Genomic DNA, 57,671 nt, shown 5'->3' on the forward strand with positions numbered 1-57,671 from the left:
TCGGGAATCCATGGTTGAGAATGGAGATAGATTCCCGCTAAGAGCACGTCCCCACGATCCGGCCGCCGATCCTGCGGTCGGACGGGAATGACAGTAAGAGAATTTGTCAATGTCACTTCACTTTGAAAGTAGCCCACTGCTAAAATCTCATGGCGGTCTGTTCCGACGGAAAGGGTAGTGCTTATCTCAAGCACGTTTTATATCTTTCAGATGAACCAAGCATGGAGTCGGAGTTGCGAATCCTCGCTCCCGCAAAAATCAATATCGGGCTTCGTGTCATCAGGAAAAGATCTGACCGGTACCACGACATCGAGACGGTCTTCTATCCAATCCATATGTCGGACGAATTGGAAATATCAAAGTCGGACAAACACGAATTTTATTCAAACGTCCCCCTTAAGGAGGATGCAAACCTGTGCCTGAGGGCTCTTCATTTCTTCTGCGAACGAACCGGCATTAATGCTGAAGTGAAGATGGTCCTGACTAAAAGAATCCCTATCGGAGGAGGACTTGGCGGAGGAAGTTCGAATGCCGCAGCGGTTCTGCTCGCACTTCAGGAATTGTACGGGAATCCACTGAGTGAAATCGAGCTTCTGGACATCTCTCCTCAGCTTGGCGCCGACGTTTCATTCTTTCTGAAGAAGATCCCGTCATATGCGACCGGTAAGGGTGAAATCATAGAACCGCTGCACTTTCACCTAAAGAGCTACATACTTACCGTCACGCCTGAGGAGTCTGTTCCCACCCCGTATGCCTATTCACTTGTAAGTCCAACAGGGGCCCTGTCCAGAACTCTGAAGGAAACCCTGATGTCGCTCGGAGACGATTACAGTCGGTTTCCAGAACTGATAACCAATGATTTTGAGGGAGCTATCTTTGATAAGTTTCCAATAATCGGAAAGCTCAAATCAGAGATGTATTCCCAGGGTGCGATCTTCGCGCTTATGTCGGGAAGCGGAAGCAGTGTCTACGGCTTCTTCGATACTCTTGCCAAAGCGCAATCGGCATCCAGATACTTTGGCCAGAAATTTTCCCTTCGGGCCTCAGATATTACCACGCCATAATTATTTACACGCCTGCCTTCAAGTCAAATCTTAATTAATTCGTCATAATCTGCGAACATAATCTTAACAATTAACGCATAATTTTATGCGTGGAATTGAGTAGTACCAAAATCAGCATGAATGGCCCGCAATTCAGGATCGCGCATCTCTCGGATACTCATGTCAGCCCGGAATACAATAGACGGAACATACTGAAGCTAAAGAACATACTCTCGTATGTGGTTGACGGGGGGTATGATCATGTGGTGATCACGGGAGACATCACTGGACACGGCGAGGATAGAGATTATAAATCGGTAAGACGTCTCCTGAAATTCTTCGGGTTACTTGACTACGATAGACTCAGCGTCACTATTGGGAATCACGATATTTTCGGAGGGGTCCACAGAGCAGAAGACCTTCTCTCATTCGGAAATCATTGCAGGATGACCGATTATGACGCAAAGGTGTCCCTCTTCGAGCGTACCTTCATGGAGACTTTTCCAAAGAAAGCTGTCAGCAACGAATCCCTTTTCCCTTTCGTGAAATTTGTCGGACCGGTCGCGCTCATCGGAATGAATTCGATCAGCAGGTTTCATCCCATTTTGAACCCATTCGGTTCGAACGGAATCGTGTCTGATTCACAACTTGAATCGGTTGAAAACATATTATCGCACCCATCGGTATCGGGATTCAAGAAACTGATAATGATCCACCACCACTTCAACAAGTACGAACCTCACACCGAATCGATCGCTGCGAGAATGTACAGCGCGTTCGAGTCGAGGACGCTTAAGCTTCATGGCAAAAAGATAGTCGCGGCCTCATTCATCGAGAACGGCGTGGAGGTAGTCCTACACGGCCACACTCACATAGAAGGGATTTACACCGAGTCCGGTATGACATTCTCGAGCACGGCACTGAACACAATAGAGTCGAAATCAGACGCTGAGGCTGGCGCTGGAGACACACGTCAGAGATTCAATGAGATTTCAGTCATGGAAGACGGATCGGTAGAAGTGACGAAGCACCGCATACCGGCGCATTCTAAAGGAAGTTCCTCCCGCGCGCTGGATAGAAAATTCTGCTGAGCATCTCTTAGAAATGTATCGCCAGTCGGACCTCGGTCTGATAACCGAGTCCATCCGGCAAAGGTGAGAGCCCGACAGTCGGCTCAATAATTCTTTTATTATTGTGCGCCCACAGAGCCGCTTCAATAGCGGAGACAAAATGGTTCGCGATCACCACGTTCACAGCTGTGAGTGCCACCGCATAGAGGTTGTTCGCCTTTCCGCGCTGTCCCATATAGTAACCGCTGTTCGGGGTATCACTACGCAGGGAGTCGTACGAGGTAATGGCAAGGTTCTCATCATACCACCCTTCCCGGAATTGTGGGTATTTGCCGATGAGTTCGTAGTATTGCTGTTCGCCATGAGCGGGGAGCATGTGTGAGAAATAGCCACCAAGTGCCGCTTCAACTTTGTTAAGCGCAACCCAGTTGACCTCGTCCCATGGCGCAGGTCCGCCGCTGCTGGGTAATATTAGAGATATATAATTATTCACGGTGGTGGGATCAGTGACAGGCGCATACTGGCCGCCCGCTATGGGAATCCCTTTGTCCTCGAAGCTCTTGTAGTTCTGTTGGATCCATTGCGCGTAACGCGCAACACTATAGTGCCCGTCGGCGTACTTGTCCGCCGCACTGCCGTCTGCGTAGTTTTGGAAAAAGTTGGTCTGGTTGTTCCCTTTCTGATTCCATACCGCGTTCACCATCCACCCTGCAACTTCGACGGCGAAGAATCCTGCCGCCTTCCAGTAGTTGCCATTATACAGTTGACCCGCACCTGGAATAACCAGAGAGAAGAATCCAGCTTTCAGGGCAGATCTGGTTTCGACGCGCGAGATTGAATCCTCGTGACTGGAATCGCCTTTCGAAACGAACAAGTCATGCGACAACACTCCCGTCAATCGAGACTGTGATGAATTCCCGTCCCCGAGAAAGACGACACTCTGTACATGGCTTGCCTTCGACTGTGCCGCTGCAGTTGCACTTAGTGCGATCAACGTAAGGAAAATCTTTTTCATAGCCGTCTCCCGAAATCTACGATGTCGAAGGAGAATGTCAATCCAAAATAGAATCTCCATTCCTTGCCGTACGTAACGCTTGTCGAATAATCCCGGAGCTGTGTAGTGAACCTATCGAGGCCATAAGTTGCGTCGAAGAAAATCGCCGTTGGAAAACTATAAAATGAAAATCCGCTCATTCTCAGCTCCGACCCCACGTCCTTCTTAAATCTCGTCCCGATAGGATTGCCGTTCCAGCAATTTCCCACATCACCGTACGCTGAAAGATACACGTCGCTCAAGTAGAACTGGAGAATCTGTTTGTCCACGTCTCTGAAAAGCGGATACCTGTAAGTAGCGTTCAGCGTCAGGAGCTTGTTGCCTCCGAGCGCATAGAACGGATAGCCTCTCATCCCGACCAACCCACCGGCGTAAAAGTCAAAGAAGTTGTTGATCTCCGGACCAAACGTGTAGCCGAAATGGACCTTTACCGCTATCGCGTCGTCGTCCCTGAGGAGCGGCATAGCGGCGTAATTCATGAGTTCCACCTGGACGAAATTGTAAGGAACGTATATCGGAATAATCAGATTGGTATTACCTTCGAAGTTGCCGTTGTTCAGCCTGTCAAGTGCGGCTGAGAGTCTCAATCGCGTGCGGATTCCCAGCGGATTGATCCACGAGTTTCTTGCGGGTGTTATTCCGTCAAAATCAAATTGTGCGTAAAATGTCCTTCCAAGAAAATAAGTGTACCCGATTGCAGGAGTGTAGCCCAGGCCGCTAGGGAGAAGAAATCCTGAAATTGTAGCGCTATACATGTCGAAAGTGAAACCGAGTGCGAGGTTGAGGGATGGCGTTATGATGGGTCCGCCGAAGGCGGCATCGACCTCAATCAGATCGTAAGTCACCGGAACCTGCACTGTGTCCAGACCAAGGCCAATCGAGCCGTGTGCCTGGCGCGAGATGTTGTACGCTGATAGTGTGAACCGCGGAAAGATTCCGAGCGCGGACAACCCGGGTATGACGTCGTTGTAATTCAGCTGGAGGAAAAGGTCGCGTTCGAGAAGTTCGTTGATTGTCGCCCCGCCGAATATATCGTACTTGCCGACGACATCCGTGGAATTAAAATATACTCCCGCCTTAATTTCGTCGAGAAAACTCGTATGCTGATTGTAATTGTCGAACAGGAGAACCGGGTAAAAAGACATGCTAGTCGTAGTGCTTCGGTATGGCTCTGACGGAAATTCCGGGACCGCGATATCGTTATGGCGCATCGGCGTAGCAATGGAATCGTGGTCAGCCGGCGAGCCGGAAAACGGCGGATCAATCCGGACGTGATACGACGGCGGGATAAGGATAGGTCGGGCATTCTCTATCGAAGCTAATTTGTAACCGTTCCACTGATACGAAGAAAAGACCAGGTCCCCTTTCTGCGAGATGCTAGGCATGAATGCACCGCCGAGTACATTTGTCAGCGCGACCACCGAGTCGCTATGAAGATTCTCCTTATAGACATTGAATATCCCGCTGCGGTCTGAGGAGAAGACGATGCTGCTGTCATTGTCGGCAAACGAAGCGTCGCGAGAATCTTCACCTGATGGGGTAACGAATCCTATGGTGCTGTCGCGGAAGCTGTAAATGCCAATCCTTCTCGATGAGTCAATCGAGTAATCAAACACGATCCTCGATCCGTCCTCTGACCACCGGGTGGAATAGATTTGTTGTCCGCTCACAAAACTGGATAGTCTTCTTATGTTGGTTGCGCGATTGTTCTTCAGATCTATGTCGGCACAGTACAGGTTCATCGTGCCATCCGTCCCCCCTATCGGAATGCCCGTCAACATTTGCACACCGCAACAAAACAGATTCAGAGACGGATCGCTCGAGGCTACGAATGACACCCTCCTGCTGTTGCCGGAGAGCGACGAATACTGAGCCCTCAACCCGTTCGTTAGCCTGACCTCTTTCTCATTTCGGATGTCATATGAGTAAAGATCGTACAGATCATTCCAGTGATCGTTATGTCTCGTCTCCTTCGAGTAAACGATGTAATTGCCGTCTTCCGACCACGAGAGTTCTCCGGCTACGTTTGTGGCAAGTTCTTTCTCTGAGCTGTCGACAGGGTTGTAGATATATATTGAGGATGTCCCGAAGTAGTCGCTCTTCTTGTTCGAACAATAGGCGATTAGGCTGTCGTCCGGAGAGAATACCGGATAGAGATTTGCAAACCCTGTATTTCTAATTATCTTCCCCTCATGCAGTCTCTGCCTGATTGCTGCGACGCTGTCTTCATAATTTTCCTTGAGGAACTGCTGCCATTCAGCATAGACCAGATTCCCTGACATTCCTAGTACGTTCTGGAAAGCATGATCGATGGTGACGGCAGCGGGAGACGTCATGGCATCTGACAATTTCCTGAGTACGCCTGCACCATACTTGCCGGCGAGATATCGGACGAATGCGAATCCGGAATTGTAAGTCGATTCATTGCCAAGGCTTGTTTTGCCGAACCCACCCATCTCCTCCAACGTCAGTGTCCTGTCGTTCAACACGTACATCCGCAGGATCATATCGCGGTGAGTATCCCACGTGTCGTGCTGAAAATTCAGGGCGGGCACATTGTACTGGGCGACCCCTTCAGCGAACCAGGCAGGAATTACAATCCCGCTGAGCGGGTAACTGACGACAACGTTCGGATAGCCGTAGAGTACGTCTGGTCTCCGCTCTGCTTCGTATCCAAGCCACTGTAAATAAATTGCGGGAATCCTTCGGCCGAACTTCATCGCGGTCTGCATCTGGACGTCGTGGGTAAATTCATGTGTAATGACATTGCGCAACCAGTTGTGAGTACCGCGCAAAGCGAAATCCAGATTCGATGCCCATATGTTGATCTTGTTGTCGAAAAAATATGTTTCGCCGTTGGAGTAATCGTCTGTATTCCACAGGACGAAAGAGACTTTCTGTGTCGGCTGGTATTGATAAAGAGAGGTGACCGGGCCGTACATTTCCTCGGCAATCTTCGCAACAAGCTCAGCTGTTCGCTCCTCACCTTGGTGATAGTCTACGAGGAAATGGGAGGTCTCGATCGTTTGCCAGGTGAGTTCCGGATGGATATAATCGTCCTGTGCCGTGGCGATCAAAGGAAGGCTGAAAACCAAGCCCGCGAGACATATCCCGGTTTTAGAACTTGAGAGAAATCTCACTTCACCACGGCAATCTTAATGATCTTCACGTCTCTCTCCGATGAAGAGACGGCCTCGACCCTTGCAAAATAGATCCCGCTCTGTACCCCGCTTGCATTCCAGTCTATCTCATTCGCGACACCACCCGTTCCGCTCAGCTGGTAGTTCGCAACTTTGTCGCCAGCAAACGTGTAAATGGTCACCGACACTTGAGCGTTGTCTCGGAGATAAAAATGAATCTTTGTCACGTTATTCGTAACGGGGTTCGGCCAGTTGTACACTTGCGATGCGGGCATAAGGGTTTGGGACGGCGGCGGCTGAACGCTTTGAAGCGGGGCGGTCACAGAATTCGCATGCGACTCATCGTGGTACAGATTTCCCCAAACGATTTGGCTTGCCGAATTCCCCTTGAAGGTCCAACAATATAAATATCCATCGAGGCCGATAGCAGCCAGATAGAGGTTTCCGCTGTCATAAGCAACAGCCGGACTACCGGCCAATCCAGCACCGATCGACAAAGGAAATCCCGGGAAGAGCTGGCCAGTTGCTCCCGTGAATGCGTACAACGTTCCACCCTTAGTGCCGAAGATCATTTCCGGCTTTCCATCTCCATCCAAATCCGCGACAACAATCGAACCAACGATATGGTTTGCATCGGAAGACAGCACCTCGCTCCCTACCGTCGTCAGCGGAAAATATTTGAGGACTGCGCCGCTGTAAGAAATCGCGAAGAGTTTTGTTTGAGTCGCAAAAATTACGTCACGATTCCCGTCACCGTCAAGATCCGCGACAACAGGCCCTGACACGATCGTATCGCCGGGAAAACAGTTGAAGGTAATTGCAGAGTCGCCCTGAAGGCTCGCGAGACTTATCGACTGAGTTGAGACATCGATAACCCGGGGAGTCCTGCCGGAAGCGAGGCTCGCGTAGGAGACTGCAATGTGCGACAGCATCGGCCTGCCGAAAGGCGGTATTGGAACAGCAACGGAGTTTGAGTTCACAAGACTGCTGAAATCGATGACTCGATACCCGAAGACCAGAGTGTTCACGATGAAACTGCCGGTGTCAATCGACGCATATTGAGGAAGGGTAATTGTTGCCGCGGCAATTGAAGCGCTTGAGTTGTTATAGTTCGCCGGGAAAGTCAAGCTGAAATATCCGAGGTAATGACCGGTTAAGTCGAATATTGTCCAAGCACCGGGGAAATGCGGGGAGAAACTCAGAATTCTGTTGCCCGTTCTGAGGAGGGGCGCGCTGGACAGATAATTCTGCTGCGGGACTCTAGTCGAAAATAGAGTGTCGGCAGTGCCGTCATGATTATTGTCCGCGTCCGAAAAGCCATAAAGCGTGGAATCGTCCATCGAACAAAGAGGATTCGAGCTGGCGTTGTCGGAAAGAGCCGCCGGCTGATATCGGCCTCCCACTTTCGAGAATAGCCCCGACGAATCAAAACCCGCAGAAGTTCCATCCATGTTAAACGCGAAAAGCGAGTCGCCATTGTTCGCGATCACCTGCAGTCTACCGTCAGAACTTATCCGAGCGAACAGTGGCGAAGAGTTTGGAGTAGCTGAGTGAATATTTCGTGGAAAGCCTGAGGTCGGCTGAATATCGACATCTCCCACCTGGACATCAACAGTCATCAGGCTATCGGCAGAACTGAAATTCGTAATATAGACATGCGAGTTTGCGCCTGTGTAGCTGTCCGATGTCGGATACGATGTCGGAGTAAAGCGGTTCGCGTAATTCGGAATCGGATTTCCCTTGAACCAGAAATCGTAAGCAGATCCGTCGTAGTAGTATGATCCGAATATTGTCTGGATATATCTGCCGATCTCGTTCGCGCCGTGTGCCTCCATCAACGCGACACCTCTGTGTTCAGGATCGGCATTAACGGTATTCGAATCGATTTTCTGATCGATCACATTCTGGTCTATGTGCCAGATTAGAATTCCGCCGTAGTATTTGGTGCCCTTTACAATGTCCGAAGGAAGCGCCCAATCGTATTCATCGGCGTCGGTAACGACACCATCTATTCCTTTTACCTGAGTGCCGTCAAAATAAGTTGTGTCGTCCGTGAAATTGAGATTCGAAGTATTTTCATTGTATGAGATCTTCAAGTTTTCACCGTCGTGCAGCGCATCTCGCTCGCGGTTCTCGACGAGAAAGTATTCGCTTCCGCTTATGGGGACCTTAAGAACGGAGTACTGTCCCGTCGCCCGTGCGCGCAGCTGGTAAGTCGTTGCCGTTGGAGGAGAGACCACCAGAGGCTCGGTCCATCCAAGAAACTCTTTCTCCCACGCCGACGGTTCGGGCGGAAAGATCCCACCATACGCGAATATCGACTGGCCGTCCATGAGTCCGAATCTTCCGATCCCAGTGACGCCGGTTTGAGTATCGAAGAGGTCAGGAAGTCCGAGGAAACTGCCGAAGCTCGCCGCGAGGAGCCCGTTGGAGCCGAGCTTAAGATCGATCATGATGTTTCCGGATCCATCGTAAATCTGATAGGACTCACTCTCGGGCATGATGATGGAATTGTCGATGAAGAAATTTCCGTTGTCTACCGATTGTCCGCGGTAAGTCGATCCGAAAATATTCTGAAGACCTGCCGGACTCAAATAAAGCGAGGGTAAATCGAAAGGTCGTGGATCATATCCGAGTTGGGATGTGAAGTCGATATCCCGGCCGGAACCGGCGTGAAAGATCACGAAGCTCTGGTACCGGCTGAAATCAAAATTCCCATAAATTGAGTCTGCCGCATGCCACGCATCCTCAAAGAGAAGTCCAAGATTGCTCTGTGACGAGGAGCTTTTGGGGGGCGAATAATATTTCATCTGGTGAGGAAGAGTAATGACAGAGTCGAGAACGAAGTAATTGACGTTCAGTCTTCCGCCGGAGACTTTCTGAAAATAGTTTTTCAGAAAAAGAAGGTGGTTTGAGAAATAATTCTTGTCATGAGGAGGAGCATCAAGGCCGTTTCCTGGCAGGCTGACGAATTCTCCGTTTCCGCTCGTGAGGCTGTCCTGGTCGGTTTGAAACTCGACCATGACAGCAAGAACGTTGACCGTGCCCTGTGCGGCGGGCACCGGATGGCGTGTGAACGATGCTGCCGCCAGTGGATGATCGAGAAACGGTTTTATCGGCCCTTCGTGACCGTACAGCGTCTGAACATTTGCGATCGCCGCGACGGAGACTAAGACCGCGAATCCTTTGAGTCTAAAACCCAGTGTCTCCGCCCCAGTTCAGAGATAAAGAAAATCTCAATTGGTTGGACAACGGATTATTCTGGTCGAAGGTCGATATGTAACTGAAATCAAATCCGTAAATATCGTACCTGATGCCCGCACCGAAGGTAAGGAAGTTTCTTCCTCCAAAATTAGGATTCTCCTTGTAGTATCCCATTCGCAAAGCGATCAATCGCGGACTGCCGTACCAGTATTCGGCTCCGGCACTTATTATTATTCGTTTCAGCCCGCTGCCGTCGCTCCAGGTTGTAATCAGAGATTTCGGCAAAGGGTCGACAGTGTTGGTGTACACCGTGGATGTGTCGCCCGAAGTCGGATCGATGGCAATCGATGAATCGGTCAAGACACGGACCATGGTACGACTGAGATCCAGCAGGAGATAGAAATTATTGTATTCGGTTTTCAGCAGATGGAGAGAGATGCCCAACCTGAGGTTGGTGGGGAGAGGATCCGCTTGTGCCTGATCAATGTAATACAGTTTCGGTCCGAGATTGCTCAGGGCTATTCCCAGTCCCAGGCGGTTGTCGAAATTTCCCAGGAGCGGTAGATCGAGCGTCTGGGGACGGTACAGCAAACCGATGTCGAAGCTGACATCCGAGGCAATACCTTTTCCGGCTTCTTGCTCTGTGCCGAATGGCGCGAGTTCGCTTCTGATGTACCTGAAGTTTGCGCCCAGTCCGAGACCGTCGGAGATCTGCGCGGAGTAGCCCACTGTGACGGCAAATTCAAAAGCATGCCACGTTCCTACTATTGTCGGACCGTCCGAGTAAGTTCTATTGAACTCCCCGAGATTGAAATACGTGATGCTTGCGGACAAATCTCCGTCCCAGTCGGGGAGGTAATGTCGGAAGCTGAGGAAATCGTAGCTGAGATCTGAGCTGAACTCGGGCAGCCATGGTGCATGAGTCAGGCTTATCTCGTCCCCTTTCAGAAATGCCAGTCCGCCCGGGTTCCAGAATAACGCGGAGACGTCGTCGGCCAGACCTGTGCCTGATTCACCCATGCCTCCCGCGCGCGCATTCGGAGATATCAGCAGGAAGGGAACTGCCGTCTCGCCCTGGGCGAAAGCACCTGAACTCAGCGACAAAACAAATCCCGCCGCGAACAGTGCTAAAAGCGTTGATTTCATATAATGTCACTCCTGATTTGTAAGCTTATTATAAATAGTTAGACTAATAACTTCTACACTCATCAGCGTACAACAGCCATCTTTCCGAGCGCTTCGCTTGTGTACGCACCATCAACAGTGGAGACGACCACTTTATAAAAGTACACACCGTTCGCAAGACGGTCGCCATCTTCATCGAGACCGTTCCAGTCGATCTTCACGAAGTCGTCCGTTATCCCGTAAGACCTTATGGTCTTGATCAGACGACCGCTCAGCGTGTAGACTTTTATAGTAACGTCGACCGGCGATCCTGCTCCGCCTGCGGATGACCTCTTGAAAGTGAACGAAGTCCCCGCACGGAACGGATCGGGATAATTGTACAGATCCAGAATAGAGAGTTTCTCCGAGGACTGGATGTTGAATTCGGCACTGGCCTGTGCTTCGTTGTCAAATACATCGAATGCTTTTACGTTCACGGAGTGCTGGCCGAATGGCAGAGACATTGTTACAGGGAAAGACACCGTTCCGTCCTGATATGAATTTAGATTTCCGATGTAGTATGACGAGAGGTCCACCGACTGCTGATTGTCAAAGATCGCCTGCAAGGTATGCCCTACTCCGACATCGGAGAGGTTTATCCCGTTCGAAGAGTGGAGATCGACAAGGAGAGTGGGGTTTTCTGAAACGACGTCGCCATCTCTGAAATTTCTGGAGTCAAGGTAAACGCTAATTTGAGGAGGGATCCCATTGTTCACGACATTTGTTGCTGTTCCACCGACGATTAAGTTTCTTGAATAACCCGAACCATCTGATCCGCCTGCCTGGAAATAAATTTCGAGCTTGCCGCTTTCGTTACTGTAAGATATGTCGGACGGGACAACTGCCCTCGCCTCGAAGGTTCCGTTCTGGATAGAGACATTCCCGCGGAAAAGAATCGAGCCCTGGAAACTATACGTCTCTCCCCACTCTGAGATATACTCGGGTTTGTCAGAGTCATACAACGTCACCAGTCCGGTGCCGGAGAGGTTTGACCATGGTGTCATGTCAGGATGGAATATAGTTCCTTTGATGTCGAGCTTATCGAGTGCGCGCACCTGGCTAACTTGGACTAAAGATTTTCCATTCAGGCTGTCCATCGATCCGAGAAACTTCGGCATCCCGAGCCTCACTGTAGGATCACCGATATATTGATACTTTATGTCGTTGCTGTCGTATCTCAGCTGCTTTGTCAGATACATTGCCTCACCGATTCTCGGGGCATTTCTCACCGAATCGCGCGCGAGCAAATCTGTAAACAACTGCTGGTTTAGATACGCGTTCTCGTTGGAGTAAACGACTCGCGTTGAGCTGACCACTCCGATTGCTCCACCCTGCGGCCAGGTCATGAGGAGTTCAGCTCCGCTTGGGCTTTGAGGATTGTCATCGTACGCGAAATCGCACGTCGCCGCGACAAAGAGGGAGAGTCTTGAGAAGTTGGTCAACTGTGGCACGACGACAGGCGCCTCAAGCACGTGAGTGTACGACCAGAGATTGAAAGCGCCGTGGCCGACGAAATTCAGTATCAATGTCCCCTGGTTGACTTGATTGATAATGTCCGCTGTTGCGTCGGGCTTCCGCCTTCCCTGCGTGGAAATAACTGTCGGATAAAGTGCAAGGTAGATTTTTCTCTTGTCGAATTCGGGCGGCGTGTAATTCTGGGCGAGAAGGTCAGCGTTATCCGTATGCACCGGTTCAATAGGTGCACCTCCTGTGGTTATGCCGTCGTCGCCGATGTAAGTGATGAGGCTCCTCCAGCTTCCGAAATCCGGCTTGGATTCATACTCTATTATTTTACTCACCATCGCGTCGGCGTCATCGCTGCTCTTTGCGGGAAGTCTTCCGACCGCCATCGAGATGGGAGCATACATCAGCGGCGCAGCAAACTGGACGAAATAATCGTCTGTGCTGTAGCTCCCGACCTGGTAAAGAGATTCATCGGATTCATACGGCGGGATGAACTCCGGTGTCGCCGAGACCCTGCTCTTGTAGTCGTAGCTCCCTCCGCCAAACAGGATAACGTATGAAGGAGTCAACTGGTCGTTCTTGTATTGATACTCCAGAAAATCACGAATGGCAGTAGGGTCAGGAATGCCGCAGCCGAATTCGTTGTATATGGAAGTTGTTGCGACTATTAGTGTTTTGAATCCGTCGAAACTCTGTTTGAAACTGGCCAGCTGGTCGGCCTGCGAGATGAAATCGGGCGCAGTTACAATAATCAGGTCTTCTCCGGAGACATTCCCGTGAAGGTTTGAGTTATCGACGGCGGTCATCCCTCCGATCGACTGATATCCGTTATCACCGACGGCCATGAACTGGCTTGGCGCCCCGGAGTTCGCCTGTGAGCCGAACGATATCGTGCCGCCATTCGTTGAATCGGGCGCGATCAATTTCACGTTTGCGTAGTCGGAAACATCAAAAAGTTTCATGTTATTCGAAGAGAATCCGGAGACCGAGTAGTACGCAACGGCCGACGTATCGGGACCGTAGAAATCCAGAAAGTCGTTCAGAGATTGGAATTTGCGTTGGTAGAGAATCTCAAACCAATCGATCCAACCGGTGGCATCCGGCGAATCTGAGTAGTAGACGAACTTGAGTGCGCTTCTCTGCGAAGGAATGTTCCCTGTTGAAGTGTATCTATATGGCCCAAGTGAGTAAGCATAGTTGTCCTCAATGTCGGAATAGTCGACCGTCGAACCGTAAATGGTGCCGAGTTTGAATCCCGTCGAATTCTCAAACACGTCAAAATGATTTGAGTTGTCGCTCCTCGTAACGACCCTCACGTGGTATGTTACGCTCCTGGTAGAGTCAAGTCCGTAGAGCCTGTTCACGTAAAGCGCGACGTTCGAGTTTGGAAAACTCTGAGAAGGCGGCTGAAGCTCCTGACCGTACCACTCTTTTCCTGAACCGATAATATTATACAGCTCGCTGTCGGCGGCAATTCCACATGTAAAAGTCAATGGGGTGTAGTAAGAAGTCGAATGTACGCTTTGAACGGTTGTCATTCTTTTTCCGGCTGCCCCGCCGAAAGTGAGAAAATAAAAATTCGTTTCGGTGTAAGGGTTTAAGTAATGCGAATAAGTTTCATTTCCAGGATTGTAACTCCACTCTCGAGGTGATTTGCCGTAAAACAAGATAAAATCTTCCTGATCAAATTTGTCGTTACCATTCGCATCGTAAACATAGATCGCGTTCTCTACAAGATCGGTCGGTCTTGCAGTAGTCGGATCTTCTGGAAGAACCGAGCCGCCGTTATTGAAAAGTCGTATTGTACTGAGCTGAATCTTGTCCACCGCGATCCCGGCATTTTTCAGGTTTAAATAACTGATCTTATAGATTCCGCTTCGGGACACGCCGAACTTGTACCATGTTCCCTGCGACAAAACACTTGACGCAACTACCTTCATAAGGCCCGATGGAGCGCTCATCACTGCACTCTTTACCTGGCTGTAGTTAACAAGCGATTCCCCCAGGAGGAGATCGGGTCCTACCGATTGGTTTCTTACACTCATGCCGACGGAGACAACCTGGACAACAATCCTCTGCAGAATGTGATAAGTACCGGCTGTGCTGTCGTACATAAACGGATATACTTTGATCCTGGAGACGAGATGGTTTCGCTGTTCATAAGGCAAATCGTATGACAGAAACTGCGAGATTTCAGTGGCCTTGACGCCGCCGGGAATTCTCGGACTTCGAACCGGAGGCATCATTACTAAAGTCCTGTAGTCGGTCTGAAGAACCTGTACCTGTATCCGCCGCGAGAAAACTCCGACGAGAACGGGTACGAATTGCCTGAGGTAGTCGCCTCTCATATTAAATTCCGGCCCGGCTCCTTTGAACATCAGATTCAGTGCCTGCGTGTTCCCCGTCCTGATTGTGTCCGCCCCTATTGAATCAGGGACCACTTCAATTGTGGTTGAGGTCGCGCTCTCCGAAACAACACGAACTTGTTGTCCGTATGCCGGGAGCACGATTATCGCCAGGAGTAAGCTTATGATACTGCGCTTCATCTTCACTCATCAAAAATAAAAAAGCCGAATGCCGTGCAAACTTTCTGCACATCATTCGGCAGAAAAGTTCGTCAAAGGTCTAGACCAGCATCGATTTTAAACCTTTAACGAACCTTCGCTAACACTTCCTTTTTAAAAAATATAGCAGGAATGGACATGGCTGTCAAGGAAGGAGAAGTGAATTTCCTGCACATCCCATCGGCTGTGACAGGTGTCTCATGTGAAAATGAAGGCTGGGAGTAACTCACGGCGGACTCAAAGCTTCACTTTTCCCACAATAATGTCTCTGAACATTGCCCAATCCCCCATAAGGCTGTAGATCGGGTATTTAAAGGTTGCGGGCTTGTTCTTTTCGAAATAGAAATGCCCGATCCACGCGAACCCGTATCCCGAGACAGGCATCGCAACAAACCAAAGGACTTGGCCTGTCGCAAGGAACATCGACAGCGACACCAGGACGAAGGAGCTTCCGATGAAATGCATTCTCCTGCACCAAAGGGTACTGTGCTCTGAGAGATAGAACGGATAGAACCCGCTGAAACTCTCGAACCTATCGGTCATGATCGCTCGCGTTAGTTTTCACGGCATGCTTAAAGCTAAAGGAGTTCTGTATTGTGATCACTCGAATCTGGAGTGGCGTCCCCAAGGGGATTTGAACCCCTGTTACCGCCGTGAAAGGGCGATGTCCTAGGCCACTAGACGATGGGGACAAGAGATTCGCCCTTAAGTCCCGAAGCGAATCACGAAGGGAATCTTCGCTCATAATTTAGAATTCGAGGTATGAATTTGCAAGTTCAACGCTCCACGTCGCTCCCTAGCGTTTGAGATGCTTGTCGAGGAATGCGAAAATATTTTTCCATGCGAGCTTTGTCTGTGTCTCGTTGTATGCGGTTGTATTGTTTGGATTCATGAATGCGTGGTTGACTCCCGGGTAAACATGGAAATCGATTTTCTTTCCTTCCGCTTTCATCTCTTCGGCAAATGCTTTCCCTTTTGCGGGAGTGTAAGTCTGATCCATCTCGGCAAAATTACACAGGACAGGACACTGGATCTTGTCCACGACATCTTTATCTGCTTCGACGTTCCCGTAATCTATGATACACACGGCAAGTTTGGGAAGTTCGACTGCAGCATTGAAAGAGTAAGAGCCCCCCATGCACCATCCGATCGCGCCGATCTTATCAGGGTTCACGCTTTCAGATCCGGCGAGGTAGTCGAATGCGGCCTGGAGATCCTGTGTGCCGCGCTCCTTCGGGACGGACATCATGAGCTTGTAAGCGTCCTGAGCGGTCGCGCTTATTCCTCCGCGGTAAAGATCGATCGCCAACGCGACGTACCCGCGACTTGCGAATTCTCTTGCATCTTCTTTAATCCAGTCAGTCAATCCCCACCACTCATGGATGACGATGAGAGCCGGATGTTTTCCTGCGTCAGCCGGTTCCGCCAGATATGCCGTCAGTGTGTCCTGACCGCTCGGGTAGCGTACCATCATCGTCTTAATGCCGACCGCACCAGCGTACGAAACGAACAGAAACAGCATCGCCGCTGCTATGAAGATCCTCCTCATTTGCTCCTCCTTCATTTTGGTGATTTACGTCAGATTCAACTCCCTGGCGAGAACGGACATGGAAGGATTAAGAAAGATCCTCCCGTCCGAATCGAACGTCGGGATGACCCTTCTTCCTCCACTCACTTCCATGACGAATGCCTCGGCTTCTTTGTCGGTGTCGATATTGAATTCCTCATACTCCACATTGTGAAGCTCAAGGAATGTTTTGGCGACTTTGCAGTCCGGACACCATGATGTCGTATAAACCTTCAACTTTCCGGATGGCCCGCTCATCGCTGACACCCGTTACCGGATAAATGCATCCGAAGGTCGTTCTCAATTACGTTCGAGTACACGGGAAATCCTGTCGACCAGCATCGACTTCGGAACTGCGCCGACGACCTGATCCGCGACACTTCCATTGTTGAAGATGAGAAGAGTGGGGATGCTCATTATTCCGAATGCGCCTGCCACTTCCTGGTTCGAGTCGACATCGAGCTTCGCAACCTTAATTTTTCCATCATACTCCTTCGCGAGCTCTTCAACAATCGGCGCGATCATTTTGCACGGCGCGCACCAGGATGCCCAGAAGTCCACCAATACCGGCAATTTGCTCTTGACGACTTCGCTATCGAAATTCTGAGAACTGACAACAACAGGCTTCATCCAACAATTCCTTTCCCCGAATCGCCTTCGGTGAGATTTTCAAGATAAGAGTTTAACATTTTCGCTGCCGAACAAATCGAGGAGCGCGTCGACGAGCTGCCTGTTGGGCACGACGCTGTACATATTCGACTTGAATATTTTCGGCTTCGAATCACCATTTGTAACACTAAAAAATATGGAGCAATTCCCGCGTGAATGCCCGCCCAGCATTTTTTTGAACGCGGCGAGAAGCTCACGCGAACGGTCGCTCGAGTCAATTGATACGGCGATGCTCTTGGTTAACCGGCCCGCGGCCTCATCCAGAAGACAGGCGTCGTTCACCACGATCCTCACTGAGTCGCCGTTCGATTCCGCCTTGCCCGACACAAGTATGATTGAATCAGCAAAAAGGATGCTCTGATACTTTGTAAATGAATCCGAAAAGAATATGAGCTCGCCCTTACCCGTAAAATCCTCGAGCTGCACGAACGCCATCGTGTTTCCCTTACGGTCGATTTTTCTTCTGACGTCGACAACAATTCCGGCAGCCTTCGCGGCGCCAATCCCCTCGATTGTGGTAACATCTCCGAGGCGGACATTCGTGAAGGAATTATATTCCTGCTCATACTTTAGCAGCGGATGACCCGAAATATAGACACCGAGGAGATCCTTCTCGCGGTTAAGCTTTTCGCCCTGGCTCCACTCTTCCATATTCGCGAGGGCGGGGTACGTGATAAGTCTCCTTTGTTCTCCATCAAGCAAATCGAAAAGCGACGACTGGTTGCTGAGCTTGCTGTCCTGCACAGATTGTCCGAACTGCACGACGGTGTCGAACGAATTGTAGAGCTGGGCGCGCTTGTAACCGAGCGAATCGAAAGCGCCCGATTGCACGAGACTTTCAAGCGCGCGCTTGTTAACCGCCCTCAGATCGACGCGCGTTACGAAATCGAATATCGATTCGAACCGCCCGCCCTCTTCCCGCGCCCGAATGATCTCCTGTGCTGCCCCGACACCGACATTCTTAATCGCACTGAGACCGAATCTCAATTTCCCGTCCTTGACTGTAAACGTCGAGAAACTCTCGTTCACATCGGGTCCCTGGACGGTTATGTCCTGCTTGCGGCATTCGTCGAGAAGAAGCGCCATCTTGTTTAAGTCGCCGATATCACTTGTCAGAGTTGCCGCCAGGAACTCGGCGGTATAGTAAGTTTTGAGATAACCAGTCTGGTAGGCAAGAACCGAGTAGGCAACAGCGTGGGACTTGTTGAATCCGTACGAGGCGAATTTGTTTATTAGATCAAATATTTCGCCGGCGAGTTTTTTGTCGACAGAATTTTTCGCCGCGCCTTCGACAAAGAGCTTCTTCTGTTCGGCCATCAGCTCTTTGTCTTTCTTCCCCATCGCGCGTCTCATGACATCCGCCTGCGCGAGGGTGAATCCGGCAATTTCGCTCGCGATCTGCATCACCTGTTCCTGGTAGACCATCACACCGTATGTCGGACGCAAAATGCGCTCCATCTTCGGGTGCAGGTACTCGATCGGCTTCCTCCCGACTTTTCTGTCGAGGAAATCATCTATCATGTCCATCGGGCCGGGGCGGTATAGCGCATTCATGGCGACCAGGTCGTCGATGATTGTCGGCTTCAGTTTCTTCAGGTACTCCTGCATCTTCGCGCTTTCAAACTGGAACACGGCGACTGTCTGGCCCGCGGCAAAAAGCTCGTACACTTTCGGATCGTCGTACGGAATCTTGTCGAGGTCGATTTCCTTGCCGTGATTGCGCTTGATCAGGTCGAGCGCATTTTCAATCACGGTGAGGGTCCGGAGTCCGAGGAAATCCATCTTGAGCAGACCGATTTCTTCGAGACTCTTGTACTCGTATTGTGTTATGACTTCCGTCGACGGTGTTTTGTAAAGAGGAACAAATTCGGTAATGCTGTCAGGAGCTATGACGACTCCAGCGGCGTGCGTACCGACATTCCTGTTTGTCCCTTCGAGAACCAGCGAGTATTCGACCAGCTGTTTGATTTTCGGATCGTTGCTTTCCTTTACCCAGCGAAGTTCCGGAATTGTGTCTATTGCCTCGCGGAGCGGAGTGACGCGGCCGAGTATCACGGGTATTTGTTTCGTTATCGAATCAACCGTCGAAAGAGGTATTCCAAGCACGCGACCGACATCTTTGATGACAGCCCTGGCCGAGAGCGTACCGAACGTCACTATCTGGCAGACCGACTCAGCGCCATATTTTTCCCTGACGTAATTGATAACCTGGTCTCGTTTGTTATCGGCAAAATCTACGTCGATATCGGGCATTGATACTCTTTCCGGATTGAGGAATCTCTCAAAGAGCAAACCGTACTTGAGCGGATCGACGCTAGTGATTCCCAGTGCGTACGAGACAATGCTCCCCGCCGCGCTGCCTCTTCCAGGTCCGACCCTGACTCCTTTTTCTCTTGCGCTGTTTATGAAATCCTGAACGACGAGAAAATATCCGGCAAACCCCATCCGCTTTATGATCCCGACCTCGTGGTCGAATCTCTTCTTAATTTCAGGCGTTATTGTTTCGTACCGTTTCTCCAGACCTCTCAGCGCCAATCTTTCGAAGTACTCTTCGGGACTCGACACGCCGGCGTTTTCGGGAATCGGGAACCGGGGCATTAGATTTTTCTTCAATTCGAGTTTGAGGTCGCACTTCTCGGCGATTTCCAGTGTGGTTTCGATTGCGGCCGGCCCGAAAGAATAATCTTTAAATGCTCGCTCCATCTCGTCGGCGCTCTTGAAATAAAATTCCGGAACCTTGTAGCGAAGTTCTGTCGGATCCTTCGAGCCGTTGCTTGCCTGAGAGACGTTCAGGAGAATATTGTGAGGGATTGCGTGCTCCTTGTCGAGATAGTGTCCGTCATTCACCGCGACCAGTTTGGCTCCGACTTCTGCAGCTATCTTCGGCATTCCTTCCAGGACGACCTTCTCCTCATCAAGACCGTGACTGTGAACTTCCAGATAAAAGTCGTCCCCGAAGAGTTCCTTGTAGATACGTGCAGCCTTCAGCGCAGTGTCGAAATCGCCGTTGACGAGAGGTTCGGAGACGGGTCCGCTGAGACATCCACTGAGCGCTATAAGACCTTCGTGATACTCTTTCAAAAGTTCGAAGTCAATTCTCGGTTTGTAGTAATAACCTTCAAGATGGGCGAGCGAAACGAGCTTTACCAGGTTCTTATATCCGGAATAATTCTTCGCAAGTACTGTGAGATGGTTATAACCGTTCTTCTCAATCCGCTTGCCTTTAGCCACGTACATCTCACAGCCGATAATGGGTTTTATCCCCGCCTTCTTCGCGTGCGTGTATAATTCAACCGCTCCGAAAAGGACCCCGTGATCGGTCAACGCGAGCGCGGGCATTTTGAATTCCACCGCACGTCCGATCATATCGTCGATCTGCGAAGCGCCGTCAAGCAGACTGTAGTGAGAATGATTATGAAGATGTACAAATTGCGGCATTCTTAATTCACCTTCACGGGATAAAGATCGAATTCGGTTACCGAGTAGTTGTCGAAAAGAGCCCTGTAATACAACTCGACCCTGTCGAACGGGCTGTAGATTTCGACCGAATGCCATCCGGCCGCCACCGAAACCCATGGTGGCACGTAATCGACTACCTGCCCGTCAAACTTGAGCTGAGGTCGCGAGGTGCAGCCGTTGCATGTCAACGAGAGCGAAGGAAGGAATGGATACGCCGTGCTCTTCTGGGTTTGGGCGCCGAAGAACGCGCGGCCATCAATGACAAGCTGATTGTTGGCTACCTCGACGCTCAACTTGTCCTCGCCCGAAAGATATACGGGGACACCACGGACCCACATGTCGGCGCCGATGAAGTCGGCATAATACCATCCCGGCGAAATGCCGTCCGCCAGCAACTGTGTCACACCGGGATGTATCGAAATCCTGTCCGACCCGCTCAAATCAAAATCCAGATATATTTGTGAATTCAAATGAATGACCGTTTTGTTTGTGTCGCCGGTTCCAAGCTCAAAATTCCCGGCAACTTTCGAGAAACGCACTGTCACAGCCGGCTGCAACAGCGCGCACGAAGAAATTCCAACCGCAAGGAATGCCGGCGCGAACTTAATTACCATAGCTCAACCTGTTCCCGCAAGAATATCAGGAACTAGATGATATTAAGCGCCAGAAGTTTCGGTTCAGTCATCTCATCGATTGCGTATCGCACGCCCTCGCGACCGAAACCGGATTCCTTGATGCCTCCATAAGGCATGTTGTCGATTCTGTAAGTCGGATAATCATTTATTACCACACCACCAACTTGAGTTTCATCGAATGCTTTGAAAATTTTTCTCGCGTCGTTTGTGAACACTCCCGACTGCAGCCCGAATTTCGTGTCGTTCACTTTTTTTATTGCCTCGTCGAAGTCCGAATACTTTTCAAGAATTGCAACCGGTGCAAACGCTTCCTCGCAATAAATCTGGGCATTTGTCGGGACTTTTTCAATTACCGTGGGTTGAATAAAATTTCCGTCTCTTCTTCCGCCGATCAGTATAGTAGCGCCGGCACTTTTCGCTTCGTCAATCCACTTGGCCGCGCGATCAGCTTCCATCGCATTGATCATCGGACCTACCACCGTGTCATCGTCCAGAGGATTTCCTGTTTTCACCTTTGCGGTCTCTTCGAGGAATGCGTCACGGAATTTTTCATACACGGATTCATGAACGTAAATCCGTTGGACAGAGATGCACACCTGTCCTGCGTTTGCGAACGATCCGGCCACAAGCCGCTTCACAGCAAACTCGAAATTCGCGTCAGGCTCGACTATTACCGCGGCATTTCCGCCGAGTTCCAGTATCACTTTCTTCTTGGGTGCTTTCGATTTCAAGTACCAACCGACGCGCGGACTTCCAGTAAAGCTCAGCATCTTCAGGCGAACGTCTGCAGCGAGTTTCTCCGCAACCTGGTTATCGCACGAAATGACATTCAGAGCCCCGTCAGGAACTCCTGCGTCTGAAATAATTTCGGCAAGGAGGACCGAAGTAATCGGCGTTTGAGGAGGAGATTTATGGACGACGCTGTTTCCGGCCGCCAGAGCCGGAGCGATCTTGTGGGCGACAAGGTTTAGAGGAAAATTGAACGGAGTAATGCTCGCGATTGGTCCGATCGGATAACGCCTGACAATTCCCCACCTTTTCTCCGAACCGATCGCGAGATCGAGAGGAACGACTTCCCCTGGAATACGTTTCGCCTCTTCAGACGCCACGGAGAACGTCATCATAGCCCTTTCCACTTCGCCGCGGGTGTACTGGATGGGTTTGCCCGATTCAAGCGTCATGGTACGCGCTATTTCTTCTTTTCGATCGCGCAAACGGACCACAACTCTTTGCAGGATCTCAGCTCGTTTGTAAGAGGGAAGCTTCCGGGTCACCTCGAAGGCCTTCTCGGCAGATCCGATCGCAAGATCGACCTCGGATTCGCCTGCCTGACAGACATCGCCAACAACTGTACCATCAAACGGGTTGATCACCGGCGCGCTTTCCTTCGTCTCTATCCATTTCCCGCCGATGTAAAGCTTGTACTTCATCTCGCCCAGCAAAAATTATGAAGATCCTCCGGAACGGCTCCGTGATGAGAAGCCCGTCCGTGAGTTGAAAAAATTAACCGCGCAGGAATGTCTGAACTTCGTCCAATACCTGAGATCTCGACACGATCTTCCGGTCGCCGCCTTTCCTGTATTTCAATTCGATATTGCCCTGCTTAAGATTTCGTTCACCCACGATTAGCTGAACGGGTATCCCGAGAAGATCGGCATCCTTGAACTTAAAACCGGGACTTACGCCTTCACGATCGTCATACAGAACGTCGACTCCCGATTTATTCAATTCATCAAAGAGCTCTTCGGACGCATTCACAACATCCTTGTTGTCCATGTTCACAGCTATCATATGTACGCCGAACGGTGAAATACATTTGTCCCATATGATGCCGTTCTCATCGTGGTTTTGTTCGATATGGCACGCGATTATTCGTTCCACACCGATGCCGTAACTTCCCATAACGATCGGTTTCTCGCTCCCGGATTCATCCAAATAATTGGCGTGAAGTGAATCGGAATATTTCGTGCCGAGCTTGAAGATGTGTCCAATCTCAATAGCATTTACGATGCGGAGCTCATGACCGCAATTCGCGCAAGGCTCTCCAGCCTCGATTGTCCTGAGATCGTAGTATCCCTCGATCTTCACGTCACGTTTGAAATCGATATGTTCGATATGATAGTCATCTTTGTTGGCGCCGCTAATCAGTTCATTGGCATCCTGAAGCCGTTTGTCCGCAATTACCCGGAATCTTTTTCCGGATGAAGACTTCTCGTCGAGACCGATTGGGCCGATGGAACCTGCGTTGGCTCCTGTGAATCGTTGAAGTTCCGCGGGATCCATTGCAGAGGCGGCTTTGCCGAGCGCTGTAAGGAGCTTGGCTTCGTTCAGTTGATCGTTTCCCGACATCAGGATGAGCACCGGTGTGTCGTCCACCTTGTACACAAGCGATTTCGCAAGCCGCTCAGTAGAAGTCTTCATGAATTCCGCAAGCTGGTCTATGGTCTTGATGTTCGGAGTATGAATCTCTTTCGGCGTTTCAGCTCCGTCTATCCTTCCGAGAGGCTTGACGGCGCTGGATGCGACCTCGAGATTCGCAGCATAGCCGCACTTGTCGCACAGCGCGCAGGTATCTTCGCCGTCAGGCGACTCGACCATGAATTCCTGCGAGCCCGTGCCTCCCATCGCGCCGCTCGACGCACCGACAATGAAAAATTTCAATCCGCTCCTCGTGTATATCTTTTTATAGGCTTCCCTGTGAAGATTATACCCCGTATCAAGATCTTCGAAACTCCTGTCGAAGGTGTATGAATCCTTCATGAAAAACTGTCGGCCTCTGATGACTCCGGACCTCGGACGCGGCTCGTTCCTGAACTTCGTCTGAATCTGATACCAGATTTGCGGCAGGTCCCTGTACGACTTTATGTTGTCGCGCGCGATAGTCGTGAACACTTCTTCGTGAGTCGGAGCAAGCACCAGCGGACGGTTCTTCACATGAAAAAGAGTATCGCCGAACGCCTCAACTCGTCCGGTTTCTTCCCATATTTCAATCGGATTAAGAGCAGGCAGCTGAAATTCCTGTCCACCGATTGCGTCCATTTCTTCCCGGATGATCTGCATGACCTTTTTCATGACCCGCCATCCCAGCGGCAGCCACGAGTATATTCCAGCCCCCAACGGTCTGATCAAGCCCGCCCTCATCATGAGACGGTGGCTCGCCATAGTTGCATCGGCCGGATTCTCTTTAAGTGTAGGTAGGAAGTAGGTGCTCAGTCTCATTCAGTTCTCAGTCTTCAGTCTTCAGTTTTCAGTTTTCAGATTTTAGATTTGAGAATTGGTATTCGCGAATTGTGCCCCTGGCGTGACTCGAACACGCGACACAGAGTTTAGGAAACTCTTGCTCTATCCAACTGAGCTACAGGGGCGAAGAACTCTTATCGTGCCAGTCTTTGCAGTCATGAAATTCAGATGACACTCGTTCGCATCTTCAATTTAGTTGTTTCCGGGGACTTGAGCAAAACTCATCGCAGAGAGTGGAAGACAAAAAAATGAGCCGGTTGAAAATCCGTCAACCGGCTCCGTTGCTTTTTGTCAAAAGGTCAAAGCGAATACAGGAAGTACTTGACTATCTTGATCAACCGTGGATCCGCTGTTCCGCCGGTGTAGCTGAGTATGTCCTGGTTATGATAGATCGTGTAGAGATACTTTCCGGATTGGAGAGTGTTCAGTACGATAACGGGAGTGGCAGGTTGAGTACCCGTTATTACCACGTAGACCTTTGCACTCGGCGGTAGATCACTGAACTGCTCGTAGTACCCGAGCGAAGTTGAAGCCGTCCATGCAGCCACTTTAAAACCTACATATTTGCTGAGCGTGTCGTCCACGACAGTAACCGAATCTCCATCTGTGCTGAGTTCCTGAGAATAATATGGAGGGAAAATATACTGGAGATTCATGTAATTGTAATGCCCGCCGTAAATCTTTCCGCCTTGTGCGACATACCTTCCGTATGTTCTCGCGAGAAGTGGATACCCGTCCTCGTCTCCGCAGTTACAGTCTGAGAAGACGAGTGTGTAGTTCTTCAGGTAGTTCAGAGTTGCGTTCGAATCAGTCTGAACACGGTTTCTCATATAATCCACATCCGTGGTATCAAATTTGGTGAATCCAATGGAAGGATCGCTCAAGACGGTCTCAATTTGCTCGCAGCCTCCATATATCACAAGGACCTTCATCTGTGTATTCTGCTTGAGAGTCACCGAACCCGCGGATGTTCCTGACGAGTTCGCCAGGACATTCACCGTGAAAGAAGTCTGAAAAATGGATCCCATCTTCGCGATGAGAGTCTGCTGACCTGCCGGGGCTTGTATCGTTCCGTTGCCGGAATCGTCCGTCACTGTTGCGAAGACAGGGTCACTGTCATCCTTACCCGACAGTTTGAGGATTGCTCCGCCCTGCGGTTCGCCCGCCGGGTTTAACACCTTCGCTGTCACCGGATATAAATCGCCGTTTGCACTGACACTGTTGCTCTTCTTGCAACTTGACACGCCCAAGCCGAACGCAAGGACCACCAAAATGGTTAGGGTCGAAAATTTCATATTGCCTCCTGTAGTTAGATAATGTGCTCCTGACATTTCCGCACAACCAGTCACTCTCTATATGTGCGTCATTAAAGTAATAATAATGAATCAACCGAAAAAGTGACTTCGAGCACGAATTTTTCACCCAAATCATCCCACAGGACGATGAAGTGTCCGGATTGACACTTTCAAACGCTCGTCCCATCCAGCCTCAAGCAATTGACAAATGTCCGTGTATCGTCTATCTTAAAAATGATACATCAGGGGAATCTAGCGGGCAGGATTCCGTTTCCATGAGTTATCGCGAAGCACCTTTCCTAGCATGTATGCTTGGATTAAGGATAAATGATTGCCAAAGGGGATCGCGATGAAAAGACGAACCGCAGTCTTAGTCTTAATGGTTCTCACTATTTCCTCGCAGGTTGTCAGCGGCTCTGACAATACGAAGAAGAATCGCAGGACGATACTGGCAACGAGCTCAGTCGCGTCCACAATAATCGACGCTAACAATCTCACAAGCTGGATACAGGCGGATGCCCTGTGGCCACCTGTAGTAGGTGAGAGCTGGAATGGTGAGTTCCCCAAAGGATCGGAAGTCGGTGTCGTATTCCAGGAAGGGATTATGTTCGGTGGACTTGTGTATGATGGTACATACCCAGGTTTGCGAGTCGGGGGGAGCATGTATGGTACAGCTATGCAAGCGGGAAAAATCCTAACAGGAAGCGATGGAAAAGTTGTTGGTGCCGAGAACGCTAACGATTCAACTGTTGCCCGCGTGTGGAGAGTACGACCGGATTACAGGACTGCAAGTCTGATAGATGATGCCAAAGCATTCTTCAACGAAGATTCTTCAAAGGTAACTGCACAACAAATTCAGCAATTAAGATCACAGTATGAATCGGACTGGAACGATTGGCCTGCATCTAAAGGAGCACCGTATGTCGACGTCAACGGTGACGGCAAATACGAACCCGATATAGACATACCTGGAGTACCGGAAGCCGCACAAACTGTGTGGCTTGTGGCGAACGACCTAGATTCTGCGCTGACGACACAGCTCTGCGGGACTCCGCCGATTGGAATCGAAGAACAGATCACTGAGTGGACATGGAAAATTGACGGGCAGACAGTTCCTGACAACATTGTGTACAAGCAAGTGAAGTTGATTTACAAAGGTACGACTACAAGTTCATTTGATTCACATATCGACGGTCTATACTTATCTCAATGGGCTGACCCTGATGTCGGAGATTATTCCGACGATCTGGTTGGTTCCGATTCTACACTGAATCTTGGGTACGCATATAATGGCGAAGCGGTCGATTTACTGTACCAGCATATAGTCCTGTCTCCTCCGGCGATGGGATATCAAATAATTAGCGGACCGTCTTACAAGACGGGAGCAGCATCCGATTCTGCAATCACCGACTTCGGATGGAAAAGAGGATACAGATATCCGAATCCTCCGATGACTGCCTATGTAAGGCAGCAGCCCTCCTACGGGCTCATTGTCCCGTGGGATGATCAGGCAGCTGAAGACTATAATATGATGCGAGGAGGTCTGCCCCGGCCTTCCTATCCTGCGTTTATACCCGCTTGGACTCTTTGGACTACTCCGGGGAACCACCCGACAAATTACATGTGCTTCGGTGATCCGACCACTCGTTCAGGCTGGATAGACTCACTTCCCGGCGACAGGAGATTCTGGTGCTCGAACGGACCGTTCGACATGAAGCTCGGAGACACTGCCGAATATGTGATCGCTGAAGTTGCCGCGGAAGGCCCCGAGTTTGTGCAAAACGTGAACATATTAAAGCTGTATGCAAGATGGTCGCAGTTCCTCTTTAATGCATCGGCGAGTCCCTCCATCCTTGCAGTGAAAGCCCCTGAACAAGTTCCTCTCGATTGGGTTCTTAAGCAGAACTATCCGAACCCATTCAACCCATCGACAACAATTATGTACAACGTCCAAAAACGAGGCGGGGTGAATTTGGCAGTGTTCAATATACTCGGTCAAAAGGTGCGGACACTCGTAGATGGAATGAAGGACATCGGCACATACAGCGTCGATTTCAACGGGATGAATTTGCCAAGCGGTATTTACATTTGTGAATTGACGGAGATCGGAGCGAGCGCGAAAATGAAAATGATGCTCCTGAAATAAAAACGTTACTTCAAGAGAACCATTTTCCCTACAAACCGATACGCTCCCGTATCAAACATGAAAAAGTAGACGCCACGTGCGAGAGATGTGCCGCCAAACGTTACCTTTTAATTTCCCAGTTTCTGAATTCTATCTACAAGAACCGCCACCTTCTCGTCATTCATCGGCAGGCATTGAGGCTGAGTCAGAAGCGGCAGTGAATTATGGCAAGATGGTTGATTCTCTCCTCAAATTAGGAGAAATTGATCTCCGAGATTCCGTACCGGAGTGTATCTCCGGAGCACTAACCAAAAAGAAACGACAGATGAAGATAGATCACGCCACGGATGCCCCGGCAAAGAGGGAATCCACGAAATCACACTGGGAGGACTTCTGGACAGCCAAGAAGGAAGTGACGGAAGTATACTCCAACGACAATAGAGTTCTTAGAAATCTTCTGGAGGTCACCGATCTTCGAGGAAAGAAAGTCATGGAGATCGGCGCCGGTACCGGCAGGGACAGCTTTGGAATGGTCGAAAAGGGAGCGAGCGTCTTCATGGTGGATTATGCTACCAGTTCACTCCAGATAATCAGGAACATTGCTATCGAAGAGAAGATCGAGGTGAACCCCGTCGGCGGCAACGCGTTTTCACTTCCCTTCCCCGACGGAGTGTTTGATGTCGTGTTCCACCAGGGACTCCTTGAACACTTCCGTGAGAACGACGCGTCGAACCTCCTCAAAGAAAATATCCGCGTGCTGAAGAAAGGCGGCTACCTTTTAGTAGACGTTCCGCAGCGATACCACGTTTACACCGTCATGAAGCACATCCTCATTTATATGGACAAATGGTTCGCCGGTTGGGAGCGGGAATTCTCGATTCCCGAGCTTGACAAGCTATTGAGATCGCTAGGAGTGAAGCCCGTTTACAAATACGGCGAATGGATGTATCCCAGCTTGTTCTACAGAGTTATGCGCGAGGGTCTCAGAAAATTTGGAATCAGCCTCCCGCTCAACCCGACTCTGTTAAAACCGCTCACGAGCTTAAGGAAGAAAGTCCGCGAGTCACTGAGGCGGACCCCTCTTGCGGTATACACCTCATTATCTTGCGGCATAATTAGCAGGAAGCCTGAATAGCCGGACACTGATGAGAGTCCTCATCATAGCCCTTTCTGGAATTGGCGACGCCCTTCTCTTCACCCCCGCCGCCGAATTAATCAAGAAAAATGTTCCCGATGTGAGACTCGATGCGCTCGTAATGTTCAAAGGAGCTGCCGAGATTTACGACCGCACGGGACTCTTCGACGAAATTATTCACCACGATTTCCTCTCGGCCCCCAAACTGAAGTCCCTCAGCGTCGTCATGAAGCTTCGCGGCAAGTATGACGTCTCTATAAATGTCTACCCCTCAAACAGATTCGAATACAATCTCATCCAGTTTCTGGCCGGTGCACCGAAACGAGGAGCGATCCAATATCTTCGCCGTGACTTTCGCGAACTCGGGTTCCTGAATAATATCCGGATTCAAGAAAACGATTCAGTCCACAATGTCCGCGAAAATATTTCAATTGCCAAGAGGACACTCGGATTTGAAACCCAGGAAGAACCCGATCTTGTCTTTCCTATTTCACAGGAAGACGAGAGATTCGCTGATAGATATCTCGCGAGCTGCGGATTCGCAGGCGGCGATATGCTCATTGGGTTTCATGCGGGCTCGGCAATTCTGAAAAATCAGGCGAAGCGCAGATGGGAACCGGAGAAGTTCGCTGAGCTCGGACGCAGACTCATCGATTCAAAAAAAGCACGGATACTGATCTTCGGCGGACCTGATGAAAATGATCTCAAAGCAAGAATAATGGCGATGATAGATTCGGACAGGGCAACAATCCCGAGCACGAGCGGTCTCGCTCAGACAGCCGCTCTTATCCGAAGGACTTCCCTGTTGGTCACGAACGACTCAGGTATGATGCACGTCGCTTCTGCCATGAAGCGGAAGATAGTTGCCGTCGTCGGCCCCACGAACACGGATTATATTCATCCATGGCATACCGAGCATGAAATCGCGTCATTGCATCTGGAGTGTTCCCCGTGCTTCATTTACTCTCCGAAACCGCTTAAATGCTTTAGGGATGACGTGAAGTTCAAATGTATTAAAGAACTCACCGTCGACATGGTTTATGCGAAAGTCGCCTCACTACTCGGGCACCAGGGCTAATTCCCCCTCGCGAACAATCTATAGCAGAAAGATTTTTCGCCGGATCCGACCGACTGACCGCTCTTGATCCTGAGTTCGCGCCGTATCAAATCTCAGTTTATACGATGCCCAAATCGATGTCGATCTCAATTGATTATCAGAATCCATATTCAGAAATTTGAACATGCCCGATAGGAACCCGCTTGAAAGGCCGCTTCTATACTCGATAATCCTGAACGCATGTATTTTCGTGACGGAACTTGCAGGCGGCCTCTTGTCGAACAGCCTCGCGCTTGTATCCGATGCGATGCACAACTTCAGCGATCTTGTCGCGCTCACCATAAGTTTCGCTGCGGCAAGGATGATGAAGTGGAGCGGAAACGAGAGAAAATCTTACGGATACTTCAGGGTCGAAATCCTCGCGGCGCTAATCAACTCGGTCATTCTCGTTCTGATCGGCGTGTACATCATATATGAAGGTGTTGCGAGGATCTCCGAGCCGCCGAGAATACGCGCGGCTCTCATGTTTGTCGTGGCGACGGTCGGATTCGGAGGCAATATCATTTCCGTTTTTCTACTGCGTCCTCACCGCGATGAAAGTCTGAACGCAAAGAGTGCGTTCCTCCATTTGTCGACCGACGCGGTCGAATCAGCCGCGGTTATTTTGACGGCAGTTCTAATCTCCTTTTTCAAGATTCAAATCTTCGACGCGCTCATATCTGTGGCGATCGGAATCCTGATTATCAAGAGCTCCTGGGACTTGCTCCTGGAGTCCGTCAACATTCTCACTGAGGGTTCGCCGAAAGGAATAGACCTGAACGAAGTAGCCGATCTCATCCGACGTTACCCGGGAGTTATCGGCGTGCACCATCTTCATATCTGGAGCTTGTCTACAAAATTCCGTGCACTCTCGGCGCACATCGTGGTACAGGACATGCCCATAAGCCGGACAACCGGCATAACCAATGGAATTGAGACTGAGCTCCGCTCGAAATTTAGTATCGATCACCCGACGTTTCAGCTTGAAGCGATCGCCTGCGAAGATGATCTGATCTCCCAGTATCGCGATCGCACTCATCCGGCATCTTCAGACTCTCAGACGTGACTCCGGTAAATTGAATTGGAAGACCACACCGCAATCGGGAAAGATCTCTCAAGGCTTTTGAAGGGAGACGTCCTCTTCGACGAAATTTCGCGCGTCCTTTTTTCGACGGCCGCCTGCATGTACCAGGTTGAACCGCTTGGCGTAGTTGTGCCTGCAAATCCAGACGATGTGGTTTCGGTCGTCAGATACTGCAGTGAAAGAGGCATTTCGATTACCAGCCGCGGCGCAGGGACAAGCCTTGCGGGGCAATCGGTCGGCGCAGGGATCGTACTGGTTTTCAACAAGTACTTCAAGAATATCGGCCGTGTCGACAGGGACTCACGCAGCGTCGACGTTCAGGCGGGCGTGACGCTCCACGAACTGAATAAGTTTCTGATCCGGGAAAACTTGATGTTCGGGCCTGATCCGTCGAGCGGCAAGCAATGCGTGATCGGCGGAATGGTTGCCACCAACGCATCCGGCGCACACTCGCTGAAGTACGGCGCCACGAAGGATAATGTCAATCACTTAAATTTGGTGACTTCGGGCGGTGAAATTATCTCAACCGATCGCAGCCTCCACACGGAGGAACTGGAAAGGAGATTACATCGACTTCTCTTACCTCACCGCGAGGTCATCGACAGTCATTTCCCAAAATCCTCGAAGAATTCGTGCGGATATAATCTTAAGGAGGCGCTCTCCGCAGACGGAGTTGATCTCACGAGACTTTTGTGCGGCAGCGAGGGAACGCTGGGAATAACGCTCGAGGCAAATCTCAAGCTTGCGGCGATTCCGGGCGGAAGACGGAACCTCATAGCGTATTTCCAGTCGCATGAGGATTGTGCGAACGCAGCGATCGAGTCCCTCAGCTTCTCGCCGGCCGCAGTCGAGATGCTCGACAAGACATTTGCGAACGCAGCGGCAGGAATCGATCCCGAAGTCGATCGGATTCTCCGGGAAGACTTCTCTTCCATCCTCATTTTTGAGTTCGAAGAAAATTCCCTGTCGGAGGCGGACGACAAGATAGTCAGGCTATCGACACATCTTCAAAACCTTCATCTGACGAGCAAACTTATTCTCCCGCGCGACGACAAAGAGGCTGCTAAGCTCTGGCGTGTGAGAAAGGAAGCCTCATCCATTTTTTATAAAATCGAAAAACCGGGAAAGAAAGTATCCGTCGTTGAAGATGTTGCTGTGCCGGTCGAGATGCTCCCGGCGTACCTCGAGAAAGTCCGGAAGATTTTTCAGGGCTACGATCTACAATATGCCTTATACGGTCACGCAGGGAACGGTAATACTCACGCGATTGTCCTTCTGGATCTTAAGGAGAAAAAGTATCTCGACAAGTTAGACAGCCTGGCGCGAGACGTCTACGACCTGGCGATTTCTCTCAAAGGGACAATGAGTGGAGAACACGGCGATGGATTTCTGCGTACACCCTTCCTGTCGCTTATGTACGGAGATGAAGTGTATTCACTTTTCAAAAGCGTGAAAGAGGTGCTTGATCCCCAGAGCATACTCAACCCCGGCAAGATCGTCGGAGAACAGTCCGCTTCAATTGTCCACGACCTGAGATACGGAGAGCGATACAAGCGCATCGATACCGGTACTTCAATAAACGATGAGCGGATCGCACACGAGGTTGAAAAATGCCACGGCTGCGGTGTGTGCCTCAGTTATTGCCCGACTGCCTTGGCAACGGGCGATGAAAGGGCGACTCCGCGGGCGAAAGGAAACCTGCTCAGGGGAATCCTCAGCGGTAGAATTGGCGCCGCTCATCTCGAAGATCCCGCCTTCAAGGAAGTTCTCGATTATTGCTTCAACTGCAAGTTGTGCCTGACCGAATGTCCGACGGCGATCGATATACCGGGCATTGTCGTGGAGGCAAAGACGATCTTTCACGAACGCGTTGGGGGATCCGCGCAGGATAGGTTCATTAATATGCTTCCCGCAATGTCGGCTGCGGCGTCCGTGACCCCGACGTTCGCGAGCATAGCTGCCAACCTGAAATCGATCAGGAAACCGATCGAACGCCTCTTTGGAATTGACAGCCGGCGAACTCTCCCGATATTTCACAAGCCGCTGTACAAGCGATTCGGCGTAAACCGGAGCAGCACAAACGCACAGGCCAAGGTAATATACTTCTCGGGGTGTTTCGCCAATTTCAACGACGTGTCCGGCGAAGGACTCGCGACAATTGAAGTACTCAGACGAAACAACATCGACGTCAGGATCCTAGACTCTCTCCGGTGCTGCGGAATTGCAAAGTTCACAACCGGAAGCAGGAACGAAAATTTCGACGACGCATCCTGGAACGTCGGACAACTATCGAAATATGTCGACGATGGATTCGACATTGTCGTCTCGGCACCAAGCTGCGGGCTCGCACTGAAAGATGACTATCCCCAATTTCTCGCAACGACGGAGTCGAGGAATGTATCGTCACACGTCTTTGAACTTTCCGAATATCTTATGCGGCTCTCACGATCGGGAAAGTTGAACAAGAACTTCGGACCCGTGGAATCGCGCGTCACCTACCATAATCCCTGCCATTCAATTCCATTGGGTGTGAGAAATCAACCGATCGAACTGATGAAACTAATTCCCGGTCTTGAAGTCGTTGAACTTCGTGAGGACACTTGCTGCGGCATGGCAGGCACCTTCGGATTAAAGAAACAATTCTTCGATCTATCGATGAAGGTCGGATCGAACCTATTCGCACAGATCGAAGAAGCTAAAGTCGATACTGTAGTAACGACGTGCGGTACCTGCAATATACAGATCAAGCAGGGGGCAAACACCAACGTGACCCACCTTGCCGAAATCATGTTTCAATCATACAGGAACTTCTCAGGACCAGTGACTCGCCAACCTTCAAGTGCTCAAATCGAAGCGGCTGCACAACAGAAAACTCCCTCCGACAAAGAGGCCGAAGCATTATTGGAATGATTCTTCTCCTCTTCAGGGAGAGTGAATCAGACCCGAACTCACACGCATCTCCGGTACGTCCCCATTTTGCTTGCCGGATGCTTCAAGGACATTGCGGCTTCCTGATGCCCCATTGTGGGACTTGATTTCCCCGCCTGCGCAGCTAACACCCTAAAATTGTCCGTTTCCAGAGGGCACAGAAGTTGTATTTATAAATACAGGTATGCAAAAAACGGGCAAGAGCACTCCCCCACTCTCCATCAGCGAAGCTGCTGAGAAGCTGAAGGTCTCTGTTGAGACCATCAGGCTGTACGAACGAAAAGGACTGATCCTGATTCCGAAGACTGAAGGGAATCAGAGATTCTTCTCAGAATCGGATATCGAACGGATCAGATGCATTCGGAAAGCAATCAATGATCACAAGATTTCAATCGAAGGCATCAGGCGGATTCAGTCTCTTGTGCCATGCTGGGAGCATGTGGGTTGCACCACCGAGCAGAGAGAGAGGTGTCCCGCATACTTTCGTACCGATGCCGGGTGCTGGACTTACTCCAAGGAAACATCCGACAAAACAATTCAGAACAAGTGCTCCGGTCGAAATTGCCGCGAATGTAAGGTGTATCAACTTTCGGGCGATTGCGAGAAGATTAAATCCCTGATTCATCACAATGGCTTATCTCAATCTAATCCAAAAGAGGAATGAGGATAACTGGCTATGAAGAAAATCTTTCTCCCTCTATTCGTAATCCTGGTCTTCGCTGGAATAATCGTGACGGCGCTTCACAAGAACAGTACCGATGTGCCGCCTTTGACTGTCTTGAAGGATAGGTACAGTCTTAAGGTTTCGCCGTCTGTCGACCATTCGTTGTACCAGGAACTAAGAAAAAAATTTCGCCGCCCTCAGGAAGTCACGGCGGCGTGCATCAAATGTCATAACGGTCGCGCGGATGAAGTGATGCGATCCACGCACTGGAATTGGGAGCGCATCGAGTATATCGAAGGCAAAGGTATACGTGCGCTCGGCAAAAAAAATGTCCTGAATAATTTCTGCATCGGAATATCGGGGAATCAGCAAAGCTGCGACAGATGCCACATCGGCTACGGTTACGCGGACAACACATTCAACTTCAAGGATTCTCTTAACGTGGATTGCCTTGCATGCCACGACAACAGTGGGACATACTCGAAGGGAATCAGCGCGGCAGGTATGCCGGACACCTCCGTAAATCTGACTTACGTCGCGGAACACGTGGGAAAACCGACGCGGACAAATTGCGGTACTTGCCATTTCTTCGGCGGCGGCGGAAACAATGTGAAGCATGGTGATCTGGAAGAAAGTATGTTCGATCCGGATCGCGACGTCGACGTTCATATGGCAACGGACGGCGTCGACATGCAATGCGTCGATTGTCATACCGCCCAAAAGCATCAGATGCTCGGCAAAATGTACTCGGTCTCTTCGATGAACAGAAACAGGGTGCAGTGCGAAACCTGTCATACATCGATGCCTCACACCGACGATGTATTGAACGAGCACACTCTAAAAGTCGCGTGCCAGACGTGTCACATCCCAGTGTTCGCAAAGGTCAATCCTACGAAGCTTTACTGGGACTGGTCGACGGCAGGCAAGCTCGAAAACGGTCAACCGTTCGAATTGAAAGATTCTTCCGGCACAGACATCTATATGTCGATCAAAGGCTCGTTCAAATGGGGAAAGATGGTAAAGCCCGACTACGTATGGTTCAACGGAACGGCATCGCATTATCTTCTCGGCGACACTTTCGACCCTTCGAAACCGGTGGAGATAAACAAGCTTTACGGAAGTTATGATGATCCTGATTCGAAGATTTATCCCGTAAAGATTCACAGGTCAAATCAGATTTATGATACGGGATTCGATTACCTCATTCAACCGAAGACCTTCTCCGCAAAGAAGGGTGACGGCGGATACTGGGGCGATTTCAACTGGCAGCGCGCCGCGGAGGAAGGGATGAAGCAGGTCAATCTTCCGTACAGCGGTCGCTATGGTTTTGTCCAGACTGAAATGTACTGGCCTGTGAACCACATGGTTTCCCCGAAAGAGCAGGCGGTACAATGCTCCGAGTGCCATACGCGTGACAATGGGAGACTCGCTAACCTCAGCGGCTTCTACATCCCCGGCAGGGATTACAATCCTTGGGTTGAAGGACTTGGCGGCGGCCTCCTTGTTCTCACTCTCGCGGGAGTCTTTATCCATGGCGCGGGCAGAATAGTCGCGAGCCGCAAACGGAAAGGAGCAAAGTGAAATGAAGAGAGAAATCATTTATAAGAAGTTCGAGCGGTTCTGGCATTGGACTCAGGCGGCGCTGATAATTTTTCTCGGAGTTACCGGATTTGAAATACACGGATCGATACATTTCTTCGGCTACGACCAGGCTGTCAGGTATCACGACGTAGCGGCCTGGAGTCTGGTAATCCTGATCGCGTTCGCGATCTTCTGGCACTTCACCACGGGAGAATGGAGACAATATCTTCCAACATGGAAGAACATGAGGGCACAGGCGGAGTACTACATTTTCGGAATCTTCCGGAACGCGCCTCATCCGACGAAAAAAACGGTCCTTAGCAAACTCAATCCCCTGCAGAAACTCATCTACGCCGGATTGAAGGTCCTGGTAATCCCCGTTATGGTTCTCACGGGATTGCTTTATATGTTCTACCGTTATCCTCAAAAGTATGAAGTTCTGAGCCTGAACATCAGTGGGCTTCGGACAATCGCTATCCTTCACACAATCGGCGCGTTCCTGCTCGTCGCATTCTTCATTGCTCACCTGTACCTGATCACTACCGGTCAGACTGTAACGTCGAACCTCAAAGCAATGATCACCGGTTATGAGGATATCCCTGCAGCGGACGAGCAGGAAACGCATTCTGCAAAATCGATGGCTTCAAATGTTGGCGAGGTGACAAGATGAACACAAAATATATGAATCCGTATTTGGCCGGTTTCTTTCTCGGCCTCGTGCTTCTTGCGACAATTTTCGTAACGGGACGCGGACTGGGTGCAAGTGGGGCGATCAAAGATATAGTCGTCGCTGCATCAGATGCCGTGGCTCCACACCATACGGAGTCAAATTCTTTTTTCGGTACTTACGTCGGACCGGGCAAAGACAATCCATTAAAGTCGTGGCTCGTGTTTGAAGTGGTCGGAGTTGTAATCGGAGGCTTCATTTCAGGGCTAATTTCCAACAGGCTGAAATTCGTAACCGAATCCGGTCCGAAAGTCAGAGCCGGTATCAGATGGGTGTTTGCGGCGATCGGTGGCGCGTTGTTCGGCTTCGGCGCCCAGTTCGCACGAGGATGCACCAGTGGAGCCGCATTGAGCGGAATGGCAGTACTCTCAACGGCGGGATTCGTAACCATGATGGCAATATTCGGGACGGGATACGCGGTTGCGTACCTCGGACGAAAATTGTGGATACAGAAAGGATAAGGTGAAACTATGGGACCATTTGTGCCTGACCTGATTTCAGATCAGTTGAACCTCGTAGTCGCGCTCATTCTCGGATTAGCATTCGGCTTTGTCCTCGAACAGGCCGGATTTTCTTCGTCGCGCCGGCTCGCAGGCGTATTCTACGGGTACGACTTTACCGTGCTGCGTGTGTTTTTCACCGCTGCGGTAACCGCGATGAGCGGCGTTTTATTGTTGGGTTACTTCGGTTTGTTGGACACGGATGCGATCTATGTAAATCCAACCTGGCTCCTCCCCGCCATCGTCGGCGGCGCGATCATGGGCGTCGGATTCATACTCGGCGGCTATTGCCCGGGTACGAGCGTTTGCGCGGCAGCAATCGGGAAGATCGATGGGATGTTCTTCGTAGGCGGAGGACTCATCGGCGTGTTTGCGTTCGGCGAACTATTCCCGCTTTACAGTAACTTCTTCGGCTCCACATCGATGGGACCGGTAAAGGTGTTCGATTCACTTGGCATATCTCAGGGGCTTTTTGCTCTCATCCTTATCGTTGTCGCAGTGGGGGCATTCACGGTAACCACTCTGATTGAAAGACGCGTCGACAAGAAATCTGCGCCGTCTCTTCAATTCAAACCAGTGAATCATTTCGCGGCCGGCATCGTCGTGATTGCACTCGGGATCCTCTTCCTCTCTCTCCCCGATCGAAAGGTGCACCTTGTAGATAAAGTGTCTGCGCCGGCTTATGTCGCAGGTCATTCAGTAAATGAAATGGAAGTCGACGAACTCGCTTTTCGCATTGTGGACCTTGAACCGAACATCAGGGTCATCGACGTCCGTTCTCCCGGCGAGTACACAAAGATATCACTGCCGGGTTCAAACAACATCCAGCTCAACGACCTCTTCAGCAAGGACTGGGCTGCAAGTTTTTCGCAGCGGCACGTGAAGAAAGTAATCGTCGGCGAAAACGACTCTCAGGAGCGAACCGCATACTTCCTCCTCGGTGAGCTCGGCTACGAAAATCTGGCTGTACTGAAGGGCGGATTTGACGCGTTTGACAAGATTATTTTGAATCCGTCGGGCTTCGTGCCGACTGGAACGAGATGGGACGCGGATGTCATTCACTTCCGGCAGAATGCCCGGGCAGAAATCCTGAAGATGATCGAGAGCAATAAGAACAAAGCGCCCAAAGAAATCAAGAAGAGGAAGATTCAGGGCGGCTGTTGAATTTTACGGGGCGGATGACGCCCGCCCCTTTCTTTTTACTTTTTGATTACACCCAGCGGAAGTGATGTCTTGCCGTAGATTTCATTGATCACCTGCGCAATCCCGGTGTAGATTGCCGAAGCTCCGCAAATTATCCCTTCATAACCGGCAAACGTGCCGATCGATTGACTACCCATTCCTTCAGCGGCCGCGAGCAGGAAGAAGAGAATCGTCAGCGTGGCGAACACAAATTGCAGCGCACGCGATAGCCTGAGCGTCCCAAAGAACATAAGCAGAGTGAATATTCCCCACATCGCCAGATAAAACGTCATTCCACCACCGGACGTCGCGCCGATCCAGCCGGTCTTCGGAAGCACTATGAGAGTCACCAATGTCAGCCAGAAAAACCCGTATGAAGAGAACGCCACAAAGCCGAACGTGTTGTTCTTCTTCCATTCCATGATCCCGGCGACGACCTGCGCAAGTCCTCCGTAAAAAATCCCCATCGCAAGTATCATTGAATTCATCTCGAAGAAGCCGGCATTGTGCAAATTGAGAAGCACTGTTGTCATGCCGAACGCAAGCAGCCCAAGAGGCGCCGGGTTTCCAGATGCGTCCTTTATTTCAATATGAGTTGTCTCGCTCATCTTTTCTCCCAATTGTTTTAGTTAGTGGTTGATATGCGTGTCAAGCACAAGTACATCCAGGACATCTTTTTGAGTGCACGAATGGAACAGAAGTGCCATTCCGTTTCAATCTATTGTGGGCCGCTATTTTTTCTTCTCATGAGCTCTGGAAAATTAGATGTCCGTAATTTGTGCGTCCTCGACGTCAGTATAACCGGCACGGAATATCTCTGCAACTGTTATTTCGAGAGTGTCGCAGCTGATTCTTATTGGCAATTGCAAAAAACCAATATTTTCGCGCGCAATTCAGAATCGTCATTTATCTTCTCGACATAGGCTCTCGCAAGATTCTCCGATCGATTCCGGAACCAAGGCATGGCTTACCCCCGATTAGACATAAGATTGCGCATGCAGGTCATCCACTTCGCATTTGATCAATGTCCGGAACTCGGCACTCTCAATCTTGTCTTGAGAATTTTTGTAATAATCTGATTATATTATTCCATCGTCAGGCAGGGACTCTTAGATTAAGATTAAGTATTAGGACGCCAAAGATGTAGCGGATTGTATTTCCCGAAGAGGGATTCTTCCTGATAGTATGACAAATGAATATAGAAAGTGTGGACACGAGGGGGCGTCCACGCAATCGATCCTCTCATCAAAAGCCGGAGAAAAGATGAAGACCATTTTACTTCTGGCGGCAGCGATCCTAATGCCGGTGATATCCATTTCCTGTTCCTCAAGTTCATTTGTAGACTTGGAATCACTCAAGACCGAACTAGGCGTAAAGGATTTCCCGGAGCAGAAGGATTATCCCGATGCGGATGCGCTCGTTCTCTCCGAAGTCCACAACGTCCTGGTGTACATCGACAACGACTACAAGGTCAGGACAGTTGAGTCGGTGACCAGGGTTGTCAAGCTCTTTAGAAATATCGAGGACAACGCCTCCGTGGAAATATGGAGCGGTCCCAATGACAAACTGACCAATCTCTCCGCCAGGACGATTAAACCTGATGGGTCAATTATCGAGGTGAAAGATGAGGATTTTCATACAATCACCGGAAACGGCAGCGATTATGTTTTCTACTCAGACCGGAAGAAGACAAGGTTTACCTTTCCGGGAATAGAAAAGAACTGCATAGTCGAATATCACTACGATATGAGGGAAGCTTACCCGTTCATTCAGGACCAGTGGGATATTCAGGAGGAAGATCTACCGAAGTTAAGGGCTGATTATACTCTTACGGTGCCCGTCTTGTTGATGGCACCTGAATCGCAAGGCGGTGCCGGATGGTCATGGCGCTACATGGTGTACAACTGCGACCTCGGAAAGCCAGTTGTCAAACAGCAGCAATTTGCGTCGGAGTCGGCTTCAATAGACCGTAACGTCACGTTTGATTGGGTTCAAACGAACATCCCCGCTTTCAAACCTGACCCGAGGATGCCGTCCTATGATAAGTACGTCCGCTACGTGAGGTTTGCACCCTCTGATTGGAAAACGTGGAACGACATTTCAGATTGGTATTACAAGCAGTTCTTCCAGCCCCATTTGATAATGACCGACGAAATCTCAGCGAAGGCAAAGGAGATTACCAGCGGGTCTACTGACGAACTTGACAAAATCGAGAAGACTTATGAGTTCGTGCAGAAACTCACATACATCGCGATTGAAATCGGGAAAGGCGGTTACGCCCCTTCCGAACCACAGAAAGTTTTGGAAAGAAAGTATGGCGACTGTAAAGATAAATCCATCCTTCTTCTGAGTCTCTTGAAAAGTTTGGGCATAAAGGCAAAGCCAGTCCTGGTCTTGACGAGTGATGAAGGAGTTGTCCACGCTGACTTCCCATCGTGGGAATTCAACCACATGATCGTAAAAGTTTTCACACAATCGGGCAAGAGCTATTGGCTTGATCCAACTGTGGATCATTGTCCGGTAGGAGAAATCCCCTCAGGGGACGAAGGAGTCAACGCGCTTGTCATGAATGACGATGCGACTTCCACTATCGAGACCATTCCGTCAAGCAGGTACACCGACAATGTCGAAAACATAGACTTGAAAGTAAAAATAGCCGGAACGAACGAGACAGATTTCGATATTACAATGACATTCAAAGGACAGAGTAATTTCGAAACGCGATCCTTCTTCTATGAAAAGACGCATGACGAAATGATAAAATTCTGCAAGTCACTCGTCGCGAACGAATACCTGAACGCGTCTGTAGAAGATTATTCCTTTTCAGACCTGGATTCACTCAACAACGATCTTGTTTTCAATTTCAAGCTCAAAGTGCCGAACGCTCTTGAGAAACAAGGTGACATGATTTTTCTCAACACCGATCCTTTTACACTTCGCGGGGACTGGTCCTGGCTTTCGCGGGATAAACGGACCTACGACATCGAGTTCAATTATCCCTATACTATTAATAAGACGATTGAGATCGACATCCCGCGGAACCAGTATAAGATCATGAACATGCCAAAGTATGCTTACCTCACGAGCGACGGTCTCTACTACATGAAGAATTATGAAGATGCCGGGGATGGGCATATCAAAATACTCGAGACGTTTTCGGTAAAATCACGGGACATCCCAGCGGGAAGCTACACGAAGATGAAGAGTCTTATCGAGACGATGAGAACAAAAGCGAGCGAAAAAATAGTGCTGACTGCGAACCAGTAGGCGGCACACGATTTATCGGGATTACTGATGGGGACGTTTAACGGGACAACGCTGACACGAGTGGATGATGTGGCAGCTATAAGCCGGGGTGCGATCTAAGTATTTCCAGCGCTTCCATCACTTCGTTGCGTGGAAGCTTGCCTGATTCGAGTTCATCGTCCGTTTTCCTGGAGAGACGCTCGTAGATCAAGATCCCGTCCGAGACAAATCCGGGATCAGACTCAAGGATGTCGAATACGGTATTTTCCAATCGGTCGTACTCCCCGACAAACTCGTAATATGCCGCGAGTCTTCGCTTCAATTCAATCGGCCGGTCATAACCCTTAATCCGCTCGACAAGCAATTCCACTCCCTGCTTCCATTTCCCCTCTCCAAACTCTTTCGAGTCCGGCAATTCCTCAACAAGAAGTTCGAGCGATTTCAAATTAAGAAACACGCTATCCTCTTCTTCCCCTTGAGACTCCCGGATTTCCGCCTTCTCTTTCAGAAGCATGCCGGCCGCAAAAAGTTTCGATTGCCGGATAGTCGCATCGGAGCCGAGAAGAGATTTCACGTTTGCGAGCGGAATCTTTTCAAATACTTCCAGGTCGAGTCCGAGGAGCGAGCTGCCGGTTTTTTCAACTTCCACGAGCGCCTCTTCGTAGTTCTTGATTTCCTTGAGGAATAGGACGCGCGCCAGCGCCTTTGCCAGCAGGTTTGTCATTCTCATTATGTAATCGCGCGAGAGCATGGTGATTCCGGTCGCAATGAGATTTCGGGCAGCCCTCTTCTTATCTGCTACAGAAATTATGACCGAAAATCCTTAGAAGCCAGATAATTGCCAGCGTCTCAGTCTCAAAGGTTCCTCTCATCCTGAATGAGCGACCTTTGCGGCTTGCCGCCGGCGGGCAGAATATTCAAATGGATTCAAGGAGCAATTCCTATCGGCGCCTCGAATTCCAACACACGCTTTAGTTGTTCTTAGCACCCTGATCGATCCAGTCTTTAATAGTCTGGACGTCGGCGGCAGAGAGTGCCGCCCTTTGGTATGGCATTCGGGCCCCGGCTATCGAGTTGCCGGACACTTTGAAATAGAGGAAGCTGCTGTCCGAGTGCGACGGGTTTACGCGATAGTAGGTGGAGATTTCGATACTCCGAACGTTCACAATGTTCGAATAGGCCTTGCCGCTGGATAGATCCATTCCTTGTTGAGGTGATGAACCCGCATGACATCCGCTGACCGCGCAGTTCGCCGTGAAGATAGGCTGTACCTGGCTGGCAAAACTTATGTCGCCGCTTGGCGTCATGGGATTGCTTGAGGACTTTGAACATGCGGCAAATGCAACTGCAAATAGAATGAAACCTATCTTTCTCATTAAGATTCCCCTCGTTGATAAAATAATTGTTTGGTCCACTTCACTTGATTAAATGACAGACGAATTGTATTCGTTGAATGTTTCCTGCAGATCTTCACGAACAATCGGAGTCAATTCAACCTGTTTAACGAAGGTCAGTACAGCGTAGTTCCTATCCGTAAAAACCTTGTGCGCTATCGCACGATGAGCTCATCGTACACATTGGGAAGTTCTTGCTTGGACTTGCCTCCGCCTTCCCACTCCGAGGCGGTCTTTCCTATCGTCCTGAAATCTCCTACTCCCCCACCGCCATGATCATCCTGAGCCCCCACCAGGACTGTTATCCTCCATCGGGCGTTCGGTTTCCCTAATATGGAATCCGGTAATGAGAACGAGATCTCTTTTGCCGCGGTGTTCCCAAGTGGATCTGCAGCATCACCTGCTGCCGGAATGTATGATGCAATCTTCTTTCCCGTTCTGTCACAGACCTCGATCCCACCTCCAACAAATACAACTCTCTGATAACCTCTTTCTTCCGGAAGAGTGTAATCGGAATTTCTACTTACATCCAACGTCCCATCGATCCCGTCTCCAATCGCAATTGCGACGAATGTCAATTGGAATCCATATTCCGGATGCCACATCGGGTTCACGAGATTTCTGAAATAGAGCTCGAAAAAAACTCTTCCGGAATCGGAAGAGATTTTTGCGCGAGTTAGATCGAGAATTCCCTTCTGAAAATATTGATTAAGAGGATACGTATAACTTCCGCCGGGGCCCCGGTCGTCATAAGTAGAATCTTCAGCAGCTGCTAACACCGTCGCGCTACGGTCCATCTTCTTTATATCGCTCAATTTGAGAATCGTGAAATCGCTTTCCCGTAGAAAGCTCCAGCTCGAGTCGCACTTAGGCGTCTGGAAATGTAAATTGTCCAGCGTCGTATCGTGCAGCACGAAATTTTTGAGATTATTCACGATGAACGGGACGCCATTCGTGTCGGCGAGGATCGTGTCGGCTGTCAAAGTGACGTTGATAGTATCTCTACCCTGAAAATAAAATGCAGTGCGAATATGTCTTTCTCCCCCAACATTGCCGAAAATCTTGAACACAGTACCGACGGCGCTGTCCAGGGGAACAATCGATATCTGAGTATTATCATTCTCGACAGAATAAGTGACAAAGTAATCCTGATTCTGTCCGGAGTTCATCCTGAAAGCCACATGGTGCAAGCCGCTGGGCAGATGGGGTGTAAGGGTTATCGATCCTCCCGGCACATCGACCTGTACTCCGAGGTAGTCCTCGTAAAGCGACTTGATATACTCTGCGAGGCTCCATGCCTGGCTGAATGCTCCCGACTCCTCAGGTCTGTCCCGGCCTTCGCGAGGAAAAGCGTCGAACAGCTCAGGGAGAGTGCCGGCAGTCTTGCCATTCAGTATCTCGTTCGTCAGGTATGACGTGCACGCGTACGCAAAATCTTGCTCCGACTCCAGGACGAGATTTGAGACAAGAGGTCCGGTCAGCCATGGCCAGACGGTACCGTTGTGATAGGCGGCATCCGGGACGTAATAAGGCTGATCGTTATGGTACGGATGAAAATTTGTGTCTCCCTGGAACAAAGTGGCGACTCCCCAGGGATAGACGAGTTTTTCCACGGTCTCCTTGAGAATTTTCGCGCGCAATGTGCGATCACTTAGCATCCATAGTGAAAACAACTGGTTCGGCCTTAAAGAGGAGTCCGGCGAATCGTCGACGTTTAAGTGATCATACAGACGAAGGCCCGTGGTGTCAATGAATCTCTGATTGAAATTTGCGATCATCCTTTTTGCGAACTCCGTTGTGGCTTCGAAAAGCTGGGTATCACCTGCCTGTCGCGACAGATACCGTGTGGCGAGAATCTCCTTCAGCCAATCTGACTGAACGTCGACGGCTCTCGAGCCGCGAGGCGTGTACGGCCCCTTCGGACCAACTGCATCCATCCACGTTTCCTGGTCGCCATGTACCAGGAAGAGATCCTTCCCGATGTGGTACCCTATGCTTCCCTCAAACGCTTTTCTAATCGCCGGATAGACCTGGAATAGGAGAATCCTGTCTCCTGTCATTGCGTAATACATAAAGACAGAGTACACAAACAACGGAGTGCCGTCGGCAGTATTATAAATGACTTCTTTAGGAGTTATGAGATTGGGGATTCGGCCGTAATTCGTGCTCGTCGAATCGAGTTCTTGCTTTGCCGCAAAGTCGAGAATGATCTGTCTGGCTCTTTTGAAATCTCCGATATAGAGTGCGGCCGGTAACGAGATAAAACTGTCGCGCCCCCAATAATCATTGAACCATGGTAGTCCCGCCCATATCCCCTTCATTCCCTGATCGGAGAGAAGCGCGTCGAAGGAGAGTTTCGCCCACGCCACAGCTTTGTCAAGTCGCTCATCACCCGACGAAAAATAAGACTTGTTCAGGACTTCTTGCATCCGGTTTTTCCTGCCGGCGGCGAGCTCCCGATAATCCGTCGAGACGAGAGAAAGTATGTGCTCCACTTCAGAGCGGGTTCTTCCACACGAGACAATGAACGTGACGTCTCTCCCTTTTGTCTTTAAGAAAGCTGGGGAAACGAATGGACCTGACCTGTCGGCGTGTTTGACAAGATCCGACTTCCCTCCGCCAAGTGCGATCCAGCGGCCATAAGTGCCTTCAGGCACGGAAGTATTTTCGAAGAGAACGTATTTCCCCTTTTGGACTGAGAACGTTCGAGCGTCGACTGAATTGAATAGGAGTCTAAATTCAAATTTCATTTCATGAGGAGATTGACATTGGATGAGCAGGGCATTGAAAGTATCAAGCATAGTAAACGTCTCAACCACATCAGATTTGTATTTCCGCACGAGCCTGTCGGGAAAAACGGTGGTCGCCGCTTCGGAACGGTCCAGGGAGGTTCCATCCGCGGTGACGGAGTAATCCTTCAGGACAGGATTGTCATAAACCGTCCATCCCTGGTAGGGGGCGGTGTTAATCCCGTTTGCCTCGCCGAAATAAAAACCGGATTCCTTGTTTGTGTAGCTGTACCACTTTATCTGGTTTTCGGCTCTGATGCCAAGGCTTTCGATCGATAATCCATGAGGGGACGCCCCTCCGAGGAGGAGAAGTGCCAGGAAGCAATGCATATTTCACCTAGTTTGATTCAGGATCGTATCCCGATGTCATAGAGATTCGGACATCGGCGTCTTGGAAGACTGAGGCGTTTTCTCGGCATCACATAGACGATGGGGGTTGGCTCAACGGGTGTCGTATCAACTGTCGCAATTGCCATATAAAAAGTCAACGCAACGAAAAACACTATCGCTCTCATCGGCACAATTTAAAGAAGCGGGTGAACATTTGAAAGCCTGTGAAACATAGTCACTTACGATTGTCATTGATTCAAAATATTGGAATGTTAAATTGATTCGTGAGAAAAATTCTTGCAATAGGATTGATAGCGTTCGCGATCTCTTGCGCGGTGACTTCTTGCAAGAACACACTTGACTCGTCGACCGGTCAGACCGACATCGTCTTTCCCTCCTCTGGGGTAAGCTACTTCGGGCAGGTGCAGCCGCTTTTCGACCTTAAGTGTAATTCTGTAGGATGTCATAACAGTACCGATCTCGCGGGAGGGCTTGATCTGTCGAGTTACTTCACGTTGATTTCTTACCCGGGAGCCGTAATTGCCAAAGACACGGTCCACAGCGTTCTGATTCAGCGCGTCACGGGAATCGGAGGGATCATGCCGCCTACCCCCATTCCAACATTGAATCAGAACCAGATTCACGGACTCAAAGTCTGGATCAGCGAAGGCGCAAAATACAATTAAGAAAAGCGCCAGGCGGAAAAGGTGGAAAGCAAGAAGTAAGCACGCGAAGGGGAACAGAGGATACGGACACCTGTCGAAATTAAAGACAGATGTGTAATGGAGCTTTTTACTTAATCACTCAAACATTTCGTTCATCTGATTTACGACAGTCATTTGGGCCCGAAGCTCTTGAAGTTTCTTTGTCAATATTTCCTTGTGCTCATGTTCCATCCCGGCCAATGAGAGAAGTACTTCCTTGACCTGTGGATCGCATGCGATCTTGGCTCCGTGAAGATATTTCTTTTCGGAATCGATCTCGCTCTTGATCGCTTCTTCAAGGATAGAAGTAATCGTTTCGTTAATCTCGGCACAGTCCTTCATTTCACCTCCGTCAACCTTCGTGTTCAAACTTCTTCATGATAGATAGGAGCGGCTCAGCTTTCTTTTGTCTGGAAATTGAATCCCGGAAAGCTTTCATAGTCATGATACCGCTCATTTTCAACGCGAGGAGTATTCCTCCCAACGAGGCGCCGCTTCCTGAGTACTTTTCCCTTAGTCCAACTTTTACTATTCTTCCTTTGCATTTCGGAATTTCCAGATGACTGTCGGCGATAATCAGGGTTTCCTCTCCAGAGCGCTTGAAGACTCCCTGTGACTCGAGCTCGTGGGTTCCCTCTTCGGAAACCGCGATAATGAAATCGGGTGACTCGATCCCCGTGAAATAGATTTCGTCAGGTGAGAGAACCACCTCCGACAGCGAAAATCCGCTTCCCTGAGTAACCGGATTGTCATTTTTCTGAGTAGCGTTTAATCCAGACAGGACAGCCGCTTCGACAAGAAGATGCGCAGAGAATTGGACTCTCTCTCCTGCCGTGCCCGCGATTACGAATCCCATCTTCTTTGTCAGGCTGTTGCCATATTGAGGAGAGAGGAATGCCGATTTACTTCCGGATGTCTCGCGTGGTACGGGAAATTTATTCTTGTATGCCTCTCCGAATTCGAGACGGTCTGCCCGATTCACGATGATTCCCAGCTCCGTAGTTTTTCCGGGATAAATTTCCGCCAGCTTGTTTCCCCTTATGGAATTTCCACGCGTTGCGTATTCCGTACAAAGCTCAAGGACTTCCACAAGAGCGAAGCCCGGGTGATCGATAGCTTGCGCGATCACGGTCGAGAGATCCCTGTCGGTCGCGGTCTTTCTAGCGAGAAACCCGGCTCCCGCACCTTCAAGTATAGACACTATATCGATCGGCGGGATTATGTTCCCTCGAGGAGTTGTTGCGGTGATGAAATCCATCGGTGAGAAACTTGAATTCTGGCCGCCTGTCATTCCAAAAAGAAAATTGTTGTACAATATTACTGTAACGTCGGCGTTCAGCTGCGCGGCATTAACCAGGTGGAGCAGCCCTATCATTGCTCCTCCGTCACCGATGACGACGACGTTTTTTAACTTCGAGTCATCGAGTATCGAGTCGGCAATTTCAACTCCCGTTGCAAAGGCTGTTGAACGACCGTGAGTTGTGTGAAAGGTGTGAACGGAATGGAAAAGGGCGTCCACAAGTCCGACGCATCCGATATCGCTCGTGATGTTTATGTTATGAGGAGGAATTTTTAGTTTTACGAGTGCGGCGTCAATCGCATGAGTTATGTGATGGTGCCCGCACCCTTTGCAGAACGGGAATTTCGCGTCGACCTTGAGGTAGGTTGACGGAGCTGCCCCAATCGGCATATCAGCCATTCGCGTCGGCTCCCTTCAATGCAAGAACCGATTCCTCGATCTCTGCGGGTGTTATCATTCTTCCTATCCCGTTTATACCCGTCACTTTCTTTCCACCTAAGATTTTGACAACCTCCCCTTTATAGAGGCCTGTCAGGTTTTCTTCGACTACCATTACGGAATTCACTCGAGCGGCGGATTTCATCAATGCCGCTTCAGGAATGGGAAACAAAGTTTGCGCATTCATGAATGAGATCGATTCCCCTTTTTCTCTCAACTTCGCGACAGCTTCACGCGATGTACGCGCGCTCACTCCATAGCTGATTATTAGTGTTTGTGCATCGTCTTCAGCGTCGAGCAACACCCGAGTTATATCATCCTGTCTCGCAATAACTTTTTCATGAAGGTGAGCAAGTACTTCCAAAGTCTCGGGAGAATTCTTCTGTAGACTTCCCGACATATCGTGGGCTGAACCGGTGATAACGACCTTCTCATCGCCCCCGACAGGCGCGAACTCAGGCACATCTTTTCTCTCTTTAAAGTAATAGTTCTTGAAGGCGTCACCGTTTTTATTTTGATAATATTTCCTGGACGACGTTTCCGATTTAGGAAGTCGATCGTAGTCGACATTTTCCGAAGTCATCGCGACTTCTTTATCCGTCAGGATAACGACCGGTGTGCGGAGTCTCTCGGCCACATTGAAGGCGTGGATAGTCAGATCATACGCCTCGTAGGGATCGGACGGTGAGTATACAGGGATCGTGTAACCGCCGGCTATGGAATGGCCGACGAGGAGGGCATCTCCCTGGCCGCCCTGGGTTGCGCCTCCAGTGCTCGGTCCGAGACGCTGAACTAGCGCGATTACCAAAGGTGTCTCTGTCATTACGGCATACTGGAGCGTCTCTACCATGAGTGAGAACCCCGGTCCCGAAGTCGCAGTCATTGATTTGAATCCCCGCTGAGACGCACCCACACAAAAAGCCAGAGCGGAAATCTCGTCCGGTGAGCTTATCGCCACATCACCCAGCCTCGGCAGTTCATCGATCATATACTTATAAATTCCCGATGCAGGGGTGATCGGGTAGCCTGCAAAAAATCTGCACCCTGCGGCTATCGCGCCCTCGGCAATCATCTGATTTCCGTTCCTGATCCTGAACTGCGGCATTCCGATTCAGTCCCTCACTTGCTTTACTTCCGGGCCCGAGCTTTGCGCGTCCGGTTCTTTATCGATGGATGAGAATTAGTCTTCGAGGCGGAAACCCTGGTCAGCAGTCGATTCCACTCCTCGTCGACAGAAGCCTGCACAAACTCGATCTGTTCTTCGTTGAGGTGCCTGAATCGTCCCTGCATCTTCAAATATTCTCTCACAGGTGTCCCGGCCGGTTCGTGGTTCAGTCGAAAGTCAACGCCATCGAAAACTTCCATGAGCGGGAAGATTTTGCTTTCGATTGCGATCCGGCAGATTCTAATAGAATCTTCGGGCTCGTATTTCCATCCGGGCGGACACGGTGAGAATACGTGAATGAACCGCGTCCCCTTGATTTCTTTCGCCTTTCGCACTTTCATCATCAAGTCGTCGGGGTACGCCACAGTCGCCGTCGCGAGATACGGGATTCTGTGTGCCGCGAGGATTTCATCAATATTCTTCTTGCGTTCTGCCTTAGGCGCGTCAGAAGGCGTGGTTGTTGTCCACGCGCCGTACGGCGTCGCAGAACTTCTCTGGATTCCTGTATTCATGTAAGCTTCGTTATCGTAGCAGACATAAATGAAATCCTCATTACGTTCGGCCGCACCCGACAAGGCCTGGAAGCCGATATCAAAAGTCCCTCCGTCACCGGCAAAGGCGACTACCGTGGTATCGTGGTCACCGATCATTTCAAGACCGGCTTTCAGTCCGCATGATGTCGACGCGGCAGTCTCAAACGCGGCGTGATAAACGGGAACTCCGGCGGCGGAATACGGGGCCGGGCCGTCTATTACCGACCAGCAACAAGCTGGTATTACAAGTGCAGTCTTTCTCCCAAGAACGTCGAGAACATATCTCATTGTGAGCGCGCCGCCGCAGCCCGGACAGGCGAAATGGCCCGGAGACATTATCTCTTCAGATGGTAACTGATATTTAATTTGTCCCATTTCCTACGCTCCCTTTTCCGGTGGACCGATTTCCGGACCGTCACTTCGCTGCTTCAATCCTATCCATACGGATTCATGGTCGGGCGTTTCGTGGTTGAGCATGTACGAAAAGATCTCTTTAACTGTATCCGGAGTGATATCTCTTCCCCCAAGGCCCGCGATGAATCCGAAGAGCTTAGGTCTTTCCTGGGCGTTATAAAGAACTGCCTTCGTCTCCTGGTAAATGATGCCGGACGCGCCGAAGGACACGTTTCTATCCAAGACACCGATCTTTCCAACGTGCCGTGCAAGTTCCCGAATCTCTTCCAGCGGAAAAGGACGGAAAGTCCTGACCTTTAAGAGCCCAACCGGGAATCCGAGACTTCTCATTTCATCAACTGCGATCCGGGCAGTGCTCACCGCTGTAGCCGAGGTAATGAGAACGACCTCGGCGCCCTCTACGCAATATGATTCTACAAGTCCTCCGTACGAGCGGCCGAACTTCTGCGAATATTCTGAATCAGTGTCACGGATAACCTGGCGCGCATCCTCCATCGCTTGAAAGAGTTTATATCTCATTTCCATATAAGCTTCGGGCCCGATAAGTGCCCCGTAGGCGCGCGGCTCAGCCGGGTCGATCCGAAACTGGGCTCTCCTTTGAGGAAGAAATTCGTCCACTACTTCTTGCCGCGGAATAGCAACAGGTTCCGATGTATGACTTAGAACAAATGCATCGAGATTAATCATTATCGGCAACGATACAGTTTCGGCAATCTTGAAAGCTTGTATAACCGTGTCGAGAACTTCCTGGTTGCTCTCAGCGTAGAACTGCAGCCAGCCCGTGTCACGCTGCGAGAGTGAGTCATTATGGTCGACATAGATCGACCATGGAGGGGCCATGGCACGGTTGACATTAACCATTACGATGGGAAGTCTGCTTCCGGCCGACCAGTGAAGAAGTTCATGCATGAGCGCTAGACCCTGGGATGACGTTGCGGTGAACGCCCGGGCGCCGGCGATCGATGCGCCGATACAGGAAGCCATTGCCGAATGCTCCGACTCGACTTTTATGAATCGGGCATTCAAGTCTTTGTGGCTGACAATCTCCGACAACTTTTCGACAACACCGGTTTGCGGAGTGATCGGATATGCGGCGATCACTTGCACACGGGCGAGCATGACCGCGTAAGATGCGGCATGCGTCCCTTCGATCACCAATATTTTGTCGATAGAAGGATGGATCAGCCCGCTCTTTTCATCTATTCCCATTGCACATCCTCCTCGACGAGCTCCATCGCCTCGCGCGGGCACTCGTTCACACATATCCCGCATCCTTTGCAATGGTCATAGTCGATCGAGTATTCGCCGAACTCGTCTTTGCGAATTGACACGTCTGGACAAAAGGTCATGCAAATGTCGCAGTGGAGACACGTTCCGCAGTTGAAGCACCTCTCCACTTCCCTGATCGCTTCCAGTTCCGCTATTGTCTTGTTGACTTCATTGAAAGAAATCCTGCTCCTTGCAAGAGTGATCCTTGGGACCGCAATTCTTGTTTCGTGGGGGAAATAGAATGTATTTATGTCCTCAGGCTTAACCACCTCAGGGATTCCGTCGTCCAACTTTGTTTTCCAGCCGAGGAATTCATCAATTGAAGCAGCTGCATCCTTTCCCGCGCGGATCGCGTTTACGACAGTTCCGTTGGGATTTGTCGCGGCATCGCCTCCGGCGAAAATTCCCGGTACACCTGTAGCATGGTCTTCGTCGACAAACACACGTACACCTTTTTTCAAAAATGAATACGGGAGAAAAGAAAGTTCAGGTTCTTCGCCAATTGCCGAAATGACGGTATCACCTTTGATCGAGAGATGTGAATGCGCGATCGGAATCGGAGTACGTCTACCGCTCGCGTCCGGCTCACCTAGTTTCATCCGCTGGAGTTGGATGCCTGAAACCTTCTTCCTGATTGTTGTTACTTTCACCGGTGCAACAAGGAATTCGAACTTTACCCCTTCCTTCTCGGCCTCTTCGATTTCTTCAGGAACCGCCGGCATTTCGGCCCTGGTACGCCGGTAGAGTATAGTGACCCTCTTTCCGAGTCTTAGCGCGCTTCTCGCGGCATCGATTGCCGTATTGCCGCCTCCGACAACAAGCACGTTCCGGCCGATTCTCGGTTGATTCCCGATACTCAATTGATATAAGAAACCGACTCCGGAAAATACACCGGCTGCTTCTTCGCCTTCGATTTCCATCTTCTTGCTGCGCCCGGCACCGACTGCGGCGAACACCGCATCATAACGCTCAAGGTCGCTCCATGGCACGTTCGCCCCGATTTGCGAATCGACTTTTATCTGCACTCCGAGACTTGTGATGTCAGCGATCTCTTTATCCAGGACATTCCTCGGGAGGCGATAATTAGGAATTCCGTACCGGAGCATTCCGCCCGGTTCGTGCTCCGATTCGAAGACAGTTACTCGATACCCTTTTCTAGCAAGCTGGTACGCGCACGAGAGACCCGCCGGTCCTGAACCGATGACAGCTACTTTTTCACTCTTAGGCGATACCGCGGCTGGAGGAAGTTTCTTGATGTGGAAGTTCTTGTCTGCAACAAATCGTTCGATATTATGCACTCCGATTGCCTCATCGTACGGCGCCCTGTTGCATTTCCCCTCGCACGGATGGTAACATACCCTTCCCGTGACGCCCGGGAGTGGATTGTCTTCGAGAATCTTGAACCATGCTTCCTCATATTTCTGTTGTCTGACCAGTTCAAAGTAATCGGGTATCTTTTCGCCAGCCGGGCAACTCACCGAGCAGGGAGAAGTTTTCGTCTTATAGATTGGTCTGACATGACGCCAGCTCCCGGTAGGAATTTTTCTGGTCGACTCCAGCGAGAATGCCAGCGGCGGCATTTCTTCGACGGTGGTGAATTTATATTTTTCCATTTGACTCAACCTTCAGTTTACACTAACATTCGATAGGATATTCACTTCATCATAAGCCTCGTACGCAGCTGCGGCGTTCTGATCTCGCATAATCGGTACACCTTCGCGGATCGCTTCGACAACCGCCTCGATTCCTACCACACCCGTGAATTTCGCGAACGCTCCAAGCACAGCCGTGTTGACTATCGGAATGCTTTTCGTCCCGAGGCTGTGCCTGACTGCGATGTCCGAGGCATCCACGGTAGCAATACGATATTCGTCCGGTAGATCCAACAACCCGGCCTGGGCGGACGAGTTCACAAGAATCGAACCGCCTTTCTTGAGTCCTGAGAATACATCGGTTGATTTAATAAGAGTCGCATCAAGAATGATGAGATGGTCGGGCTCATAAATCGCGGTGCGCAGCCTCACCGGCTTGTCGTCCACCCTGGTGAACGCGAGAACCGGCGCGCCTCTTCGCTCCACCCCGAATGAAGGGAACGATTGCGCAAACCGACCTTCCTTGAATATCGCGGAGGCAAGAATCTTTGCCGCGATCACTCCGCCTTGTCCACCTCTTCCGTGCATCCGAATTTCTATCATCCTGTTCTCCTTTGTGGTTCGTCCATAGGATCAGCGAATTTTGTCCGCCTTTCCGGCTGTGGAACAAGGAACACGGATTTCAGAAGGTCAAATGCCGTGCCTGCGAACGATGGCCTTTAGGCGTGTTTAGGAGGCTTCGAGTCGAAACCCCAAAGAACGAATGAGACAACCTGCCACAGCCACCCCAACTCTTGAGGCCGACTTCCGGCCGATTGATTCCTGCTGTTGAAGGGAATAATTCCTCGTCGGACGCGATTTAACAGTGATTTTCAAGCCGGAACTCACGAAATTGTGCGTAACCCAAATTAAATCCTGAATTCTCAAAATGCAGAAGAATGGCTTTGTCGATACGCACTCACATTTGAATCACGCCGACTACGAAAAAGTTGAAGAAGTAATTTCCAGAGCTTTGGATGCTAACGTCTTGAATTTCGTCGTTCCCGGATGGGACCTACCATCGAGCGAACGCGCAATAGAACTCTCACAGAAATTCCCCGGTGTTTATGCAGCCGTCGGCTTCCATCCTCATGACGCTTCGAAGGCTGACTCAGATTCTTTGAACAGAATCCGCGAGCTGTCGTCCCATGATAAGGTAGTGGCCATCGGGGAGATAGGACTTGATTACCATTACAATCTCTCGCCTCCCCAAGTCCAGCGGAAAGTTCTTGAAGAGCAAATTGAAATTGCAAAGGAAGTTAAAATACCGGTCACACTGCACAACCGTGAATCGGACTCGGACCTTCTTGAGATTCTCGAGCGACAGATATCGTCGGGCTGGAGCCTGAAAAAGAGATTTGATTACCAGTTAAAGACGCAGCCGCGGGGAGTACTTCACAGTTTCAATTCGACCGTAGAAGTTGCAACTCGGGCCATAGAGATGGGCTTCTATTTAGGGATCAGCGGAATGATCACTTTCGGTAAGAAAGATTCCGAATCGAATCTCCAGAAGACCGTAAGGAGTATCCAGCCTGAGCACTTCCTCCTGGAGACAGACGCACCATATCTCGCGCCCGCGCCTCACCGCGGCAAAAGAAATGAGCCCTCATATATACCTCTCATTGCGGAAAAAATTGCGACGCTCCAGGGATTTACTATTGAGGACATGCGCCGATGCACTTCATACAACGCCTACAAACTTTTCGGTATCGGGGATGTTCCGGAGCCGAGAATCACTTACCGGATAAAAGATTCATTGTACCTGAACCTGACTCTACGCTGCGACTCAGATTGTATCTTCTGCGATCGCAAGGGCGAGGCCATGGTGAAGGGATACAATCTCCACATCGCGGATGAACCATCAGCAGCTCAACTAATTGAAGAGATCGCCGACCCGCTAAAGTACAAGGAAATAGTTTTCTGCGGTTACGGTGAGCCGACGATAAGACTGGACGTTGTCAGGGAGGTCGCGCGATACGTCAAGGAAAGAGGAGGCAGGACGCGATTGGATACTGACGGACACGGAAGCGTCATAAACCACAGAAACATTCTTCCCGAACTTCAAGGGATCATAGACTCGGTGTCGATCAGCCTGAACTCGATTGACCCGACGGAATATCAGAAGTTGATGGGAGGGATTGACAAGCATCAGTGGCAAGCGATGATCGATTTCGCGCAGGAGGCCGGAAAGTTCATTCCTGAGGTGTTCATGTCGGTCGTGGGGCTGAACGGGCGAGAGGAAGCGAAGACAAGGGAATTTGTTGAAAATGAGATCGGCGCACAATTCAAAAATCGGCCGCTCTTTAGATAAAGTCTTCGTCGTGACTGTCCGCGCCGGCCGCAGCCGGCTGCGACGACCTCCGCAGAAGACCGGCTTCCGACGTGAGGGAGTGACTCGTTGTTTTTTTAATGACAACCCGATAATATTGCAGTTGACCTAATGCTGAAATGGGACGCCTAATGAAGAATCAAAGGCCGCATACCAGGGAGCATGCGTTGGGCGGCGACGACCATCTTCTCGTATCTTTCACGAGAATCTGCGATTCCATCATCTCGGGATCCGACGTAGGTCCGGGGATTTCGGAATTTCAGAAGCTTCTCTCAGGTATCTGCGGAGTGAACTCGATATCGCTCTACATGCTCGACGAGCATACAGGCGATTTTGAGCTCGTGACCGGTTCAGGCAGCAACCACCATCGGCCGGCCATCATTAGTAAGGACGGCGATGAGCCGCTCGCTTCTCTTTCCAAGCTGCGGGAGCCGATCCACTTGTACGGTAAATCCCCCGAGTTCGCCGGCATCAAGAAGAAGCTCCTTGTCGGGGACGGTGTAGAATCCATAGATGTATTTCCGCTCGAGTACCGGTCGAAACCGCTCGGCTTTCTGGTTGCTTCGTTTTCCTCGGAGCTCGGCCCGCAGGGAGATCATGGTCGGTCTACCAAGATTCTTGAAGCCGCCGCCTCACAACTCTCAATAACTCTTCATTCCCGGAACCTAAATACCCGCTACGAAACACTCCGCGAGAAATACGCTTCAGCACTTTCAGAGATCAGTTCGGCCATATTCATACTCGATCCGCGTTCCGGCAGAATACTCGAAGCGAACGAAGCTTTCTTCCGTTCGTTCGGTTACGAACCGTCCGACATCGGCACTCTTACCCTTTTCGATATGGTCACTGAGCCGAGGTCCGTGGTGGAGGCGAATCTCAAGAAGGGACTCGAAGAGGGACGGGTTCATATCCCTTCTAAATTGTACAAGCATAAGTCTGGAGGCGAAGTTGAAGTCGAGATAAAGGGAAAGAACATCACCTTCGGAGGATCAACTTTCTGTCTAGTGAATGCCGTCGACCTCACTGAAAAACGGAAGGCCCAGGAAGAGACGGAGCACCAGAGGAGAAGATACGAGAACTTCATACAAAACAGCGCAGAAGGTATCTGGAGAATTGAATTCACGGAGCCGATCAGTGTTCGCGGTGAAAATCGCGAGATCGCGAAACAGATCACCGAGAAAGGCGTCGTCGTCGAGTGCAACCAGGCACTCGCGGAAATGTATGGTTTTGACCGGCCCGACCAACTCATAGGAAGACACTCGCTGGAGTTTATTGCCGACGTGGAAGGTTTCATCGCATCGAAGATGAGATTCACGGAACAGAATTTTTCAATTACCAATATTGAGACAAAGGAGAAAGACAAGTTCGGTAACATTCACTATTTCGAGAATTCATATATAGGTGAAGTTTCTGCAAATCATCTCGTCAGGATCTGGGGAATTCAGAGAGATGTTACGGAGAAGCGGCGGCTTCAGGAACAGCTGCGTGCATCCGAGATACGATACAGAAACCTTGTCGAGCAAGCAAACGACATGGTCC

The 57,671-nt window shown here is 50.3% G+C and carries 41 protein-coding genes, 2 tRNA genes and 1 pseudogene (1 of these 44 running past the window's edge); 16 read left to right on the plus strand and 28 right to left on the minus strand.

The annotated features are described in order from the left end of the window. Positions 1-233: 233 nt before the first annotated feature. A complete protein-coding gene (gene ispE / locus VIS48_07150; GenBank protein HEY9165922.1) occupies positions 234-1,064 on the plus strand; it encodes a 4-(cytidine 5'-diphospho)-2-C-methyl-D-erythritol kinase in 831 nt (276 codons plus the stop codon). Positions 1,065-1,159: 95 nt separating this feature from the next. Next, on the plus strand, positions 1,160-2,134 hold the full coding sequence (locus tag VIS48_07155; protein HEY9165923.1) for a metallophosphoesterase: 975 nt from the start codon (positions 1,160-1,162) through the stop codon (positions 2,132-2,134). A gap of 7 nt (positions 2,135-2,141) precedes the next feature. On the opposite strand, the gene VIS48_07160 is transcribed toward VIS48_07155, so the two are convergent. The 16 genes from VIS48_07160 to VIS48_07235 all read right to left on the minus strand — a co-directional run bounded on the left by VIS48_07160 (position 2,142) and on the right by VIS48_07235 (position 25,568). Beyond that, positions 2,142-3,128 (minus strand): DUF5683 domain-containing protein, encoded by a 987-nt coding sequence (locus tag VIS48_07160; GenBank protein HEY9165924.1) that lies wholly within the window; start codon positions 3,126-3,128, stop codon positions 2,142-2,144. Continuing rightward, positions 3,125-6,307 (minus strand): biopolymer transporter Tol, encoded by a 3,183-nt coding sequence (locus tag VIS48_07165; GenBank protein ID HEY9165925.1) that lies wholly within the window; start codon positions 6,305-6,307, stop codon positions 3,125-3,127. The genes VIS48_07160 and VIS48_07165 overlap by 4 nt, the downstream gene beginning before the upstream one ends. Next, positions 6,304-9,369 (minus strand): T9SS type A sorting domain-containing protein, encoded by a 3,066-nt coding sequence (locus VIS48_07170; GenBank protein HEY9165926.1) that lies wholly within the window; start codon positions 9,367-9,369, stop codon positions 6,304-6,306. The genes VIS48_07165 and VIS48_07170 overlap by 4 nt, the downstream gene beginning before the upstream one ends. Before the next feature lie 130 nt (positions 9,370-9,499). Next, positions 9,500-10,657 carry a type IX secretion system outer membrane channel protein PorV gene (gene porV, locus VIS48_07175; GenBank protein HEY9165927.1) on the minus strand — a complete coding sequence of 386 codons (1,158 nt, stop codon included), beginning with the start codon at positions 10,655-10,657 and terminating at the stop codon, positions 9,500-9,502. Positions 10,658-10,719: 62 nt separating this feature from the next. Further along, on the minus strand, positions 10,720-14,685 hold the full coding sequence (porU, locus tag VIS48_07180) for a type IX secretion system sortase PorU (GenBank protein HEY9165928.1): 3,966 nt from the start codon (positions 14,683-14,685) through the stop codon (positions 10,720-10,722). A gap of 255 nt (positions 14,686-14,940) precedes the next feature. Further along, on the minus strand, positions 14,941-15,246 hold the full coding sequence (locus VIS48_07185) for an Mpo1-like protein (protein HEY9165929.1): 306 nt from the start codon (positions 15,244-15,246) through the stop codon (positions 14,941-14,943). Positions 15,247-15,319: 73 nt separating this feature from the next. Next, a tRNA-Glu gene (locus VIS48_07190) sits at positions 15,320-15,395 on the minus strand. 104 nt (positions 15,396-15,499) lie between these two features. Continuing rightward, positions 15,500-16,252 carry a dienelactone hydrolase family protein gene (locus VIS48_07195; protein ID HEY9165930.1) on the minus strand — a complete coding sequence of 251 codons (753 nt, stop codon included), beginning with the start codon at positions 16,250-16,252 and terminating at the stop codon, positions 15,500-15,502. 24 nt (positions 16,253-16,276) lie between these two features. Next, the gene (locus VIS48_07200) at positions 16,277-16,528 is read right to left on the minus strand and encodes a glutaredoxin domain-containing protein (GenBank protein ID HEY9165931.1); all 252 of its coding nucleotides are present in this window, start codon (positions 16,526-16,528) and stop codon (positions 16,277-16,279) included. A gap of 42 nt (positions 16,529-16,570) precedes the next feature. After that, positions 16,571-16,900 carry a thioredoxin gene (gene trxA / locus VIS48_07205; protein ID HEY9165932.1) on the minus strand — a complete coding sequence of 110 codons (330 nt, stop codon included), beginning with the start codon at positions 16,898-16,900 and terminating at the stop codon, positions 16,571-16,573. A 39-nt stretch (positions 16,901-16,939) separates the two neighbouring features. Then, complete coding sequence (gene dnaE, locus VIS48_07210) at positions 16,940-20,377, minus strand: DNA polymerase III subunit alpha (GenBank protein HEY9165933.1); 3,438 nt, start codon at positions 20,375-20,377, stop codon at positions 16,940-16,942. A gap of 2 nt (positions 20,378-20,379) precedes the next feature. Further along, positions 20,380-21,012: a hypothetical protein gene (locus tag VIS48_07215; protein ID HEY9165934.1), complete on the minus strand. Its 633-nt coding sequence runs from the start codon at positions 21,010-21,012 to the stop codon at positions 20,380-20,382. Positions 21,013-21,044: 32 nt separating this feature from the next. Continuing rightward, positions 21,045-22,463, minus strand: a complete 1,419-nt coding sequence (locus VIS48_07220; GenBank protein HEY9165935.1) for an aldehyde dehydrogenase family protein — start codon at positions 22,461-22,463, stop codon at positions 21,045-21,047. Between the two features lie 73 nt (positions 22,464-22,536). Next, positions 22,537-24,252 carry a proline--tRNA ligase gene (locus VIS48_07225; GenBank protein HEY9165936.1) on the minus strand — a complete coding sequence of 572 codons (1,716 nt, stop codon included), beginning with the start codon at positions 24,250-24,252 and terminating at the stop codon, positions 22,537-22,539. Between the two features lie 72 nt (positions 24,253-24,324). After that, positions 24,325-24,398: transfer RNA gene (locus VIS48_07230), tRNA-Arg, on the minus strand. A 174-nt stretch (positions 24,399-24,572) separates the two neighbouring features. After that, a complete protein-coding gene (locus tag VIS48_07235; GenBank protein HEY9165937.1) occupies positions 24,573-25,568 on the minus strand; it encodes a hypothetical protein in 996 nt (331 codons plus the stop codon). A gap of 349 nt (positions 25,569-25,917) precedes the next feature. On the opposite strand from VIS48_07235, the gene VIS48_07240 reads away from it, so the two are divergent. The 6 genes and pseudogenes from VIS48_07240 to VIS48_07265 all read left to right on the plus strand — a co-directional run bounded on the left by VIS48_07240 (position 25,918) and on the right by VIS48_07265 (position 34,291). Next, positions 25,918-27,714 carry a T9SS type A sorting domain-containing protein gene (locus tag VIS48_07240; protein ID HEY9165938.1) on the plus strand — a complete coding sequence of 599 codons (1,797 nt, stop codon included), beginning with the start codon at positions 25,918-25,920 and terminating at the stop codon, positions 27,712-27,714. 304 nt (positions 27,715-28,018) lie between these two features. After that, the gene (locus tag VIS48_07245; GenBank protein HEY9165939.1) at positions 28,019-28,828 is read left to right on the plus strand and encodes a class I SAM-dependent methyltransferase; all 810 of its coding nucleotides are present in this window, start codon (positions 28,019-28,021) and stop codon (positions 28,826-28,828) included. A gap of 10 nt (positions 28,829-28,838) precedes the next feature. Continuing rightward, the gene (locus VIS48_07250; GenBank protein ID HEY9165940.1) at positions 28,839-29,906 is read left to right on the plus strand and encodes a glycosyltransferase family 9 protein; all 1,068 of its coding nucleotides are present in this window, start codon (positions 28,839-28,841) and stop codon (positions 29,904-29,906) included. Between the two features lie 163 nt (positions 29,907-30,069). Then, positions 30,070-30,990: a cation diffusion facilitator family transporter gene (locus VIS48_07255; protein HEY9165941.1), complete on the plus strand. Its 921-nt coding sequence runs from the start codon at positions 30,070-30,072 to the stop codon at positions 30,988-30,990. A gap of 15 nt (positions 30,991-31,005) precedes the next feature. Continuing rightward, complete coding sequence (locus tag VIS48_07260; protein HEY9165942.1) at positions 31,006-33,918, plus strand: anaerobic glycerol-3-phosphate dehydrogenase subunit C; 2,913 nt, start codon at positions 31,006-31,008, stop codon at positions 33,916-33,918. Between the two features lie 202 nt (positions 33,919-34,120). Then, positions 34,121-34,291, plus strand: a pseudogene (locus VIS48_07265) (MerR family transcriptional regulator). 33 nt (positions 34,292-34,324) lie between these two features. On the opposite strand, the gene VIS48_07270 reads toward VIS48_07265, so the two are convergent. After that, a complete protein-coding gene (locus VIS48_07270) occupies positions 34,325-34,561 on the minus strand; it encodes a hypothetical protein (protein HEY9165943.1) in 237 nt (78 codons plus the stop codon). 51 nt (positions 34,562-34,612) lie between these two features. Here VIS48_07270 and VIS48_07275 point away from each other — a divergent pair, with 51 nt between their 5' ends. The 4 genes from VIS48_07275 to VIS48_07290 are packed head-to-tail and all read left to right on the plus strand — an operon-like array spanning position 34,613 to position 38,572. Next, entirely contained in the window at positions 34,613-36,181 is a 1,569-nt protein-coding gene (locus VIS48_07275) for a tetrathionate reductase family octaheme c-type cytochrome (GenBank protein HEY9165944.1), read from the plus strand. Position 36,182: 1 nt separating this feature from the next. Next, positions 36,183-36,851 (plus strand): cytochrome b/b6 domain-containing protein, encoded by a 669-nt coding sequence (locus tag VIS48_07280; GenBank protein HEY9165945.1) that lies wholly within the window; start codon positions 36,183-36,185, stop codon positions 36,849-36,851. Further along, positions 36,848-37,369 carry a YeeE/YedE thiosulfate transporter family protein gene (locus VIS48_07285; GenBank protein HEY9165946.1) on the plus strand — a complete coding sequence of 174 codons (522 nt, stop codon included), beginning with the start codon at positions 36,848-36,850 and terminating at the stop codon, positions 37,367-37,369. The genes VIS48_07280 and VIS48_07285 overlap by 4 nt, the downstream gene beginning before the upstream one ends. A 9-nt stretch (positions 37,370-37,378) precedes the next feature. Further along, a complete protein-coding gene (locus VIS48_07290; protein HEY9165947.1) occupies positions 37,379-38,572 on the plus strand; it encodes a YeeE/YedE thiosulfate transporter family protein in 1,194 nt (397 codons plus the stop codon). Between the two features lie 35 nt (positions 38,573-38,607). On the opposite strand, the gene VIS48_07295 is transcribed toward VIS48_07290, so the two are convergent. Further along, a complete protein-coding gene (locus tag VIS48_07295) occupies positions 38,608-39,198 on the minus strand; it encodes an acetate uptake transporter (protein ID HEY9165948.1) in 591 nt (196 codons plus the stop codon). Between the two features lie 655 nt (positions 39,199-39,853). Here VIS48_07295 and VIS48_07300 point away from each other — a divergent pair. Further along, positions 39,854-41,857, plus strand: a complete 2,004-nt coding sequence (locus VIS48_07300) for a DUF3857 domain-containing protein (protein ID HEY9165949.1) — start codon at positions 39,854-39,856, stop codon at positions 41,855-41,857. 76 nt (positions 41,858-41,933) lie between these two features. Here VIS48_07300 and VIS48_07305 read toward each other — a convergent pair whose 3' ends face one another. The 3 genes from VIS48_07305 to VIS48_07315 all read right to left on the minus strand — a co-directional run bounded on the left by VIS48_07305 (position 41,934) and on the right by VIS48_07315 (position 46,349). After that, on the minus strand, positions 41,934-42,587 hold the full coding sequence (locus VIS48_07305; GenBank protein ID HEY9165950.1) for a DUF6483 family protein: 654 nt from the start codon (positions 42,585-42,587) through the stop codon (positions 41,934-41,936). A gap of 220 nt (positions 42,588-42,807) precedes the next feature. After that, positions 42,808-43,212, minus strand: coding sequence for a hypothetical protein (locus VIS48_07310; protein ID HEY9165951.1), 405 nt, complete (start codon positions 43,210-43,212; stop codon positions 42,808-42,810). A 173-nt stretch (positions 43,213-43,385) separates the two neighbouring features. Then, entirely contained in the window at positions 43,386-46,349 is a 2,964-nt protein-coding gene (locus VIS48_07315; protein HEY9165952.1) for an amylo-alpha-1,6-glucosidase, read from the minus strand. A 284-nt stretch (positions 46,350-46,633) separates the two neighbouring features. On the opposite strand from VIS48_07315, the gene VIS48_07320 reads away from it, so the two are divergent. Further along, positions 46,634-47,035, plus strand: coding sequence for a c-type cytochrome domain-containing protein (locus VIS48_07320; GenBank protein ID HEY9165953.1), 402 nt, complete (start codon positions 46,634-46,636; stop codon positions 47,033-47,035). 114 nt (positions 47,036-47,149) lie between these two features. On the opposite strand, the gene VIS48_07325 is transcribed toward VIS48_07320, so the two are convergent. The 7 genes from VIS48_07325 to VIS48_07355 are packed head-to-tail and all read right to left on the minus strand — an operon-like array spanning position 47,150 to position 54,367. Next, positions 47,150-47,395 carry a ferritin family protein gene (locus VIS48_07325; protein ID HEY9165954.1) on the minus strand — a complete coding sequence of 82 codons (246 nt, stop codon included), beginning with the start codon at positions 47,393-47,395 and terminating at the stop codon, positions 47,150-47,152. A 10-nt stretch (positions 47,396-47,405) separates the two neighbouring features. Further along, a complete protein-coding gene (locus VIS48_07330; GenBank protein HEY9165955.1) occupies positions 47,406-48,752 on the minus strand; it encodes a thiamine pyrophosphate-dependent enzyme in 1,347 nt (448 codons plus the stop codon). After that, on the minus strand, positions 48,745-49,896 hold the full coding sequence (locus VIS48_07335; GenBank protein ID HEY9165956.1) for a transketolase C-terminal domain-containing protein: 1,152 nt from the start codon (positions 49,894-49,896) through the stop codon (positions 48,745-48,747). The genes VIS48_07330 and VIS48_07335 overlap by 8 nt, the downstream gene beginning before the upstream one ends. Positions 49,897-49,919: 23 nt before the next feature. Beyond that, on the minus strand, positions 49,920-50,864 hold the full coding sequence (locus VIS48_07340) for a thiamine pyrophosphate-dependent enzyme (protein HEY9165957.1): 945 nt from the start codon (positions 50,862-50,864) through the stop codon (positions 49,920-49,922). Positions 50,865-50,867: 3 nt separating this feature from the next. Further along, the gene (gene porA, locus VIS48_07345) at positions 50,868-52,112 is read right to left on the minus strand and encodes a pyruvate ferredoxin oxidoreductase (protein HEY9165958.1); all 1,245 of its coding nucleotides are present in this window, start codon (positions 52,110-52,112) and stop codon (positions 50,868-50,870) included. Next, positions 52,103-53,785 (minus strand): NAD(P)-binding protein, encoded by a 1,683-nt coding sequence (locus VIS48_07350; GenBank protein HEY9165959.1) that lies wholly within the window; start codon positions 53,783-53,785, stop codon positions 52,103-52,105. The genes porA and VIS48_07350 overlap by 10 nt, the downstream gene beginning before the upstream one ends. A gap of 12 nt (positions 53,786-53,797) precedes the next feature. After that, positions 53,798-54,367: a 2-oxoacid:acceptor oxidoreductase family protein gene (locus VIS48_07355; protein HEY9165960.1), complete on the minus strand. Its 570-nt coding sequence runs from the start codon at positions 54,365-54,367 to the stop codon at positions 53,798-53,800. 325 nt (positions 54,368-54,692) lie between these two features. Between VIS48_07355 and VIS48_07360 the strand changes: the two genes are divergently transcribed. Together VIS48_07360 and VIS48_07365 are read left to right on the plus strand one after the other, a co-directional pair. Beyond that, positions 54,693-56,114 (plus strand): TatD family hydrolase, encoded by a 1,422-nt coding sequence (locus VIS48_07360; protein ID HEY9165961.1) that lies wholly within the window; start codon positions 54,693-54,695, stop codon positions 56,112-56,114. Positions 56,115-56,263: 149 nt separating this feature from the next. Further along, on the plus strand, positions 56,264-57,671 hold the beginning of the coding sequence (locus tag VIS48_07365) for a PAS domain S-box protein (GenBank protein ID HEY9165962.1). The gene runs 1,835 nt beyond the window's last position; the window shows 1,408 of its 3,243 coding nt (coding positions 1-1,408); the start codon lies at positions 56,264-56,266; its stop codon lies beyond the right edge, outside the window.

The organism is Candidatus Kryptoniota bacterium, from assembly GCA_036567965.1.
GTDB lineage: Bacteria > Bacteroidota > Ignavibacteria > Kryptoniales > JAKASW01 > JAKASW01.

What these genes read in the sequence shown, in the direction of transcription:
- VIS48_07160 (HEY9165924.1), bottom strand. Translation starts at nt 3,128, where the DNA reads ATGAAAAAGATTTTCCTTACGTTGATCGCACTAAGTGCAACTGCAGCG.
- porV (HEY9165927.1), bottom strand. Translation starts at nt 10,657, where the DNA reads ATGAAATCAACGCTTTTAGCACTGTTCGCGGCGGGATTTGTTTTGTCG.
- porU (HEY9165928.1), bottom strand. Translation starts at nt 14,685, where the DNA reads ATGAAGCGCAGTATCATAAGCTTACTCCTGGCGATAATCGTGCTCCCG.
- VIS48_07185 (HEY9165929.1), bottom strand. Translation starts at nt 15,246, where the DNA reads ATGACCGATAGGTTCGAGAGTTTCAGCGGGTTCTATCCGTTCTATCTC.
- VIS48_07195 (HEY9165930.1), bottom strand. Translation starts at nt 16,252, where the DNA reads ATGAGGAGGATCTTCATAGCAGCGGCGATGCTGTTTCTGTTCGTTTCG.
- VIS48_07200 (HEY9165931.1), bottom strand. Translation starts at nt 16,528, where the DNA reads ATGAGCGGGCCATCCGGAAAGTTGAAGGTTTATACGACATCATGGTGT.
- trxA (HEY9165932.1), bottom strand. Translation starts at nt 16,900, where the DNA reads ATGAAGCCTGTTGTTGTCAGTTCTCAGAATTTCGATAGCGAAGTCGTC.
- dnaE (HEY9165933.1), bottom strand. Translation starts at nt 20,377, where the DNA reads ATGCCGCAATTTGTACATCTTCATAATCATTCTCACTACAGTCTGCTT.
- VIS48_07215 (HEY9165934.1), bottom strand. Translation starts at nt 21,012, where the DNA reads ATGGTAATTAAGTTCGCGCCGGCATTCCTTGCGGTTGGAATTTCTTCG.
- VIS48_07220 (HEY9165935.1), bottom strand. Translation starts at nt 22,463, where the DNA reads ATGAAGTACAAGCTTTACATCGGCGGGAAATGGATAGAGACGAAGGAA.
- VIS48_07225 (HEY9165936.1), bottom strand. Translation starts at nt 24,252, where the DNA reads ATGAGACTGAGCACCTACTTCCTACCTACACTTAAAGAGAATCCGGCC.
- VIS48_07235 (HEY9165937.1), bottom strand. Translation starts at nt 25,568, where the DNA reads ATGAAATTTTCGACCCTAACCATTTTGGTGGTCCTTGCGTTCGGCTTG.
- VIS48_07240 (HEY9165938.1), top strand. Translation starts at nt 25,918, where the DNA reads ATGAAAAGACGAACCGCAGTCTTAGTCTTAATGGTTCTCACTATTTCC.
- VIS48_07245 (HEY9165939.1), top strand. Translation starts at nt 28,019, where the DNA reads ATGAAGATAGATCACGCCACGGATGCCCCGGCAAAGAGGGAATCCACG.
- VIS48_07250 (HEY9165940.1), top strand. Translation starts at nt 28,839, where the DNA reads ATGAGAGTCCTCATCATAGCCCTTTCTGGAATTGGCGACGCCCTTCTC.
- VIS48_07255 (HEY9165941.1), top strand. Translation starts at nt 30,070, where the DNA reads ATGCCCGATAGGAACCCGCTTGAAAGGCCGCTTCTATACTCGATAATC.
- VIS48_07270 (HEY9165943.1), bottom strand. Translation starts at nt 34,561, where the DNA reads ATGAATCAGGGATTTAATCTTCTCGCAATCGCCCGAAAGTTGATACAC.
- VIS48_07275 (HEY9165944.1), top strand. Translation starts at nt 34,613, where the DNA reads ATGAAGAAAATCTTTCTCCCTCTATTCGTAATCCTGGTCTTCGCTGGA.
- VIS48_07280 (HEY9165945.1), top strand. Translation starts at nt 36,183, where the DNA reads ATGAAGAGAGAAATCATTTATAAGAAGTTCGAGCGGTTCTGGCATTGG.
- VIS48_07285 (HEY9165946.1), top strand. Translation starts at nt 36,848, where the DNA reads ATGAACACAAAATATATGAATCCGTATTTGGCCGGTTTCTTTCTCGGC.
- VIS48_07290 (HEY9165947.1), top strand. Translation starts at nt 37,379, where the DNA reads ATGGGACCATTTGTGCCTGACCTGATTTCAGATCAGTTGAACCTCGTA.
- VIS48_07295 (HEY9165948.1), bottom strand. Translation starts at nt 39,198, where the DNA reads ATGAGCGAGACAACTCATATTGAAATAAAGGACGCATCTGGAAACCCG.
- VIS48_07300 (HEY9165949.1), top strand. Translation starts at nt 39,854, where the DNA reads ATGAAGACCATTTTACTTCTGGCGGCAGCGATCCTAATGCCGGTGATA.
- VIS48_07305 (HEY9165950.1), bottom strand. Translation starts at nt 42,587, where the DNA reads ATGCTCTCGCGCGATTACATAATGAGAATGACAAACCTGCTGGCAAAG.
- VIS48_07310 (HEY9165951.1), bottom strand. Translation starts at nt 43,212, where the DNA reads ATGAGAAAGATAGGTTTCATTCTATTTGCAGTTGCATTTGCCGCATGT.
- VIS48_07315 (HEY9165952.1), bottom strand. Translation starts at nt 46,349, where the DNA reads ATGCATTGCTTCCTGGCACTTCTCCTCCTCGGAGGGGCGTCCCCTCAT.
- VIS48_07325 (HEY9165954.1), bottom strand. Translation starts at nt 47,395, where the DNA reads ATGAAGGACTGTGCCGAGATTAACGAAACGATTACTTCTATCCTTGAA.
- VIS48_07330 (HEY9165955.1), bottom strand. Translation starts at nt 48,752, where the DNA reads ATGGCTGATATGCCGATTGGGGCAGCTCCGTCAACCTACCTCAAGGTC.
- VIS48_07335 (HEY9165956.1), bottom strand. Translation starts at nt 49,896, where the DNA reads ATGCCGCAGTTCAGGATCAGGAACGGAAATCAGATGATTGCCGAGGGC.
- VIS48_07340 (HEY9165957.1), bottom strand. Translation starts at nt 50,864, where the DNA reads ATGGGACAAATTAAATATCAGTTACCATCTGAAGAGATAATGTCTCCG.
- porA (HEY9165958.1), bottom strand. Translation starts at nt 52,112, where the DNA reads ATGGGAATAGATGAAAAGAGCGGGCTGATCCATCCTTCTATCGACAAA.
- VIS48_07350 (HEY9165959.1), bottom strand. Translation starts at nt 53,785, where the DNA reads ATGGAAAAATATAAATTCACCACCGTCGAAGAAATGCCGCCGCTGGCA.
- VIS48_07355 (HEY9165960.1), bottom strand. Translation starts at nt 54,367, where the DNA reads ATGATAGAAATTCGGATGCACGGAAGAGGTGGACAAGGCGGAGTGATC.
- VIS48_07360 (HEY9165961.1), top strand. Translation starts at nt 54,693, where the DNA reads ATGCAGAAGAATGGCTTTGTCGATACGCACTCACATTTGAATCACGCC.